A 56565-nucleotide genomic window follows, 5' to 3' on the forward strand; every position below is an offset into this window, starting at 1 on the left:
ACGGCACAGGTGGCAGATCCGCTGGTGCTCCGGAAGCAGCGTGGCGAGGTGCGCCGGGTCGGCCGTGGTGCTGACCAGCGCCTCGATGGCGAGCTGGTAGCGCGGCCGGGTCCGGCCGCCGGTCATCGCGTAAGGACGCACGAGCGGCTGGTCGCCCTCGTGTCCGTACTCGTCGGCTGAGGCGCCGTACGGATCGTGAGAGGCGGGGGGCGGGGTCATGAATCCTCCGGGCGTGACAGCAAGCTCTCTGCCGTCTGATGGGGCCGGTGGGGGGCCGGATGGGGCGGCCGGACGGTGAACGGTGCCCAGGGCGGTACGGAGGGGCGTACCGCCCTGTCGGTCGGTCGTGCGGTGGGTTTGTCCGGAATGCGGGGACCCGCTAGTGGAGCAGACTGCCCTGGAGCTCCGCACGCAGATCCGGGGTGAGCACGCTGCCGGCCCGGTCGACCAGCAGCGCCATCTCGTAGCCCACGAGGCCGATGTCGCACTCGGGGTGCGCGAGCACGGCCAGCGAGGAACCGTCGGAGACCGACATGAGGAAGAGGAAGCCGCGCTCCATCTCCACCACGGTCTGCGCGACGGGGCCCCCCTCGAAGATCCTGGACGCGCCCGCGGTCAGCGAGGTCAGTCCGGACGCGACCGCCGCCAGCTGGTCGGCGCGGTCGCGGGGGAATCCTTCGGACATGGCCAGCAGGAGTCCGTCGGCGGAGACCACCACCGTGTGCGACACCCCGGGGGTGTTGTCCACGAAGTTGGTGATCAACCAGTTCAGATTCTGCGCCGCCTGGCTCATCGCGTTCACTAACGCTCCTGCTGGTGGTTCGGACCGAGGTGGTGGTTACCCGTGGTCGAGTTACCGGCCTGCCGGCCCTGCTGGATGCCGCGGCGCAGATTGGTCAGCCGGCCGCGGACGTCGTCGGGTGCACGCGAGACCTGGGGGCCGGCGCTGTGCGCCTGCTCCTGGGCGGTCCCGGGTACGAGGTTGGCCTTCGGCACGCGCCGGGGGAGGCCGGAGGTGGTGACGCCGCCGGCCGCGGGCTTGCGGACCCGCTCGGCCTGGCGCACCAGCTCGTCGTTGGGCGAGGTCCGCCAGGCGGCCCCGCCGTTCTGCCGACCGCCGTCGGCGGGCACCGGAGCGGACGGCTGAGCGACGACCGGGGCCTGCGTCGTCTGCGCCGGGTCCTGCTGCTGGGCCTGCTGCTGAGCCTGCTCCTGGTGGAACCAGTTGGTCTCGAGCGTGTCGTACAGCGGGGTACGGCCGTCGCCCGCACCGCTCGCCGGCGGCAGGGCCTCCGGACGGCGCGGCTGCTGGAGCTGCGGCTGCTGCGGGGGCTGCTGCCGGACCGGCTCGGCAGGACGCGGGGCACCGAAGTCCTCGCCGGTCCGCTGACGCGGCGCCGGGGGCCGGCCCTGCGGGGCCTGCTGCTGCGCCTGCGGTACGAAGGGCTGCCGGCCGAACTGCTGCTGCTGGCCTCCCTGGTACGCCTGCGGGGCCTGCGGCTGCTGCGGCTGCGGGGCCTGCGGCTGCCGCGGGGCGCCGAAGTCCGGCCGGGCGAACTGGCCGGTGGAACCCGGGCCCTGCGGAGCGCCGAAGTCCGGCTGCGGGAACTGGCCCGTGGAACCGGGGCCCTGCGGGGCACCGAAGTCCGGGCGCGGGAACTGCGCCGTCGACGCCGGGTCCTGCACACCGCCCTGGTAGACCTGCGGGGCCTGCGGGGCCTGCTGCGGGCGGCCCTGCTGGGGCTGCTGCTGCGGGGCGCCGAAGTCGGGACGCGCGAACTGGCCGGTGGAACCGGGACCCTGGGGGGCCGCCGGAGCACCGAACAGGCCCGGGGCCTCCGGCTCCTCGTGACCGCGCGGGGCGTCCAGCGGGGACATCTCCTGCTGCGGGCGCCGGACCGGCTGCTGGGCCGGGTCGTTGCCCCAGCTCGCGGCCTGCGGGCGCTGCGGCTGGGGGTTGCCCCCCGGCAGCTCGGCGCGCGGGAAGTCGTACCCGGCGGGCTGGTTGTTCTGCGGGGCCTGGCCCTGCGGCTGCTGCTGCGGCGCGCCGGGTCCGGCCTGCGGGGCGCCCTGGCCGGCCTGGTTGCCGTGACGGCCGCCCTGGTTGGTCTGGTTGCCCTGGTTGCCCTGGTTGCCCCACACGTCCGTACGGGAGGGGATGGCGCTCGCGGCGCCGCCGATGAGACCGCCACCGGGGCCCGGCCGCATCGCGTCCTGGCCCGGCGCCTGCGGGGCCGGGGGGATCTGCGGCAGCTGACCGGTCTGGTCGAACTGGGCGTTCTGCGGCTGCGGATTGCGGGGCTGCGGCCCGCCGGTGAGCGGAGCGCCCTCGCGGGCGGGCAGCGCGGCCCGCGGACCGCTCGTACCGACCTGACCGCGTGGCGCACCGGCACCGGCGCCGAGCAGTCCGGCCGTCGGCGCACCGCCCTGGCCCGGACGCGCCCCGCCGGGGCCGCCGGCCGCGCCGGGACCCGCGGGGAGCCGTCCGCCCGGGGCGGAGGCGCCGGGCGGCATCGCGCCCTGGCCACCGGCACCCGGCTTGGGCATCGGCTTCTTGTTGCCCTGGGCGACGTCGACCGGAAGCATGACGAGCGCGGTGGTGCCGCCCGAGTCGGACGGACGCAGCTGGATGCGGATGCCGTGTCGCAGGGACAGGCGGCCGACCACGAAGAGACCCATGCGGCGGGAGACCGAGACGTCCACGGTGGGCGGCGAGGCGAGCCGCTCGTTGATCGCGGCGAGGTCCTCGGGGGAGAGGCCGATGCCCGTGTCGTGGATCTCGACGAGCACCCGTCCGTCCGGCAGTGCGTGGCCGGTGACCCGGACCTTGGTCTGCGGGGAGGAGAACGAGGTCGCGTTCTCGAGCAGCTCCGCGAGGAGGTGCACGAGGTCGTTGACGACCCGGCCGGCGACCTCGGTCGCGGGGACCGAGGACAGTTCGATGCGCTCGTACTGCTCCACCTCGGAGGCGGCGGCGCGGAGCACGTCGACCAGCGGGACCGGGCGGGTCCAGCGGCGGCCCGGCTCCTCACCGGCGAGGACGAGGAGGTTCTCACCGTTACGGCGCATGCGCGTCGCGAGGTGGTCGAGCTTGAAGAGCGAGGAGAGCTGGTCCGGGTCGGCCTCGCGGGACTCCAGCTCGGAGATGAGCGACAGCTGACGCTGGATGAGGCCCTGGGAACGGCGCGAGAGGTTGGTGAACATCGCGTTGACGTTGCCCCGGAGGAGGGCCTGCTCGGCGGCGAGGCGGACGGCCTCGCGGTGCACGTCGTCGAAGGCCGCGGCCACCTGGCCGATCTCGTCCCTGGAGTGCACACCGACGGACTCGACGGAGGTGTCGACGTCCTGCGGGTCGGACTCGGAGAGCTGCTTGACGAGCTCGGGCAGCCGGTCCTGGGCGACCTTGGTCGCGGTGTCCTGGAGCCGGCGCAGCGAGCGGATCATCGACCGGGCCACGACGAAGGCGCCGATGAGCGAGACGCCGAGGACCAGGAGGATCAGCGCACCGTTGACGATGGCCTCGCGCTGCGAGTCCTGCCGCAGCTCACGGGCCATGCTCTCCATGTCGCCGAGCAGACCGCGCTCGATGCGGTTCATGGCGGCGATCTTGGTGCCGTACTCGTCGGTGAAGTTCAGATGGCCGCGCTTGGCGCCGCCGGGCATGGCGTCGTCGGACTTCAGCACGCGCTCGGCGTACTTCTCGGCGGCCAGGATCGAGGGGTTGCCGCTGTTCAGCGAGGCGGTCAGCTCGTTGGCGTCGCCACCGGTCGACTCGTAGATCGCCTGGAACGACTTGAGCTCGACGCTCTCGGAGTTCAGCGCGGCCTCGCCGTAGAGGCGGTCGCCCTGCTGGAGCCGTCCGGCGGTCTTGTCGCCCTGGGGGAGGGCGCCGGCGATGATCGCCTGCTGGATGGAGGCGTACTCCTTGGCGGACGAGAACGCGGCGAGCGCGCGGGTCCGCTTGATCATGTCGGGGTTGCTGGTCGCCTGCGCCATGTCCTGGGACAGGCTCAGCAGCGAGCGGACGAGGCGGCTGTAGGCCTCGACCGTCACCGAGTGGGAGACGCCCTTCGCGTAGGCGTTGCCGCGGATCGTGTTCAGCTGGATGACCTGCGAGGCGATCTGGCTGACGTTCTGCCGGATGCTGCGCAGCGCCTCGTCGCCGTCGGTGGACGGGATGTCCTCCGTGGCCTCGAGGAAGGCCTTGTACTCGCGGTCCGTCTTCCGGCGGTTGTTGGCGACCTGGTAGTCGCTGACCGGGCGGCCGTTGGCCAGCGGACCGGCGGACAGGTCGCGCTCGGCCTGCAGGGCCTGCGCGAGGTCGGTCGCCTCACGGGTCAGCTTGGTCAGCAGCTGCATGTGGTCGAGCTGCTCCATGTCCTGGAGCGACTCGCTGATGCGGATGCCGCCCAGGGTGGTCGCGGCGACCACGGGGAGGGTCAGCAGTGCGACCAGGCGCGTGGAGATGCGCCAGTTGCGCAGGGCTATTCGCGGGCCGACCTCGTTCTCGGCGCGGGGCTTGACGGAGGCCTCGGCCGGCTCGGAGGGGGCGGCCGAGGCGTTCGCACGCCTGCCGCCGCCGTCACCGCCGTCGGACGGACCCTGACCCTGGTTCGGGGTGCGCGAGGCCGAGGGACCGCGGTCGGTACGCGGTTCCTGCTCCGCCGGAGCATCCGCTCGGCCCTGGCGGGCCTGGGGAGACCCCGAGCCTTCCCTCTTGAAACGTCCCTGCACTAGCGTCGCAACCTCTGGACCAGGCGTCCTTCCGGATGAACGGAGAGGACGGTGTCGGCGTCAATCGGGGCGTGGAGCGCCCCAGGTGGTCGTCGGTGACCGGCGCAGTTCCCCCTTCCCCGCCACATGGCCGGCGCTGCGTTGCGCCCCCTGCGCACCGGCTTGAAACCCGCGGCGGTGCGTGGAATTCCAGCACAGTGCCGGATCTCCAACAAGGGCCTCGTGGCGCGCCGCGAGGGGAATGACAACCCGTGCCCGAGGGGTCACCCCATGTAGAAGATGATCACGGAGGATTCGGACTTTTCCCCTCCAATGGCTGCGCGTACCTGTGTGTCCCAGTCGACATGATCAGGAGCGGAATAGATCGTTCAGTGGCAGAATGTCCCTTTCCGTGACCGGGAGTGGCAGTCCGTAATGCCCGGAATGTATCGCCATTCGTGAGCAAACTCACACGCTGATCGATGTCTTAGCCATGCATTCGAAGGGAATCGCATGTTTAGCCTGACGCTTTACACCCCTTCGCGCCCGCACGGGGCGCCCGTACCGGAACAAGGTCAGATCACCGCGATGAAGACGACGACGCCCGGCACCACGGCCAACCCCCGCCGTTCCACCCTCGTCCACCTCACGGACGCCGCAGAGCTCGGCCGGGGCGCCCGGCCGGAGTACGCGGTCGAGCTGCCCACGAACACGGCGAACCCCCGCCGCACGATCCTCATGCAGGCCCCCGCGCCGTACGAGCCCCAGCCGTACGCCACCGCGTCCCGCTGACCCCGGCGGGGGACCGCACGGGTCATCCGCGTCACATCCCGCGTCACCCGTGTCATCCACCCCGGTGATATCGCCGTTCGGCCACCCTCGCGCCGCGTTAGCCTGGAGCGTCAGACTCCAGCCAGCACCAAGTGAGGGGCGAAAGCACTCGTGCGCATCGCCAGATTCTCCATCGACGGCAATGTGGCCTTCGGCGCCGTCGAAGGCGAGGGAACCGTCGAGTCCGGCGGCCTCGTCCTCGACATCATCAAGGGCATCCCGTACACCGACTTCGAGCTCAGCGGCACCAAGGTCCCGCTGAGCAAGGTACGGCTCCTGCCGCCCGTGCTCCCCAACAAGGTCGTGGCCATCGGCCGCAACTACGCGGAGCACGCGGCCGAACTCGGCAACGAGGTCCCCGACGTCCCTGTCGCCTTCTTCAAGCCCACCACCTCGGTGATCGGCTCCGGCGACGCGATCGAGTACCCCTCCTTCTCCAACGAGCTGCACCACGAGGCCGAACTGGCCGTGGTCATCGGCCGCATGTGCCGCGAGGTGCCCCGCGAGCGCGTCAAGGACGTCGTCTTCGGCTACACCTGCGCCAACGACGTCACCGCCCGCGACGCCCAGCAGCGCGAGAAGCAGTGGGCCCGCGCCAAGGGCTTCGACACCTCCTGCCCCCTGGGGCCCTGGGTGGAGACCGACCTCGACCCCCGTGACCTGACGATCCAGGCCACGGTCAACGGCGAACAACGCCAGTTGGGTCGGACGAGCGACATGATCCGCTCCATCGAGGACCTGGTCGTCCACATCACCGAGGCCATGACGCTGCTCCCCGGCGACGTCATCCTCACCGGCACCCCCGCCGGGGTCGGCCCCCTCAACGTCGGCGACGAGGTCGCCGTCACCATCGAAGGCATCGGCACTCTCACCAATAAGGTGATCAAGCGTGGCTAACGCGAATATCCGCGTCCGTTTCTGTCCCTCGCCGACCGGCAACCCCCATGTGGGTCTGGTCCGCACCGCTCTCTTCAACTGGGCCTTCGCCCGGCACAACGAGGGCACCATGGTCTTCCGCATCGAGGACACCGACGCCGCACGCGACTCCGAGGAGTCGTACGGCCAGCTGCTCGACTCGCTGAAGTGGCTCGGCCTCGACTGGGACGAGGGCCCGGAGGTGGGCGGCCCGCACGCCCCCTACCGCCAGTCGCAGCGGATGGACACCTACAAGGACGTCGCCGACAAGCTGCTCGCCGGCGGGTACGCGTACCCCTGCTACTGCACCACCGAGGAGCTCGACGAGCGCCGCGCCGCCGCCCGCGCCGCCGGCCGCCCGTCCGGCTACGACGGCCACTGCCGCGACCTCACCGCCGAGCAGAAGGCGGCGTACGAGGCCGAGGGCCGCGCGTCGATCGTCCGCTTCCGGATGCCCGACGAGCCGATCACCTTCACCGACCTCGTCCGCGGCGAGCTGACCTTCACCCCGGAGAACGTGCCGGACTACGGCATCCTCCGGGCCAACGGCGCCCCGCTCTACACGCTGGTCAACCCGGTCGACGACGCCCTGATGGAGATCACCCACGTCCTGCGCGGCGAGGACCTGCTCTCCTCCACCCCCCGCCAGGTCGCGCTCTACAAGGCGCTGATCGAGCTGGGCGTCGCCAAGGAGATCCCCTCCTTCGGCCACCTGCCGTACGTGATGGGCGAGGGCAACAAGAAGCTCTCCAAGCGTGACCCCGAGGCCTCCCTCAACCTCTACCGGGAGCGCGGCTTCCTCCCCGAGGGCCTGCTGAACTACCTCTCGCTCCTCGGCTGGTCGTTCTCGGCCGACCAGGACCTCTTCACCATCCCCGAGATGGTGGCGAAGTTCGACATCGCCGACGTCAACGCCAACCCGGCGCGCTTCGACCTCAAGAAGGCCGAGTCGATCAACGCCGACCACATCCGCATGCTGGACGTGAAGACCTTCGCCGAGGCCTGCGAGCCCTGGCTGAAGGCCCCGCACGCCAACTGGGCGCCCGAGGACTTCGACCGCGCCGCCTGGGAGGCCATCGCGCCGCACGCCCAGACCCGGATGACCGTCCTCTCCGAGATCACGGCCAACGTCGACTTCCTCTTCCTGTCCGAGCCGGTCTTCGACCAGCCCTCGTGGGACAAGGCGATGAAGGGCGAGCCGGCGGTCCTGCTCACCACCGCCCGCGAGAAGCTCGTGGACGCCGACTGGAGCGACCCCGAGTCCCTCAAGAACGCCGTCCTGGTCGCTGGTGAGGCCCACGGCCTCAAGCTCGGCAAGGCCCAGGCCCCGGTCCGCGTCGCGGTCACCGGACGCACGGTCGGCCTGCCGCTCTTCGAGTCCCTGGAGATCCTCGGCAAGGAGAAGACCCTGGCCCGCATCGACGCGGCCCTGGCGAGGCTCTCCGCCTGACCCCCGCCGCGCGGTACGGTCGAGCCATGACCATCCGCGCGGTGCTGTGGGACGTCGACGACACGATCTTCGACTACGCCCGCGCCGACCACGTCGGCATGAGCGCGCATCTGACGGCCGAGGGCCTGGTGGACGGATTCGACTCCGTCGACCGGGCCCTCCGCCGTTGGCGGGAGCTGACCGCGCTGCACTGGCGCCGCTTCGAGGCCGGCGGCGTCGACTTCCGGGAGCAGCGCAGGGACCGCGTCCGGGACTTCCTGGCACGGCCGCTGAGCGCCGCCGAGGCCGACGACTGGTTCGACCGGTACGTCTCCCACTACGAGGCGGCCTGGGAGCTCTTCCCCGACGCCGTCCCCGTCCTGGACCTGCTGGCCGATGACTATCGTCACGGGATCCTGTCCAACTCCAGCCTCCACAACCAGGACCGCAAACTGCGGGTCCTCGGTGTGCGGGACCGCTTCGAGGCCGTCCTCTGCGCCGCCGAACTCGGGGTGGCCAAACCGGCCCCGGAGGCCTTCCACGCCGCCTGCACCGCCCTTGAGCTGCACCCGAGCGAGGTGGCGTACGTGGGGGACCAGCCCGACATCGACGCCAGGGGAGCGGTGGAGGCGGGCCTCAGGGGCATCTGGCTGGACCGCGCGGACACCGGCGGGCGCCCCGAACTGAACCGGATCACGGACCTCCGCCAGCTTCCGGACCTGCTCAGCGGGGATACCCGTTTTGGAGCACCGTCCACCTTCGGGTAATGTTCTTCCTGCGCCGAGGGGAACAAGCCGAAAGGCAAGAACCCGGAAAGCGCAAGCCGAGCAAGATCCTCCCTGGTGGGGAAGTTGTTCCGGTGGCCTATGGTGTAATTGGCAGCACGACGGTTTCTGGTTCCGTTAGTCTTGGTTCGAGTCCAGGTAGGCCAGCTCGCAGAGCTTTATCTGCAAACCGTGGATGGCATCCACAAAGCCCCCGTTGTGTAGCGGCCTAGCACGCCGCCCTCTCAAGGCGGTAGCGCCGGTTCGAATCCGGTCGGGGGTACAGATCCATCCTGCGGATCACTTGGGTAGCTCCCGGTGGATCCGCGGTGACATCACCCGGCTCGTGCCGGGTGGGATCGCTAGGGCCCCCGTTGTGTAGCGGCCTAGCACGCCGCCCTCTCAAGGCGGTAGCGCCGGTTCGAATCCGGTCGGGGGTACGGTGTAACCACCATGGCCTATGGTGTAATTGGCAACACTACGGTTTCTGGTACCGTCATTCTTGGTTCGAGTCCAGGTAGGCCAGCTCGCAGAGCTCATCTGCACCGCGGATCTGATCCGCAAGGCCCCCGTTGTGTAGCGGCCTAGCACGCCGCCCTCTCAAGGCGGTAGCGCCGGTTCGAATCCGGTCGGGGGTACAGAGAGAAGAAGCCCTTCCCTTCGGGGGAGGGCTTCTTCGCTGTCCGGGGGCCGTTGGGCGGATCCGCACACAACTCCGGCCCACCGCTGCGGCGTTGAAGCGGTGGGCCGGGGTCGTGCAGAAGGGGAAGGGGGCGTCAGCCGGTGCGGCGCAGAGCCTCGGAGAGGCGGGCGGCTGCGTCGATGACCGCCTGGGCGTGCATACGGCCCGGGTGGCGCGTCAGACGCTCGATCGGCCCGGAGACCGACACGGCGGCCACCACGCGGTTCGACGGGCCGCGCACGGGCGCGGAGACGGACGCGACGCCCGGCTCCCGCTCACCGATCGACTGGGCCCAGCCGCGGCGCCGTACGCCCGAGAGGGCCGTCGCCGTGAAGCGGGCGCCCTGGAGGCCGCGGTGCAGCCGCTCGGGCTCCTCCCACGCCATCAGGATCTGCGCCGAGGAGCCGGCCTTCATCGTCAGCGTCGAGCCCACCGGGACGGTGTCCCGGAGACCCGAGAGCCGCTCGGCCGCCGCCACGCAGATGCGCATGTCGCCCTGCCGGCGGTAGAGCTGGGCGCTCTCGCCGGTGACGTCGCGCAGATGCGTCAGCACCGGGCCCGCGGTCGCGAGCAGACGGTCCTCACCGGCCGCCGCCGCCAGCTCCGACAGGCGCGGTCCGAGAATGAACCGGCCCTGCATGTCACGCGCCACCATCCGGTGGTGTTCCAGTGCCACGGCGAGACGATGTGCCGTGGGTCGTGCGAGTCCCGTCGCCGCGACCAGTCCTGCGAGGGTGGCCGGACCGGACTCCAGGGCGCTCAGGACAAGGGCTGCCTTGTCGAGAACGCCTACGCCGCTAGAGTTGTCCATGCAACGATATTCGCGTCTCACTCTGTGAAACGCAAGTTCAATTTCCCGAGGAACTTGTCACTCTGGTGAGGCGGCCGCACAACGGCCCGCGAAACGGGTCTCTAGTTGTGCCGGCGCAGACGTCGGCCGGAGGGAAAGCGATGGGTAGGACACTCGCGGAGAAGGTCTGGGACGACCATGTCGTCCGGCGCGCGGAGGGCGAGCCCGACCTTCTCTTCATCGATCTGCACCTGCTGCACGAGGTGACCAGCCCCCAGGCCTTCGACGGCCTGCGCCAGAACGGCCGCCAGGTGCGGCGCCTCGATCTCACCATCGCCACCGAGGACCACAACACCCCGACCCTCGACATCGACAAGCCGATCGCCGACCCGGTCTCCCGCGCTCAGCTGGAGACCCTCCGGAAGAACTGCGCCGAGTTCGGCGTCCGGCTGCACCCGCTGGGCGACGTCGAGCAGGGCGTCGTCCACGTGGTGGGGCCGCAGCTGGGCCTCACCCAGCCCGGCACCACCGTGGTCTGCGGCGACTCCCACACCTCCACGCACGGCGCCTTCGGCGCGCTGGCGTTCGGCATCGGCACCAGCCAGGTCGAGCACGTGCTCGCCACCCAGACGCTGCCGCTGGCCCGCCCCATGACCATGGCGATCACGGTCGACGGCGAGCTGCCCGAGGATGTCACCGCCAAGGACCTGATCCTGGCGATCATCGCGAAGATCGGCACCGGCGGCGGCCAGGGCTACATCCTGGAGTACCGGGGCTCCGCCATCGAGAAACTCTCGATGGAGGCCCGGATGACCATCTGCAACATGTCGATCGAGGCCGGTGCCCGCGCGGGCATGATCGCCCCCGACGAGACCACCTTCGCCTATCTGAAGGGCCGCGCCCACGCCCCCGAGGGCGAGGACTGGGACGCCGCCGTCGCGTACTGGAAGACCCTGGAGTCCGACGAGGACGCCGTCTTCGACGCCGAGGTCGTCATCGACGCCGCCTCCCTGGCGCCGTTCGTCACCTGGGGCACCAACCCCGGCCAGGGCGCGCCGCTTTCCGCGAACGTCCCCGACCCGGCTTCGTACGAAGACGCTTCGGAGCGCCTCGCCGCCGAAAAGGCCCTGGAGTACATGGGGTTGACCGCCGGGCAGCCGCTGCGCGACATCCGGGTCGACACCGTCTTCGTAGGCTCCTGCACCAACGGCCGCATCGAGGACCTGCGCAACGCCGCCGGTCTGCTCGAAGGCCGCAAGGTCGCCGACGGCGTCCGCATGCTCGTCGTCCCCGGCTCGGTCCGGGTGGCCCTGCAGGCCGTCGAGGAGGGCCTGGACAAGGTCTTCAAGGAGGCCGGGGCCGAATGGCGGCACGCGGGCTGCTCCATGTGCCTGGGCATGAACCCCGACCAACTGGCTCCCGGTGAGCGCTCCGCGTCCACCTCCAACCGCAACTTCGAGGGCCGGCAGGGCAAGGGTGGCCGGACCCACCTGGTCTCGCCCCAGGTCGCCGCCGCCACCGCCGTCCTGGGCCGTCTGGCCTCCCCGGCCGATCTGTCCGACGTCGCCACCACCGCGGGGGTCTGAGGAACCATGGAAGCTTTCACCACGCACACCGGCCGGGCCGTCCCGCTGCGCCGCAGCAACGTCGACACCGACCAGATCATCCCCGCGCACTGGCTGAAGAAGGTCACCCGCGACGGCTTCGAGGACGGCCTCTTCGAGGCCTGGCGCAAGGACCCGGAGTTCGTCCTCAACCGCCCCGAGCGGCAGGGCGCCTCGGTCCTGGTGGCCGGCCCCGACTTCGGCACCGGCTCCTCCCGTGAGCACGCCGTCTGGGCGCTCCAGAACTACGGCTTCCAGACGGTGATCTCCTCCCGCTTCGCCGACATCTTCCGCGGCAACTCGCTGAAGAACGGCCTGCTGACCGTGGTCCTCCCGCAGGAGACCGTGGACGCGCTCCAGGAGCTGACCGAGGCCGACCCGACCGCCGAGATCACCGTCGACCTGGAGCGGCGCAAGGTCCTGGCCGACGGGATCGACGCCGACTTCGAGCTCGACGAGAACGCCCGCTGGCGGCTCCTGAACGGACTCGACGACATCAGCCTCACCCTTCAGAACGAAGCCGACATCGCGGCATATGAGGGGTCACGACCGGCCTTCAAGCCCCGTACAATTACGGCCTGAGCAGCGCTTTTCCAAGACTGCGCCCCCCACCGTCCGGTGGGGGGCGCAGTCGCTTGTTGAGACCCTGTCGGGCGACAACTCGCCCTAGATGGCACAATCGGTGCATGGAACGCGACAGCCAACTCGAGCTCTACGAGTCGGTCGCCGCCCGATTGAAGGAAGCGCACACAAGAGTGCGCTCACTGCAAGTCCCGGAGGGCGTAAGGATGGCGCTGTCCCGGAAGCTGCTGGTCGTGACGGCCGCGGCGAAGCACGATCTCAAGGACGCGGCAACGCGTCTGGAGCGGTTGATGAAGGACCTCGACGAGGGCCGATTCCCAGAGGACGACTGACACCAGGAACTCCGCAGCGGATCTTCCGCGTTGCGGCACTAGGGTGATTAGCCCGTTTCGTGTTTGATTTGCGGTATATACATGCCTAACGTGCGAAAAAGCTTGAACACTTTCGTTCTGGCAATGTCTCCGAAGGGGAAGACGTGAACAAGGCGCAGCTCGTAGAAGCGATTGCCGACAAGATGGGCGGTCGCCAGCAGGCCGCCGAAGCCGTCGACCACGTGCTCGACGCCATCGTGCGTGCCGTGGTCGCGGGCGACCGGGTCTCGGTCACGGGTTTCGGCTCGTTCGAGAAGGTCGACCGTCCGGCCCGCTACGCCCGTAACCCGCAGACGGGTGAGCGGGTCCGGGTCAAGAAGACCTCCGTCCCGCGCTTCCGCGCCGGTCAGGGCTTCAAGGACCTGGTCAGCGGCTCGAAGAAGCTCCCCAAGGGTGGCGAGGTCTCCGTCAAGAAGGCACCCAAGGGCAGCCTCACCGGTGGCGCCGCCTCGGCGACCGTGAAGAAGGCCGCGGCGAAGAAGGCCACCACCGCCAAGAAGGCCGCCGCGAAGAAGGCGACCCCGGCGAAGAAGGCCACCACGGCGGCAGCCAAGAAGGCGACCCCGGCGAAGAAGGCCACCACGGCGGCAGCCAAGAAGGCGACCCCCGCGAGGAAGGCCACCACGGCCGCGGCCAAGAAGACCTCCGCCGCCGCCAAGAAGACCACCACGGCCGCCGCGAAGAAGGCGACCAAGGTCACGGCCAAGAAGACCGCGCCGGCCGCGAAGAAGGCCACGGCGACGAAGGCGCCCGCCAAGAAGACGACGGCGCGCAAGACGACCGCCAAGAAGACCGCCGCCAAGAAGTAGGACGAGCGGTAGACACCCGCCGGGCCGGGCTCCCTTCGGGGAGCCCGGCCCGCGGCGCACACACCGTCTAGAAGGTCTGCAGCGTCACCAGCGTGATCCGGAGCCCCGCGCCCGACGTGCCGGGCTCGGTCTCGATCCGGACCCGCTGCCCCGGCCGCAGCAGCCGCAGTCCGCCCGTGTCGAAGGCCTCCGCCCCGAACTCCACGGGGGTGCCGTCGTCGAGCAGCACACTGCCGCTGCGGGTCTCGGGGTCGTACGTGAACGCGGTCGCCTGCATGGACCGCAGCCTATCCGGCCGCCGGCAGCCACCGGGCGGCCGTCCGGGGGCCGAGCCCCAGCGCCCCCGCCGCCGCCAGATCCTCCCCGGTGTCCACGTCCCGGCGTACGGAATCCACCCCGGCCAGCGTGATTTCCACCGCTCCCGAAGACAAATGCCGGAGCCGTGACGCACCCCCGAATGCGGGTTCCAATTCCACTCCCGGACCCGCAGAGAGGAATGTGGTGCCGATTTCGGCGGCATCCGCGAGAAATGCCCGCGGAAATTTCCCCGCCGCGTCCAGGACCCGGGTCAGCTCCGCCGGCCGCAGCGCCGGCAGATCCGCGTTGAGCGCCGCCACCCGCGCGCACGGCCACCGGGAACGTACGGCACGGACCCCGTGCGCCAGCGCCGCGTTGAGACCGGCCGCCGGGGCGTCCGGCACGATCCGCGCGCCCAGGGCCCCGAGCGCCTCCGCCGCCGCCGGATCGTCCGTGACGACCGCCACATCCCGCACCCTCGGACAGTCCAGCACCGCACCCACGGTGTCCTCGGCGAACGCGAGGGCCAGCCGGGGCCGCAGCAGGGCCCCGGCCGAGGCCGCCAGCCTGCTCTTCGCCAGTGCGAGGGGCTTCAGCGGGACGACCAGGGACCAGCCGTCGCCGGGGTCCGTGTGCGTCGGGTGCGTCGCGTTCATCGGGGCCCATTCTGTCCCGCCCACGCGGCCCACCCCAGGGCCCGGGGCGTACGGTGTCACTCGACACGGCAGGAGCATGGGGCGACACTTGACCCCCTGCCAGCCAGCCCCGGAGAAAGGTGTCCGCGTGCCCCGCCGCAGAATCGGCTTCTGGTACCGCCTCGCGGCGGTCATCGCCAAACCCCCCCTGGTGGTTCTGTTCAAGCGGGACTGGCGCGGCATGGAACACATCCCGGCCGACGGCGGTTTCATCACCGCGGTCAACCACAACTCCTACCTGGATCCGCTGTCCTACTCGCACTTCCAGTACAACACCGGCCGCGTTCCGCGCCTCCTGGCCAAGGCGGGCCTGTTCAAGACCCCCTTCGTCGGCATGATGCTGCGCGGCACCGGCCAGATCCCCGTCTACCGCGAGACCACCGACGCGCTGGACGCCTTCCGGGCCGCCGTCGACGCCATCGAGCGCGGCGAGTGCGTCGCCTTCTACCCCGAGGGCACCCTGACCCGGGATCCCGACATGTGGCCCATGGCCGGCAAGACCGGGGCCGCGCGCGTCGCCCTGCTCACCCGGGCCCCCGTGATCCCGGTGGCCCAGTGGGGCGCGAACCTGGCGATGCCGCCGTACGCCAAGGAGAACAAGTTCCGGCTGTTCCCCCGCAAGACGCTGACCGTGCAGGCCGGTCCGCCCGTCGACCTCTCCCGCTTCGACGGCCTGGAGCCGACGCCCGAGGTCCTCCGCGAGGCCACCGAGGTCATCATGGCGGCCATCACCGCCCTCCTGGAGCAGATCCGCGGCGAGCGGGCCCCCGCGGAGCCGTACGACCACCGCAGGGCTCGCATGGAGCAGCGCCGCAAGGCCGCCGAGGGGGGCACCAAGTGACCAGGACAGCAGTCTTCGGCAACGGATCCTGGGGCACCGCCTTCGCCATGGTGCTCGCCGACGCGGGCTGCGAGGTGAGCCTCTGGGGCCGCCGCGCCGAACTCGCCAAGGAGATCAACACCACCCGGGTCAACCCCGACTACCTGCCGGGCGTCGAACTCCCGGAGCGGATCACGGCCACCGCCGACGCGGCCGAGGCCGCCGCAGGCGCCGACTTCACCGTCCTCGTCATCCCCTCCCAGACCCTCCGCGGCAACCTCGCCGCCTGGGCGCCGCACCTCGCCCCCGACACCGTCCTCGTCTCCCTCATGAAGGGCGTCGAACTCGGCACCGCCAAGCGGATGAGCGAGGTCATCACCGAGGTCGCCGACGTGCCCGCCGAGCGCGTCGCCGTCCTCACCGGCCCCAACCTGGCCAAGGAGATCGCCGCCCGGCAGCCCGCCGCCGCCGTGGTCGCCTGCTCCGACGAGTCGGTCGCCCAGAGGCTCCAGGCCGCCTGCATGACCCCGTACTTCCGCCCGTACACCAACACCGACGTGGTGGGCTGCGAGCTCGGCGGCGCCGTGAAGAACGTCATCGGCCTCGCCGTCGGCATCGCCAACGGCATGGGCCTCGGCGACAACTCGAAGGCCACGCTCATCACCCGCGGCCTCGCCGAGACCACCCGCCTCGGCCTCGCCATGGGCGCCGACCCGCTCACCTTCTCCGGCCTCGCGGGCCTCGGCGACCTCGTCGCCACCTGCTCCTCGCCGCTCTCCCGGAACAACACCTTCGGCACCAACCTCGGCCGCGGGATGACCCTCCAGGAGACCATCGCGGCCACCAAGCAGACCGCCGAGGGCGTCAAGTCCTGCGAATCGGTGCTCGATCTGGGCCGCCGCCACGGCGTCGACATGCCCATCACCGAGACCGTCGTCTCCATCGTCCACGACGGCAAGCCGCCGGTCGTCGCGCTCAGGGAACTGATGTCCCGCAGCGCCAAGCCCGAGCGCCGCTGAGCCCTCCCCCGCAGGTCGGCGGCGACTGCGCCGGACGCGCGGTACGGCAGCGGGGCGCTCAGGAGTTCGGGAGCCGCAAGGTACGCTCATCGCGATATGAGCGAGAACACCCAGAGCCCCCGCAAGCCGCGCGTGGCCGTCGTCTTCGGCGGACGCAGCTCCGAGCACGCCATCTCCGTCGTCACGGCCGGCGCCGTCCTGAGCGCCATCGACCGGGACAAGTACGACGTGCTGCCCATCGGCATCACGACGGACGGGCGCTGGGCGCTCACCGCCGACGCCCCCGAGCGCATGGCCATCACCGACCGCGCCCTGCCGAGTGTCGCGGAGCTCGCCGAGTCCACGGAGGGCGGCGTCGTCCTCTCCGTCGACCCCGCCAACCGCGAGGTCGTCCTCACCGAGCCCGGTGCCGTGCCCAGGGCCCTCGGCGAGGTCGACGTGGTCTTCCCGATGCTCCACGGCCCGTACGGCGAGGACGGCACCCTCCAGGGCCTCCTGGAGCTCTCCGGCGTCCCCTACGTCGGCGCGGGCGTCCTCGCCTCCGCCGTCGGCCAGGACAAGGAGTACATGAAGCGGGTCTTCGTCTCCTTCGGACTCCCGGTCGGCCCGTACGAGGTCGTCCGGCCCCGCGAGTGGGAGCAGAACCCGGCAGCCGCCCGCAAGAAGATCGTCGAGTTCGCCGCCGAGCACGGCTGGCCGCTCTTCGTGAAGCCGGCCCGCGGCGGCTCCTCCATGGGCATCACCAAGGTCGACGACCTCTCCGGCCTCGACGAGGCCATCGAGGAGGCCCGCCGCCACGACCCCAAGATCCTCGTCGAGTCGCTGCTGCGTGGCCGCGAGATCGAGTGCGGCGTCCTGGAGTTCGAGGACGGCCCGCGCGCCAGCGTGCCCGCCGAGATCCCGCCGGTCACCGACCACGACTTCTACGACTTCGAGGCCAAGTACATCGACTCGGCCTCCGGCATCGTGCCCGCCCCCATCGGGGACGAGGCCACCGCCGAGATCCAGCGCCTGGCCGTCGCCGCCTACGAGGCGGTGTCCTGCGAGGGCCTGGTCCGCGCCGACTTCTTCCTCACCGAGGACGGCGACTTCGTCATCAACGAGATCAACACCATGCCGGGCTTCACGCCCATCTCCATGTACCCGCGCATGTGGCAGGAGAGCGGCGTGAGCTACCCCGAGCTGGTCGACCGGCTCATCCAGGCCGCGCTGACCCGCTCCACCGGCCTGCGCTGACCCCGCCCGCGACCGAGGACCGTGCCATCCGCCTCTCAGAGGCTCGGCGGCACGGTCTTCAGCACGGGCGCGGCGAGATCGGCGAGCGGCGTCATGTCGTGCGCGTACCGCTCGCCGAGCGTCACCTCCACGTACGCCTTCCGGTACGTCGTGGTGAAACGGGGCCCGGTGCCCTCCGGACGCTCCAGCATCCAGTTCACGCCGTCGGCCTCGATGCCCTGCGCCTTGGGATCGCTCATCTTTTCGGGCCGGGGGACCCCACAGCGCAGTACGATCGCACCGTCACCCCAGCCGGCGGTCAGCTCGGAGCCGGGCTCCGGGTCACTCCGCTCCAGCCCCACCACGGTGTCCGGAAGCTCCTTCGCCAGTGCCTGGCAGAAGGCGGCCTCCGCCGCCGGGGGGCTGGGAACCGCGACGGACGCCGAGGCGCCCGGCGAGGAGCAGCCGGCGGCGGCCAGCAGCAGGAACACTGCCGAGACCGCGGCGGGCAGGCCGAAGGGCCGGTGGGAAGACGTCACCGGCCAAGCGTAGACGGGGGCTACAGATGAACGACCGGGCAGGTGAGGGTGCGCGTGATGCCGTCCACTTGCTGGACCTTGGCGACCACCATGCGGCCCAGCTCGTCGACGGTGTCCGCCTGTGCGCGCACGATGACGTCGTACGGACCGGTCACGTCTTCGGCCTGGATCACCCCCGGGATCTCGGAGATGGTGTCGGCGACGGTCGACGCCTTGCCCACCTCGGTCTGGATGAGGATGTACGCCTGAACCACGGAACCTCCAGGGCGACCACGAGGATCTTGTGGGAGAAAGGGACGCCACGGTACCGCGTCGCCGCGGGCCGCGGGGAGACCCGCGTGTCCCGGGGCGCCCGCCCGGTGGCGTTCGCAGGACAGAAGTTGACGGTCTACTTGACGGTACCCAGCACGGTGACGGCCCGCGACCCGCGGCGCGCGACAGCGTGCCGCCGCCCGCAGGACGGCACGAAGACACGAGGTGAGGCGCGGTGAAGGGCACAGTCGGAGAGCTGGGCGAGTTCGGGCTCATCAGGGAGCTCACGTCCCGGCTCACCTCCACCCCGGCGGTACGGATCGGGCCCGGCGACGACGCCGCGGTCGTCTCCGCCCCCGACCGGCGCGTGGTGGCCAGCACGGACATCCTCCTCGAAGGACGTCACTTCCGCCGCGACTGGTCGACGGCGTACGACGTCGGCCGCAAGGCCGCCGCGCAGAACCTCGCCGACATCGCCGCCATGGGCGCGGTCCCCACCGCACTCCTCCTCGGCCTCGTCGTCCCCGCCGAACTCCCCGTGACCTGGCCCACCGAACTCATGGACGGCCTGCGCGACGAATGTCAGGTCGCGGGCGCGGCGGTGGTCGGCGGCGACGTCGTACGCGGCGACACGATCATGGTCTCCATCACCGCCCTCGGCGACCTCCGCAACCACGACCCGGTCACCCGGGGCGGCGCCCAGCCCGGCGACGTCGTCGCCTACACCGGCTGGCTCGGCTGGTCCGCCGCCGGATACGCCGTCCTCTCCCGGGGCTTCCGCTCACCGCGCGCCTTCGTCGAGGCCCACCGCAGGCCCGAACCGCCGTACCACGCCGGCCCCGCCGCCGCCGGTCTCGGCGCCACCGCCATGTGCGACGTCAGCGACGGCCTCATCGCCGACCTCGGCCACATCGCCGAGGCCAGCAAGGTCCGCATCGACCTGCGCTCCGGCCTCATAGACATCCCCACCCAGATGAACGACATCGGCCAGGCCGTCGGAGTCGACCCCATGCAGTGGGTGCTCACCGGGGGAGAGGACCACGCCATCGTGGCCACCTTCCCGCCCGACGTGAAGCTCCCCGCCCGCTGGAAGGTCATCGGGGAGGTCCTCAACCCCTCCGCGCTCCCGCAGGTCACCGTGGACGGCGCGCCCTGGCACAGCGTGGGCGGCTGGGACCACTTCGGGGAGACCGAGTGACCGCTCGGCCCCCGCTGGTGCTGACCGTCGCCGGATCGGACTCCGGCGGCGGCGCCGGCGTCCAGGCCGACCTGAAGACGATGCTCGCGCTCGGCGTCCACGGCATGAGCGTGCTCACCGCCGTCACCGCCCAGAACTCGCGAGGCGTCCAGGACGTCTGGGAACTGCCCGTGGAGGCCGTCCGCGCCCAGTACCGGGCCGTCGTCGACGACATCGGCGTCCAGGCCGTCAAGACCGGCATGCTGGCCTCCGCCGCCCTCGTCGAGACCGTCGCCGCACTCCTCGCGGACACCACCGCACCCGTCGTCGTCGACCCGGTGGGCGTCTCCAAGCACGGCGACCCGCTGCTCGCCGAGAGCGCGCTCGACTCCGTACGCACGAGACTGCTGCCCCGGGCGACCGTCGCCACGCCCAACCTGGACGAGGTGACACAGCTCACGGGCGTGCGGGTCGTGGCGGAGGCCGACATGCGGACCGCCGCCGAGGCGGTCCTGTCGCACGGACCGGAATGGGTCCTGATCAAGGGCGGACACCTGCCCACCGGCCGGGAGGCCGTCGACCTGCTCACGGACGGCACCGAGGAACACTGGCTGCGCGCCCCCCGCCACGACAACCGGCACACCCACGGGACGGGCTGCACGCTCGCGTCGGCGGTCGCGTCCGGGCTCGCCAAGGGCCTGGCGGTGCCCGCGGCGGTACGGGAGGCCAAGGAGTACGTGACCGGAGCCATCGCCGCCGGATTCGCCCTGGGCACGGGCATCGGCCCGGTCGACCACGGCTGGCGGACGCGCTGAGGGCGCCTACCGGCTTCCGGGAACGTCTCCGCGTACGCTTCCGGGCATGGCAAAAGGCCGGTTCACCGAGGTGAACCGGCCTTTCAAGGCAACCGCAGGGGCTGCGCTACGACAGAACGTCGCGATTAGCGCGAGACCTTGCCGGCCTTGATGCACGAGGTGCAGACGTTGAGCCGCTTCGGCGTCCGACCGACCACGGCACGCACGCGCTGGATGTTCGGGTTCCAGCGACGGGACGTACGGCGGTGCGAGTGCGAAATGTTGTTGCCGAAGCCCGGCCCCTTGCCGCAGACGTCGCAGTTGGCAGCCACGGGTCACTCCAAAGACTTCAGAATTACAGTGAAATCCGGCGCACCGGAATCAGGAGTCTGAAGTGGCTTGCCGGGGGATGGCCCGGTGTGAACCGGGCAACCGAAGCAGCATACAACGCCTGCTTCGGTGGAACGAAACTACCATGGTCTGCGCGGACCTCGCCCCGGGCCCCGGTCACCGGAGGGACGCCCCGGGTCTACCCTGCGGTGAGCTCACCGCCGAAGGAGGACCCCCCGTTGTCGCGAGCCCTTCAGCCCTCCGAGGAGCTCGTCGAGCTCGACGCGGAAGCGGTCAGGACCTGGTGCGCACGGGCTCTGGACGCCCTCGGCCGGGAGCGCGACGCGATCGACGCGATCAACGTCTACCCCGTCGCCGACGGGGACACCGGCACCAATCTGTATCTGACCGCCGAAGCCGCCCACCGGGCCGTGGAATCCGTCTTCGCGGCCTCCGCACCCGACACCGCCGAGACCGTACGCGCCATGGCCCACGGCGCCCTCCTCGGCGCCCGCGGCAACTCCGGGACCATCCTCTCCCAGCTCCTGCGCGGCATGGCCGGCGTCCTCGCCGGCGGAGGTGACGGGGATCACCTCGCCCGCGCCCTCGCCGAGGCCGCCCGCGCCGCCCGCGAGGCCGTCGCCCACCCCGTGGAAGGCACCATCCTCACCGTCGCCGCAGCCGCCGCCGGAGCCTGCGCGGGCGGCGGCGGACTCGTCGACGTCGCCAGGAACGCCCACGAGGGCGCCACGACCGCCCTCGCCGCCACCTCCGGGCAGCTCGATGTCCTCGCCCGCGCCGGAGTCGTCGACGCGGGCGGCCGGGGCCTGGTCACCGTCCTCGGCGCCCTCCTCGAAACCGTCACCGGGCAGACCCCGCCCCCCGCGCGCACCGCACCCGTCACCCCCGTCCCCGCCGAGGTGTGCCCCACCGAGGACGGCCCCGCCTACGAGGTGATCTACCTCCTGGAGGCCGGGGACGCCGCCGTGGAACTGCTGCGCGGGCGGCTCGACGCCCTGGGCGACTCCCTCGTCGTCGTCGGCGGCGACGGGCTGTGGAACGTCCATGTGCACGTCGACGACCCCGGCGCCGCCGTCGAGGCAGGCATCGAGGCCGGACGCCCCCACCGCATCCGGATCACCCACTTCGCCGCCGAAGCCGCCACCGGCCCCGCCGAGCGCGCCCAGCGCGCCGTCGTCGCCGTCGTCCCCGGCGAAGGCCTCGCCGGACTCTGCGCGGAGGCGGGCGCCACCACCGTGCGGACCCGGCCCGGGGAACCCCCCGCGGGCGACGAACTCCTCGACGCCATCCGCCGGGCCCACGCCCGCGAGGTCGTCCTGCTGCCCAACGACACCGACCTGCGCCAGACCGCCGCTGCCGCCGCCGAACGCGCCAGGGCCGAAGGCATCCGCGTCGCCCTGATCCCCACCCGGGCCGCCGTCCAGGGCATCGCCGCCCTCGCCGTCCACGAACCCGACCGCCGCTTCGACGAGGACGTCGTCGCCATGACGGCCGCCGCCGGAGCCACCCGCTACGCCGAACTCGCCGTCGCCGAACACCGGTCCTTCACCTCGGCCGGCGTCTGCCAGGCCGGCGACGTCCTCGGCCTCATCGAGGGCGATGTCGCCGTCATCGGCAAGGACCTCACCGAGACCGCCCGCACCGTCCTGGACCGGATGCTCTCCGCCGGCGGCGAACTCGTCACCCTGGTCGTCGCCGACGACACCCCGCCCGGACTCGCCCCCGACCTCGAACGCCACGTCCGGCGCGGCTACCTCGCCGTCGACACCACCACGTACCACGCGGGCACGGGGGCCCCGCCGCTGCTCATCGGCGTGGAGTGACGACGCCCCTCCGGGGCACCCCGACACCCGCAGACGCGGTGCCGTACCCGACTGTCGGTCCCGTGGTGTGCAATGGAACGCGTGCCCGCGCTCGACGAACCACTCAAGAAGTCCCTCGGCCCCGCCACCGCCAAGGTGATGGCCGAGGCCCTCGACCTGCACACGGTCGGTGACCTCCTCCACCACTACCCCCGCCGGTACGCCGAGCGCGGGGAGCTGACCACGCTGTCCGACCTGCCGCTCGACGAGCACGTCACCGTGGTCGCCCAGGTCGCCGACGCCCGCGTGCTCACCTTCAACGGCTCCAAGGGCCGCGGCCAGCGCCTCGAAGTGACCATCACCGACGGCAGCGGTCGCCTCCAGCTGGTCTTCTTCGGCAAGGGCGTGCACAAACCGCACAAGGACCTGCTGCCCGGCACCCGCGCGATGTTCGCCGGCAAGGTGTCGCTGTTCAACCGGCGCCTCCAGCTCGCCCACCCCTCGTACGAACTCCTCCGCGGCGACGGCGAGGAGGCCGTCGACGTCTGGGCCGGGGCCCTCATCCCGATCTACCCGGCCAGCACCAGACTGGAGTCCTGGAAGATCGCCAAGGCCGTCGACGCCGTCCTGCCCAGCGCCGCCGACGCCGTCGACCCGCTGCCCGAGGCACTCCGCGAGGGCCGCGGCCTCGCCGAACTGCCCGAGGCCCTCCGGCTGATCCACCGGCCCCGCACCAAGGCCGACATTGCCGACGCCCGCGAGCGCCTCAAGTGGGACGAGGCCTTCGTCCTCCAGGTCGCCCTGGCCCGCCGCCGGCACGCCGACACCCAACTCCCCGCCGTCGCCCGCCGCCCCACCCCCGACGGCATCCTCGACGCCTTCGACGCCAAGCTGCCCTTCACCCTCACCGACGGCCAGAACAAGGTCTCCAAGGAGATCTTCGACGACCTCGCCACCGAGCACCCCATGCACCGGCTCCTCCAGGGCGAGGTCGGCTCCGGGAAGACGATGGTGGCCCTGCGTGCCATGCTCGCCGTCGTCGACTCCGGGGGACAGGCCGCGATGCTCGCCCCCACCGAGGTCCTCGCCCAGCAGCACCACCGCTCCGTCACCGAGATGATGGGCGAGCTGGCCGAGGGAGGCATGCTCGGCGGCGCCGAGCGGGCCACCAAGGTCGTCCTGCTCACCGGCTCCATGGGCGTCCCCGCCCGCCGGCAGGCCCTGCTCGACCTGGTCACCGGCGAGGCCGGCCTCGTCATCGGCACCCACGCGCTGATCGAGGACAAGGTCCAGTTCCACGACCTCGGCCTGGTCGTCGTCGACGAGCAGCACCGCTTCGGCGTGGAGCAGCGCGACGCCCTGCGCGGCAAGGGCAAGCAGCCCCCGCACCTCCTGGTGATGACCGCCACCCCCATCCCGCGCACCGTCGCCATGACCGTCTTCGGCGACCTGGAGACCTCCGTCCTCGACCAGCTGCCCGCCGGCCGCTCCCCGATCGCCAGCCATGTCGTGCCCGCCGCCGACAAGCCGCACTTCCTCACGCGCGCGTGGGAGCGGGTCCGCGAGGAGGTCGCCAAGGGCCACCAGGCGTACGTGGTCTGCCCCCGCATCGGCGACGAGGAGGACAAGAAGAAGTCCGGGCCCTCCGCCGCCGACGAGGCCGAGAGGCGCCCGCCGCTCGCCGTCCTCGACATCGCGGAACAGCTCCGCACCGGCCCCCTGACGGGACTGCGGATCGCCGTCCTGCACGGCCGGATGCACCCCGACGACAAGGACGACGTGATGCGCCGCTTCGCCGCCGGCGAGCTCGACGTCCTCGTCGCCACCACCGTCATCGAGGTCGGCGTCAACGTCCCCAACGCCACCGCCATGGTGATCATGGACGCGGACCGCTTCGGCGTCTCCCAGCTCCACCAGCTCCGCGGCCGGGTCGGCCGAGGCTCCGCCCCCGGCCTCTGCCTCCTCGTCAGCGAGATGCCCGAGGCCACCCCCGCCCGCCAGCGGCTCAACGCCGTCGCCTCCACCCTGGACGGCTTCGAACTCTCCCGCATCGACCTGGAGCAGCGGCGCGAGGGCGACGTCCTCGGCCAGGCCCAGTCCGGCGTCCGCTCCTCCCTGCGGGTGCTCACCGTCATCGACGACGAGGAGGTCATCGCCGCCGCCCGCGAGGAGGCCACCGCCCTCGTCCTCGCCGACCCGGACCTCACCGGCCACCCCGGCCTCGCGACCGCGCTCGACGCCCTGCTGGACAAGGACCGGGAGGAGTACCTGGAGAAGGGCTGACGCCACCGCGCGGACCGCGGCCATATCCTGAGACGTACGCACTGGACGACGCAGGACGAGGACACCGATGACCCGCGTGATCGCCGGCACGGCCGGCGGACGCCGCCTGGCCGTGCCGCCCGGCAACGGCACCCGCCCCACCTCCGACCGGGCGCGCGAAGGCCTCTTCTCCACCTGGGAGGCCTTCCACGGCCTCACCGGGGCCCGGGTCGCCGACCTGTACGCGGGCTCCGGGGCCGTCGGCCTGGAGGCCCTCTCCCGGGGCGCCGCCCACGCCCTCCTGGTGGAGGCGGAACCCCGCGCCGCGAAGACGATCCGGGAGAACATCCAGGCCCTCGGCCTCCCCGGCGCCGAACTCCGCAGCGGCCGGGCCGAGCAGATCGCCACGGGACCGGCCCCGGCCGAGCCGTACGACCTGGTCTTCCTCGACCCGCCGTACGCCGTCTCCGACGAGGAACTCCGCGAGATTCTCCTCACACTGCGCTCGGGGGGCTGGCTGAGCGAGGATGCCCTCGTCACCGTGGAGCGAAGCACCCGAGGCGGGGAGTTCGGCTGGCCGGCCGGATTCGAGGGCCTGCGGTCCCGTCGTTACGGCGAGGGAACGTTTTGGTACGGTCGCGCCGCCTCTACGTGCGAAGACGCACGATGACCGGACCGGAGAGCGAGGGACCCACGTTGCGCCGCGCCGTCTGTCCGGGGTCATTCGACCCCATCACCAACGGACATCTCGACATCATCGCCCGTGCCTCCAAGCTGTACGACGTCGTACACGTCGCGGTGATGATCAACCAGTCGAAGAAGGGCCTGTTCACGGTCGAGGAGCGGATCGAGCTGATCCGCGAGGTGACCGCCGACCTCGGCAACGTCGAGGTGGAGTCCTTCCACGGGCTGCTCGTCGACTTCTGCAAGCAGCGCGACATCCCCGCCATCGTCAAGGGGCTGCGCGCGGTCAGCGACTTCGACTACGAGCTGCAGATGGCCCAGATGAACAACGGCCTCACGGGCGTGGAGACCCTCTTCGTCCCCACCAACCCCACCTACAGCTTCCTCTCCTCCTCCCTGGTGAAGGAGGTCGCCGCCTGGGGCGGCGACGTCTCCCACCTGGTCCCGCCGACGGTCCTCCCGTGGCTCACCGAGCGCCTCGCGAGGAAGTGACGCGCGGCCACCGCCGCTGACGCTCCGTCACCTGGTGACGGACGGGCGCCGACTGCCCTTACAGTCGTCCCGTCCGTCTCCATCCAGCTGTAGAGAGTGGCGAGCACCCGGTGGACGTACAGAAGAAGCTCGACGAGATCGTCGCGACCGTGCACGGCGCCCGCTCCATGCCCATGTCGGCATCCTGCGTGGTCAATCGCGCCGAGCTGCTCGCCCTGCTCGAAGAGGTACGGGAGGCCCTGCCGGGCTCCCTCGCGCAGGCGCAGGAGCTGATCGGCGGCCGGGAGCAGATGGTCGAGCAGGCCCACCGCGAGGCCGAGCGGATCATCGAGGCCGCCCACGCCGAGCGGGGCTCGATCGTCTCCGACACCCAGGTCGCCCGGCAGTCGCAGGAGGAGGCCGACCGGATCCTCTCCGAGGCCCGCCGCGAGGCCGAGGAGGTCCGGGCCGAGGCCGACGACTACGTCGACTCCAAGCTCGCCAACTTCGAGGTCGTCCTCAACAAGACGATCGGCTCGGTCGACCGGGGCCGCGAGAAGCTCCTCGGCCGGGGCCCCGGCCTCGACGCCAACGGCTATCCGGACGAGGACGCCCCCGAGTACAGCGCGGACCCGCAGACCCTGATCCACCGGGCGGACGAGTACGTCGACGCCAAGCTCGGCGCCTTCGAGGCGGTGCTCAGCAAGACCCTGGAGGCCGTCGGCCACGGCCGGCGGAAGCTGCACGGCCGGATCGCCAGCGACGACCTGGGCGAGCACATGGCCGCGCAGGACGGCCTCGGCGGCGCCGTGCACACCAGTGACGCCGACTACCTGGCCGGCCTGGCGGAGCTCTCGGACCCCGAGCCGGCCCGGATCCCCGCCCCGCAGCAGCCCCAGGCCCAGCCCGACCCCTACGGGTACCAGCAGCCCGACCCCTACGCGGCCTACCAGCAGCAGGTCCCGCAGCAGCCGGACCCGTACGCCTATCAGCAGCCGCAGCAGGCGGACCCCTACGGCTACCAGCAGCAGGACCCGTACGCGTACCAGCAGCCCGTCCAGCACCAGGGTCACCAGCCGCAGCAGCAGTCCGCCGCACTCGACGAGACCAGCTTCTTCGACACGAGCATGATCGACCTGGAGCAGCTCCGCCGGTACGAACAAGGACATCAGGGAGCGTAGGGGGTGGCTTGACCCCGATTGGGTCCTGGGCGAAGCGTCCAGTATCCTGGCTCTTCGGTCGCGCGTATTCCGCGATCCTCGCTGCCCACGTTCGGCAGCCTCCCCACGACGCAGCACGATCCGAAAGCAGGAAGTCCCCTGAGCACGCGCCTCGACCACCGCAATCCCCTCGTGTTCGACACACACGAGCTGGGGCGGCGTCCTGGTGCCCTCCAGCGGCTCTCGCGTTCGATCGAGGCCCCCCGGGACCTGGGCGTCGAAGGAGTCATCGGAGTGCCCGAGGGCGCGCCGGTGGACATTGATCTCCGTCTTGAGTCGGTCATGGAAGGGGTGCTTGTCACAGGCACCGCCCGTGCATCGGCCGAGGGGGAGTGCGTAAGGTGTCTGGAGCCCGTCGAGCTGGAGCTCGACGTGGATTTCCAGGAGATGTTCTCGTACCCCGACTCCGACGACCGGGGCCGCTCCAGGGCGGCCGCGGACGACGAAGCCGAGGCGGACGAGGACATGATCCCCCTCGAGGACGGCATGTTCGACCTCGAACCCATGCTGCGTGATGCGGTGGTGCTCGCACTGCCGATGCAGCCGGTGTGCCGGGAGGACTGCGCGGGTCTGTGTTCCACCTGTGGAACCAACCTGAACGAGAACCCGGACCACCACCACGACGCCGTCGACATTCGTTGGGCGGCATTGCAGGGACTCGCCGGTTCGCTGGGAACCGATGAGAAGGACAACATGAGCGGCAATGCCTCTGACGGGGACGTCCGAAGCGCCGCCGAGAAGCAGGAGAAGTAGCCGTGGCTGTTCCGAAGCGGAAGATGTCGCGCAGCAACACGCGCCACCGCCGGTCGCAGTGGAAGGCTGCGGTCCCCACCCTGGTTTCGTGTGAGCGTTGCCAGGAGCCGAAGCTGCAGCACATCGCGTGCCCGAGCTGCGGCACCTACAACAAGCGCCAGGTCCTCTCGGTCTGATTGGGCTGGTGAGAGGCGTAATGTCTGAGTCCCGCAAGACGGACGACAAGACGGACCATGCCTCGTCCCACACGCTTCTGGAAGGGCGGCTCGGCTACAAGCTCGAGTCCGCCCTTCTGGTGCGTGCGCTGACCCACCGTTCGTTCGCTTACGAGAACGGCGGTCTGCCCACCAACGAGCGGCTGGAGTTCCTCGGGGACTCCGTGCTGGGCCTGGTGGTCACGGACACGCTGTACCGCGCCCACCCCGACCTGCCGGAAGGCCAGCTGGCCAAACTGCGGGCCGCGGTGGTCAACTCGCGAGCGCTGGCGGACGTGGGGCGCGGCCTCGAACTCGGCTCCTTCGTCCGGCTCGGCCGGGGCGAAGAGGGTACGGGCGGCCGGGACAAGGCGTCCATCCTCGCCGACACCCTTGAAGCGGTGATCGGCGCGGTCTATCTCGACCAGGGCCTCGACGCGGCGTCCGAGCTGGTGCACCGGCTCTTCGACCCGCTGATCGAGAAGTCCTCGAACCTCGGTGCGGGCCTGGACTGGAAGACCAGTCTCCAGGAACTCACCGCGGCCGAGGGTCTGGGTGTGCCGGAGTACCTCGTCTCCGAAGAGGGTCCGGACCACGAGAAGACCTTTACTGCTGCCGCCCGCGTCGGTGGTGTCTCGTACGGCACCGGCACCGGCCGCAGCAAGAAGGAAGCGGAACAGCAGGCGGCGGAGTCCGCGTGGCGCGAGATTCGCGCGGCGGCGGACGAACGCGCGGCGGCGGCCAGGACCGCGGCCGAGGCGGGAACGGGAGAGGTCGCCGACCCCTCTCCTTCCGCCCACCGGGCCTCGGCCTGACGGCCGGATCCCTCGCTTCCGGAGAACCCCGCCCCAGGGCGGGGTTCTCGTCTTTTCCGCAGGGGTACGGCCGGTAGGCTTGATCCGCTGGCTGCCGAAGACGTCCGGAGGAGTCCCGTGCCCGAGCTGCCCGAGGTCGAGGTCGTACGGCGCGGACTGGAACGCTGGGTCGCCGGGCGGACCGTGTCCGAGGTCGAGGTGCTGCACCCCAGGGCCGTACGGCGCCATCCGGCGGGCGGCGCGGACTTCGCGGCCCGGCTCGAAGGACAGCGCTTCGGGGTCGCGCGCCGGCGCGGCAAGTACCTCTGGGTGCCGCTCGCCGAGACCGGCACGTCCGTCCTCGGGCACCTCGGGATGAGCGGGCAGCTGCTCGTCCAGCCGGAGGACGCCGCCGACGAGAAGCATCTGCGCGTCCGCGTCCGCTTCGACGACGCGACCGGCACCGAGCTGCGCTTCGTCGACCAGCGCACCTTCGGCGGGCTCTCGCTGCACGACCAGACCCCCGACGGGCTCCCGGACGTCATCGGGCACATCGCCCGCGATCCGCTGGACCCCGAGTTCGACGACGCCGCCTTCCAGAGCGCGCTGCGGCTGCGCCGTACGACCGTGAAGCGGGCGCTGCTCGACCAGTCGCTGATCAGCGGCGTCGGCAACATCTACGCCGACGAGGCGCTCTGGCGGTCCCGGCTGCACTACGACCGGCCGACGGCCACACTGACGCGACCGCGTTCGGCCGAGCTGCTCGGGCACGTCCGGGACGTGATGAACGCGGCCCTGGACGCGGGCGGCACCAGCTTCGACAGCCTGTATGTGAACGTCAACGGCGAGTCCGGCTACTTCGACCGCTCGCTCGACGCGTACGGCCGCGAGGACGAGCCCTGCCACCGCTGCGGTACGCCGATGCGCCGGCGCGCCTGGATGAACCGCTCCAGCTACTTCTGCCCGCGCTGCCAGCGCCCGCCGCGCGCGAGCGCGTGACTCGGCGAGGGCTCAGGCGGTGACGGGGGCGGTGACGCGCTCCGCGTCGTAGCTCTCCCGCGCCGCCTCGACCTGCGGCATACGGCCCTCCACCAGCTCGATCAGGCCGATCAGCCGCTCCGCGATCTCGCGGCCGAGCGGGGTGAGCCGGTAGTCGACCCGCGGCGGGTTCGTGGGCTGCGCCTCGCGGTGGACCAGGCCGTCGCGCTCCAGGGCGTGCAGGGTCTGCGACAGCATCTTCTCGCTCACGCCGTCGACGCGGCGGCGCAGCTCGTTGAATCGGAACGTCCCGTCGTGCAGCGCGCCCAGGGTGAGGCTGCCCCAGCGGCCCGTCACATGCTCGAGGGTGCCGCGCGAGGGGCAGGCCCGTGCGAACACGTCGTAGGCGAGGTCGTCAGTCATGGGCTCCACCGTACTCTCGCGCAGCGCTTACCGCCACGGGCGCGCTAACTGCTGGCTTGCGCTGTCGAAAAGTTAGTGCTCTACTTCTGGTCATCGCCTCACCGACCCTTTCGAGGAGCCCCCTGTGACCAGCCCCGTCGTCTCCGTCGCCTACCACTCCGGCTACGGCCACACCGCAGTCCTGGCCGAGGCCGTCCGTGCCGGCGCCGCCGACACGGGCGCCACCGTCCACCTGATCAAGGTCGACGGGATCACCGACGCCGAGTGGGAGCTGCTCGACTCCTCCGACGCGATCGTCTTCGGCTCCCCGACCTACATGGGCACCGCCTCCGGCGCCTTCCACCGCTTCGCCGAGGACTCCTCGAAGCGCTGGTTCACCGGCGCCTGGCAGGACAAGCTCGCCGCCGGATTCACCAACTCCGGCTCCAAGAGCGGTGACAAGCTGCACACCCTCCAGTTCTTCCAGATCCTCGCCGGCCAGCACGGCATGACCTGGGTCAACCTCGGCCTGAAGCCCGGCTGGAACACCACGGACGCCTCCGAGAACGACCTCAACCGCCTCGGCTTCTTCACCGGCGCAGCCGCCCAGACCGCCAACGACCTCGGCCCGGACGGCGTCCACAAGGCGGACATCGCCACCGCCGAACACCTCGGCCGCCGCGTCGCCCTGACCGCCGGCACCTTCGCGGCGGGCAAGGCCGCCGCCTGACCTCCGGGTACGCGAAAGGGCCCCGTCACCGGGAAGGTGACGGGGCCCTTTCGCGCCTGCGGTCCGGAGCCGAGCGGGGGGGTGCTACGCGGCTCCGGCGTGCCGGCTCAGTAGCCGAAGTCCTGGGTCCACCAGGGGCCGCCGTCGCCGAAGTGGACGCCGACGCCGAGGGTCGTGAAGTCGCAGTTCAGGATGTTGGCGCGGTGGCCGTCGCTGTTCATCCAGGACTCCATCACGGCCGCCGCGTCCGCCTGGCCGCGGGCGATGTTCTCGCCGCCCATGCCCGAGACGCCCGCCTTCTCCGCGCGGGCCCACGGCGTGGCCCCGTCCGGGTCCGTGTGGTCGAAGAAGCCGCGCGCCGCCATGTCCGTGCTGAACGCCCCGGCCAGCGACGCCAGCTGGGCGTTCGCGTTCACCGGGGAGCAGCCCACCTTGGAGCGCTCGACGTTGACCAGCCGGAGGACCTCCGCCTCGGCGGCCACACTCCGGTCCGCGGTCGAGGGGGCAGGGGCCTTCTCGACCGGCGCCTCGGTGGTCGGGTCCGGCTTCGGCGCGGGGGCCTTCGTGGACGGCGCGACCGTGGTCCTCGGCGCCGCGGGCTTCGTGGCCGGCTTCTTCGAAGGGGTGGTCGCCTTCGGGGTGGGCTTGACGGACGGGGTCGCCGACGGCGAGGCGGTCTTCGCACCGCTCGTGCCCGTGCTCGATCCCGTACGCGTGCCCGTGCCGGCGCCCGTGGAACCGGTGCCGCCCGCCGGGGTCTCGGTGGACCCGCCCTGCGTCGTCAGCTCGGGGGCCTGCCGCGACTGGCTCGGGCGCTCGCTGGCGCCCACACTGCCGAGGGTGAAGGTGTCCCCGCCGGGCAGCAGGCCGGAAGCGACGGCGACGGCGCCCACCGCGACCGCCGCGGAGGCGCCGAGCAGGCCGGTGCGCACGGGAGCGCGCCGCTTGCGGCGGGCACCCCGGTGCGGGCGGTCCGTACCGGCCGCGTACTCTTCTGCGGCGGGTGCGGCTCCGGCGCGACGGTGGCGTCCCATCTGCTCTGCCTTCCTGCTGGCCCTGTGGGGCTTTGCTGATCTTTGCTTCAGGGACCGTTCGTGGCCCATCAGTCGAACAGCGCGCGCCCGTACGGGTGAGGCGTGTTCGGTCGGGACTGTAGTCCATGCACGGCGGGGGCGATGTGCTCATCTGGCAATCCGCCCGTTAGCGTGCAGTCATGAGCGACGACGTACGGATGACCGCCTGGGTGCGCGGCCGGGTACAGGGAGTGGGCTTCCGCTGGTTCACCAGGGCAAACGCACTGGAGATCGGGAGCCTGGTGGGCTTCGCCCTGAACCTCGACGACGGCCGGGTGCAGGTGGTGGCCGAGGGGCCGCGTGAGAATTGCCACCGTCTGCTCGCCTGGCTCCACTCCGCCGACACACCCGGGCGCGTGGACGGCGTCACTGAGATCTGGGCCACCCCGCGCGGCGGATACGACGGCTTCGCCATCCGCTGACCCACCCCCAGCCGACACCCGCGCCGGTGACCGGGAGGGGCGCCGGACGGACGCGCGGTAACAGCCGCGTGAGGGGGAAAGTCCCTGGTGGTTGCCAAGGGGCGGCCGTCGTGGAAGGCTGCCCGGTAAGGATGATCGCGACGCCCTGAGGCACCGAGTTCGCGAGGCCCCCGCCGCCCTTCGAGCGGCCGTGGACTCCTCGGTGGCCCCTTCGGACGGGGCGTGATCGTGTTGACCGTCAAACTTTTTGGTGAGACTCTGGAAGCCCCGCGCACCTTAGCTGTTTGGCAGTGGAACCGGCACGACAAGCAGTACTGCCGAGCACCGCGGGTGCGAATCCCTCACGACCCACACCGCTTCGGTCGGTCACTCATTGTGGAGGACCATCCATCATGGCAAAGGCGCTTCTCGGTTACGTCGGCGGCTCCGACCCGCGACTCCTCGCCGAGATGCGACGGCTTCAGCAGCGCGTCCAGGATCTCGAATCCGAGCTGGTACGGATTCAGTCCGAGAACGACTCGCTCGCCGCTGCCGCCGCTCAGCACCAGGGAGAGTCGCTGCTGAACAGCATCGATCTCGACGTACCCCAGGCGGAGCCTGCGCTCACCTGACGATCCCAGCCCCCCAGGGGTCAGGTGGGAGACACTCACACCGGTACAGCCGACGGAGGCGTCCACGGACACCTGCGCCGGTGAAGTCGGGCACGCAAGGGGCGCTTCGGCGTCCCTTCCTTCTTTCCCTCCCCGCTTCACCCACTGTTTCCCCCTCGTCCCACCCCTCCTCACCCGGGGATCTGCCCTGCCTGTCAGCGGGTGAAACGCGCGGGCCCCGGTAGAGTCCCCGGGGTGCACCTCAAGGCCCTGACCCTCCGCGGATTCAAGTCGTTCGCCTCGGCCACCACCCTGCGGTTCGAGCCGGGAATCACCTGTGTCGTGGGCCCCAACGGATCGGGCAAGTCCAACGTCGTGGACGCCCTGTCCTGGGTGATGGGCGAGCAGGGCGCCAAGTCGCTGCGCGGCGGCAAGATGGAGGACGTCATCTTCGCCGGCACGACCGGGCGCCCACCGCTCGGCCGCGCCGAGGTCTCCCTCACCATCGACAACTCCGACGGCGCGCTGCCCATCGACTACGCCGAGGTCACCCTCACCCGCATCATGTTCCGCGGCGGCAGCAGCGAGTACCAGATCAACGGCGACACCTGCCGCCTGCTCGACTTCCAGGACCTGCTCTCCGACTCCGGCATCGGACGCGAGATGCACGTCATCGTCGGACAGGGACAGCTCGACTCCGTCCTGCACGCCGACCCGATGGGCCGCCGCGCCTTCATCGAGGAGGCCGCCGGCGTCCTCAAGCACCGCAAGCGCAAGGAGAAGGCGCTGCGGAAACTGGACGCGATGCGGGCCAACCTCGCGCGCGTGCAGGACCTCGCCGACGAACTCCGACGCCAGCTCAAGCCCCTGGGCCGGCAGGCCGCCGTCGCCCGCCGGGCCGTCGTCATCCAGGCCGACCTGCGCGATGCCCGCCTCCGCCTCCTCGCCGACGACCTCGTCCACCTCCAGCGGGCCCTGACCGCCGAGGTCGCCGACGAAGCCGCCCTGCTCGCCCGCAAGGAGGCCACCGAGCAGGAACTGCGTACCGCGCTCACCCGCGAGGCCGAACTCGAAGCCGAGGCCCGCACCCTCGCGCCGCGCCTGGAGCGCGCCCAGCAGAACTGGTACGCCCTCTCCCAGCTCGCCGAACGCGTACGCGGCACGGTCTCGCTCGCCGACGCGCGCGTGAAGAGCGCCACCACCGCCCCCGCCGAGGAGCGCCGAGGACGCGACCCCGAGGACCTGGAGCGAGAGGCCGCCCGCGTCCGCGAGCAGGAGGCCGAGCTCGAAGCCGCCCTGGAAGCGGCCGAACGGGCCCTGGACGACACCGTCGCCCACCGCTCCGGGCTGGAACGCTCGCTCGCCGACGAGGAACGACGCCTCAAGGACCTGGCCCGCGCCCTCGCCGACCGGCGCGAGGGCCTCGCCCGCCTCCACGGCCAGGTCAACGCCGCCCGCTCGCGCGCCGCCTCCGCCCAGGCCGAGATCGACCGCCTCGCCACCGCCCGCGACGAGGCGGGGGAGCGGGCCGCCACCGCCCAGGAGGAGTACGAACAGCTCAGGGCCGAGGTCGAAGGACTCGACGCCGCCGACACCGCGCAGGGCGAGCGCCACGAGGCCGCCCGCCGCGAACTCGCCGAAGCGGAAGCCGCGCTGAGCGCCGCCCGCGAGGCCGCGGGCGACGCCGAACGCCGCCGCGCCGCCACCCGGGCCCGGCACGACACCCTCGCCCTCGGGCTGCGCCGCAAGGACGGCACCGGCGCACTCCTCGCCGCCGGGCTCAGCGGTGTCCTCGGCCCCGCCGCCGAACTCCTCACCGTCACCCCGGGATACGAGATCCCCGTCGCCACCGCCCTCGGCGCCGCCGCCGACGCGGTCGCCGCCACCGGCCCCGCCACCGCCGCCGAAGCCCTCCGCCTGCTGCGCAAGCAGGACGCCGGCCGCGCCTCCCTGCTCCTCGCCGGCGGGCCGGAACCGGCCCCGGCCCCGGCCCTGCCCGAAGCGCACCCGTACGCCGCCGACCTCGTCCGGGGCCCCGACGCACTCATGGCCGCCGTACGCCGACTGCTCGCCGGGGTCGTGGTCGTCGGCGACCTGGACGAGGCCGCCGACCTGGTCAGGTCCAGGCCCGCGCTGACCGCCGTCACGGCCGAGGGCGACCTGCTCGGACCGCACTTCGCACAGGGCGGTTCCGCAGGCGCGCCCAGCCTCCTCGAAGTCCAGGCCTCGGTGGCCGAGGCCGCCGTCGAACTCGACGAACTGGCCGTACGGTGCGAGGAGTCGGCTGCCGCCCGGCGGGATGCCGACGAGCGGCGCCGTACCGCCGCCGCGCTCGTCGAGGAGCTCGACGCCCTCCGCCGTACCGCCGAACGAGAGAAGTCCGCCGTGGCCCAGCGGCTCGGGCGGCTCGCGGGCCAGGCCAGGGGAGCGGCGGGGGAGGCCGAGCGGACCGCGGCGGCGGCCGACCGCGCCCAGGAGGCCCTGGAGAAGGCGACCGCCGAGGCCGAGGAACTGGCCGAACGACTCCTCGTGGCCCAGGAGGCCGCCGCGTTCGGGGACGGCGACGAGGAACCGGACACCGCCACCCGCGACCGGCTCGCGATCGACGGCTCCAACGCGCGCCAGACCGAGATGGAGGCGCGGCTCCAGGTCCGTACCCATGAGGAGCGCGTCAAGGGCCTCGCGGGCCGGGCCGACTCGCTCGACCGGGCCGCCCGCGCCGAACGGGAGGCACGCGCGCGTGCCGAGCAGCGCCGGGCCCGGCTGCGCCACGAGGAGCGGGTCGCGGGCGCGGTCGCCGCGGGCGCCCGGGGACTCCTCGCCCACATCGAGGTCTCGCTCGTCCGCGCCGAGCGGGAGCGAGTGGTGGCCCAGGAGGCACGCGCCGACCGCGAGGAGGGGCTGACGGCGGCCCGGAACCGGGGCCGCGACCTCAAGGCCGAGCTCGACAAGCTGACCGACTCCGTCCACCGGGGCGAGGTGCTCGGCGCCGAGAAGCGGTTGCGGATCGAGCAGTTGGAGGCGAAGGCCCTGGAGGAGTTCGGGGTCGAGGCGAAGGACCTGACCGCCGAGTACGGTCCGGACCAGCCGGTGCCCGCGTCGCCCACGGCCGAAAGCACGGAAGGCACGGAGGGCCGGGAGGGCGCCGAAGGCAGTGCGTCCGCCGGGGCCGACGAGCCGCGCCCCTTCATCCGTTCGGAGCAGGAGAAGCGGCTCAAGGCCGCCGAACGGGCGTACCACCAGCTCGGCAAGGTCAACCCGCTGGCCCTGGAGGAGTTCGCGGCGCTGGAGGAGCGGCACCGCTTCCTCTCCGAGCAGCTGGAGGACCTGAAGAAGACCCGTACCGACCTGCTTCAGGTCGTGAAAGAGGTCGACCTGAGGGTCGAGCAGGTCTTCACCGAGGCGTACCGGGACACGGCCCGTGAGTTCGAGGGCGTGTTCTCCCGGCTCTTCCCGGGCGGCGAGGGACGGCTGATCCTCACGGACCCGGACAACATGCTGACCACCGGCGTCGAGGTGGAGGCCCGTCCGCCGGGCAAGAAGGTCAAGCGGCTCTCGCTGCTCTCCGGCGGCGAGCGCTCGCTGACCGCGGTGGCGCTGCTCGTCTCCATCTTCAAGGCGCGGCCCAGCCCGTTCTATGTGATGGACGAGGTCGAGGCGGCGCTCGACGACACCAACCTCCAGCGGCTGATCCGGATCATGCGGGAGCTCCAGGAGTCCTCGCAGCTGATCGTGATCACCCACCAGAAGCGGACGATGGAGGTCGCGGACGCGCTCTACGGGGTGTCCATGCAGGGTGACGGCGTCTCGAAGGTGATCAGCCAGCGGCTGCGCTGAACACTCATCGTTCAAGTTCTGAAGCAAAGAAACATCAGAGTGCTAATAAAGTCATATGACATCGCATCTTGACTTCGAAACATGAATGCATAGTCTCTGCAACGTTGCTTTTACCTTCACGTGGTGGGCGGCGTGAAGTTGTGCGCCACTGGAAGGGCTCTCCCCCCACCGATGGAGTCCATGTGACCAGCACCGCGCAGGCGCCCCCGCCGCCGCCTTCCGAAGGCCGAGCCGCTCACCCGGACCACCTCGGCCACGTCATCTTCATCACGGCATCCGCCGCGATGGGCGGCTTCCTCTTCGGATACGACAGCTCCGTCATCAACGGCGCCGTCGAGGCGATCCGGCACCGCTACGACATCGGCTCCGGCACCCTCGCGCAGGTCATCGCCATCGCCCTGATCGGCTGCGCCATCGGTGCCGCCACCGCCGGCCGGATCGCCGACCGCATCGGCCGCATCCGCTGTATGCAGATCTCCGCCGTGCTCTTCGCCATCAGCGCCGTGGGCTCCGCGCTGCCCTTCGCCCTCTGGGACCTGGCCTTCTGGCGGATCATCGGCGGCTTCGCCATCGGCATGGCCTCCGTCATCGGCCCCGCGTACATCGCCGAAGTCGCCCCCGCCGCCTACCGGGGCCGCCTCGGCTCCTTCCAGCAGGCCGCGATCGTCATCGGCATCGCCATCTCCCAGCTCGTCAACTACGGCATCCTCCAGCTCGCCGACGGCGACCAGCGCGGCAAGATCGGCGGCCTGGAGGCCTGGCAGTGGATGCTCGGGGTGATGGTCGTCCCCGCGTTCCTCTACGGCATGCTCTCCTTCGCCATCCCCGAGTCCCCCCGCTTCCTCATCTCCGTCGGCAGGACCGCGCGGGCCAAGGAGGTCCTCGCCGAGGTCGAGGGCGAGGGCGTCGACCTCGACCGGCGCGTCGCCGAGATCGACCGGGCCATGCGCAGCGAGCACAAGTCCACCTTCAAGGACCTGCTCGCGGCCGGCAGCCGCTTCAGGCTGCTGCCCATCGTCTGGGTCGGCATCGGACTCTCCGTCTTCCAGCAGCTCGTCGGCATCAACGTCGCCTTCTACTACTCCTCGACGCTCTGGCAGTCCGTCGGCATCGACCCGTCGGGCTCGTTCTTCTACTCGTTCACCACGTCGATCATCAACATCATCGGCACCGTGATCGCGATGGTCCTGGTCGACCGGGTCGGCCGCAAGCCGCTGGCCCTGGTCGGCTCCTTCGGCATGGCGATCGCCCTCTCCTTCGAGGCCTGGGCCTTCTCCGCCGACCTCGTCGACGGCAAGCTCCCCGAGACCCAGGGCGTCGTGGCGCTCGTCGCCGCCCATGTCTTCGTGCTCTTCTTCGCCCTCTCGTGGGGCGTGGTGGTCTGGGTCTTCCTCGGCGAGATGTTCCCCAACAGGATCCGCGCCGCCGCCCTCGGCGTCGCCGCCTCCGCCCAGTGGATCGCCAACTGGGCCATCACCGCCAGCTTCCCGTCCCTCGCGGACTGGAACCTCTCCGGCACCTACATCATCTACGCGGTCTTCGCCGTGCTCTCGATCCCCTTCGTACTCAGGTACGTCAAGGAGACCAAGGGCAAGGCGTTGGAGGAGATGGGCTGATCCCCGCTGCCCCGCTCCTCACCCACGGAACCGCCCCGGCCCGAGACGCTGTGTCTCGCGCCGGGGCAGTCCACCGTCGTCCGGGTCCCACGTCCGACGCCGCGCCGCTCAGGCCCCCAGCCGCGGCAGCACCTCTTCGCAGAACAGCCGCAGGCTCCGCCACCCCTCCTCCACCGGCATCCCGCCGCACAGCGGATGCAGCACGAGGCTCTCCAGACCGAGCGCCGCGCACTCCCGCGGGGTGACGACCCGGTAGACCCCCTCCGCACGCAGCTCGGCCACCGTCGTCGCCGTCGACCGGACCGCCGAACGGATGTCCTTCGACTGCCAGGAGGCGTACGTCCGCGCCTCGTGCAGGAAGTGCTCCCCGTACTCCGCCCAGGTCCGGTCCGGGTCCTCCGACAGATGCAGCAGCGGGGTCTCCTCGGCCGGCATCATCGTCCACCCCTCCGTGCCGTACTCCGCGCACCGCTCCCGGTAGTACGTCTCCAGCTCCGGCAGATGCGCGCTCGGGAAGAACGGCAGCCCCAGCCGGGCCGCCCGCCGCGCCGCCGCCCGCGACGAACCCCCGACCAGCAGCATCGGATGCGGCTGGGTGAAGGGTCGAGGGGTGACCCGTACCGTACGGCCCTGATAGGTGAACGGCTCCCCGGTCCACGCCGTGAGCAGGGTCTCCAGCAGCAGGTCCTGGAGCTTGCCGCGCCGCCCCCAGTCGACCCCGCGCTCCTCGTACTCCTCCGGCCGGTACCCGATCCCCGCGACCGTCACCAGACGGCCCCCGCTCAGCAGGTCCAGGACCGCGATGTCCTCGGCCAGCCGCAGCGGATCGTGCAGCGGGCCGATGATCGCCGAGACGGTGACCGCGATCCGCCCACCCGTCTCCCGGCCACCGCCCCCCGACGGGACGCTGTGCGCCGCCCCTCCCATCGTGGCCCCGAAGACCGCGCCCGCGAAGGCGAAGGGGGAGGGCAGCCAGTTGTTCTCGACCCCGTGGTGCTCCTCGGTCTGCACCGTGTCGACCCCGTGCCCGTCGGCGTACGCGGCCATCTCGACGGCGGCCCGGTAGCGGGCGGAGAGGGATTCGGGGGTCGCGCGGGGATCGACGAGGTTGAACCGTACGACGCTGAACGGCATGGGAAGTCCCCCTCCGCGGGTGGGCTAGCGGCGAAGGGGGACATTATCTGACGTTGCGTCAGATGGAAACGGCCTCGCGCACCTCGGCGGGCTCCACCGCCGCCTTCACGGGCGTCCGCGGCAGTACGGCGTACAGCACGCCCGCCACCACGATCGTCGCCGCCCAGCCCAGCCCGTTCTCACCGATCCAGGACGAGGCCAGCGGGCCCGCGAACCAGTCGACCTTCGTGAACAGCAGACCCATGACCAGCGCCACCGCCCACGCCGTCATCGCCTGCCAGGCGAAACCGCCCCGGTACCAGTAGGCGCTGGTCCGGGTGGTGTCCATCAGCGCCACCGCGTCGTACGACCGCCGACGCAGCATGTCCACGCCGAAAACCCCGATCCACGCCGAGAACGCCACCGCGAGCAGCGTCAGGAAGGAGATGAACGAACCGATGAAGCTGGTCGCCACCACCATCAGCAGGAAGCCGAAGACCAGGCTGATCACCGCGTTCACACTGACCGCCGCCGCACGCGGCACCTTGATCCCGAGGGTCTGCGCGGTGAACCCGGCCGAGTACATCGACATCGAGTTGATCAGCAGCATCCCGAGCAGGGCGATCAGCAGGTACGGCACCGAGATCCACATCGGCAGCAGCTCACCGATGAACGAGACCGGGTCCTGCGCCGAGGCCAGGTCCGGCGTCGACACCGCCATCACCGCGCCCATCAGCACCATCGGCAGGACCACGATCCCGGCGCCGCCGACCGTCGTGCCGACCATCGCCCGCGACGAGGCCGTACGGGGCAGATAGCGGGTGAAGTCCGGTCCCGAGGGCACCCAGCTGATGCCGCCCGCGGCGATCGTGCCGATCCCCGCGACCATCATCGCCGTCGAACCGGCCGGCCTGCCGAAGACCGCCGACCAGTCCGTGTTCGCCACCAGATACACCAGCACGAGCACCGAGAAGGCGCCGAAGACGTACGTGGACCACTTGCTGCACACCCGCAGCGCGTTGATCCCGAGCCCCGACACCAGGAAGGTGCAGGTGACGAAGAGCAGCAGGGTCACCACGATGAGCAGCGTGTTCGGCTTCACGCCGAAGAGCAGGTCCAGCACGGTCAGCACCGCGTACGCGCCGGTCACCGCGTTGATGGTCTCCCAGCCCCACCGGGCCACCCAGATCAGCGCACCCGGAAAGAGGTTTCCCCGCTGACCGAACACGGCCCGCGACAGCGCCATCCCGGGCGCCCCGCCGCGCTTCCCCGCGATCGAGATCAGTCCGACGATCCCGTACGACAGGACGGGCGCGGCGACCGCCACGGCCAGCACCTGCCAGAAGTTCAGGCCGTTGAAGACGATGAGACCGGCGCCCATCGTGAGCAGCAGCACGCTGATGTTCGCGGCGACCCAGGTCGGGAAGAGCTCACGGACCCGGCCGGTCCGCTCGGCGTCGGGGACGGGCTCGAGACCGCGGGTCTCCACGGCGCCGTCGAGCGTCGCGCCTTCGGCTTCAGAGGCGTGGGGCATGGGGGTACTCCGTACAGATGTGGGGGGACCCATCCAGCGTACGTGCTCCGTCTCCGGTCGCTTCTTGGCCGATACTGGTCAGGTTATGGAACTCATCCTTGCTGTAGTCATCGCTCTGGTCGTCGCGGTCGCCGTGACGAGCGGGCTCGTGATCAGCGGCCGCAAGAAGAAGCAGCTGCCGCCCGCCGAGCCGCCGTCCACCACGCCGACCATCACCGCTCCGCCCGCCGAACCGCACGTCGGCGAGGAGGCGGAGACGCCGCGGGAGGAACCACGCCGCACGGTCGAGGAGGTCCAGCTCCCCGCCGAGACACCGGCCGCCGTCGAGGGCCCCGTCGTCGCCGAGCCGGCGGCACCCGAGATCGAGGTGCCCGAGCCCACCGCCGGCCGTCTCGTACGGCTCCGGGCCCGGCTCGCCCGCTCCCAGAACTCGCTCGGCAAGGGGCTCCTGACGCTCCTGTCCCGCGAGCACCTCGACGAGGACACCTGGGAGGAGATCGAGGAGACCCTCCTCACCGCCGACGTCGGCGTCGCCCCCACCCAGGAGCTCGTCGAGCGGCTGCGCGAGCGGGTCCGCGTGCTCGGCACCCGCACCCCGGAGGAGCTGCGCGCGCTGCTCCGCGAGGAGCTGGTCGCCCTGCTCGGCCCCGATCTCGACCGCACGGTGCACACCGAGAGCCCCACGGACGTGCCCGGCGTGGTCATGGTCGTCGGCGTCAACGGCACCGGCAAGACCACCACCACGGGCAAGCTCGCCCGCGTCCTCGTCGCCGACGGCAAGTCCGTCGTCCTCGGCGCGGCCGACACCTTCCGTGCCGCCGCCGCCGACCAGCTCCAGACCTGGGGTGAGCGCGTCGGCGCCCGCACCGTCCGCGGCCCGGAGGGCGGCGACCCGGCGTCGATCGCCTACGACGCCGTCAAGGAGGGCATCGCGGAGGGCGCCGACGTCGTCCTCATCGACACCGCCGGCCGGCTCCACACCAAGACCGGCCTCATGGACGAGCTCGGCAAGGTCAAGCGCGTCGTCGAGAAGCACGGCCCGCTCGACGAGATCCTCCTGGTCCTCGACGCCACCACCGGCCAGAACGGTCTGATCCAGGCCCGGGTCTTCGCCGAGGTCGTCGACATCACCGGCATCGTCCTGACCAAGCTCGACGGCACCGCCAAGGGCGGCATCGTCGTCGCCGTCCAGCGCCAGCTGGGCGTCCCGGTCAAGCTGGTCGGCCTGGGCGAGGGCCCGGACGACCTGGCCCCCTTCGAGCCCGGCGCCTTCGTCGACGCCCTGATCGGCGACTGACGGCCGCACCCGCACGGACGCGTGAGGGCCCCCGCCGATCTCCGGCGGGGGCCCTCACGCATGCCGTGCGCGGCGCGGGCTCCACACATGCCGTGCGGGCCCGGGGCCCTCACGCATGCCGTGCGCTCAGTAGCGCGTCCGATGGCAGATGTACGCCAGGGTGCCGAGCAGCAGCCGTGCCTGCGGCGGCGCCCCCGCCGTGTCCAGGGTCGGCGGGCGCAGCCAGCGCACCGGCCCCAGACCGCCGAGATCCGACGGGGGAGCGGTGATGTGACCGCCGGGCCCCAGACCGTGCAGATCCAGATCCGCGTCGTCCCAGCCCATCCGGTACAGCAGCCGCGGCAGTTCGGCCGTCGCCCCCGGCGCCACGAAGAACCGCGCCCGGCCGGTCGGCGTCGCGCACACCGGACCGAGCGGCAGCCCCATGCGCTCCAGGCGCACGAGCGCCCGCCGGCCCGCCGCCTCGGCGACCTCGATCACATCGAAGGACCTGCCCACCGGCAGCATCAGCGCCGCGCCCGGATACTCCGACCAGGCCTTGGCCGCGTCGTCCAGACCGGCGCCGGCCGGAACCGGTCGCGCGAAGGAGAGCGGGTGCGCCCCCGGAGCCGTACACGCCGCATCTCCGCACGAGCACCGGCCGGCGACGGCCCGCGTCCCCGGCACCACGTCCCAGCCCCACAGCCCTGTGTACTCGGCCACCGCAGTGCACTCCGTGGTGCGTACGCGGCGGCGTGCGCCGGACCGCATCTCACGAATGCCGATCGTGAAACCCATGTCCCCTCCAACGGGTCGAGCGCGCCGGTGGTTACGTCCCGGAGCACCGTCGTCAGCTTTCGTCACGGTCCGTCGCCCCCGGCTGGCGCACGGTCGCGCACGGGGTGGTGCGGGACGCCGCGCACGCCTCTTCGCGCGTCCGTGCGCCGACTCCGGTTCGTCGCATGTCAAGTGAATCGCGTTCCACCGCAGGCGAGTTCATTCGAAGGGGTGGCGAATGGTGGCGTTTCTCGAAAGGCCCTCGTGGAGGGGTGATCGTAGGATTACTTTCGGTACTTGAACCCCCGGGGCCACTTGCGCACGCGGGTATGCCGGAGGCAACCCGGTTTCCAGTTCGAAGGAGAGCGAACGCCGGACGGGTGCCGCGAGACACGGCATTCTGATAGGGGTTCGCACGACAGGCAATCAGGTGGATGGGGGCGTTCCAGTGGGCGACAACGGCGCAGACGGTACGGCTGCCGGCAAGCGCCCGAACGAGCAGCTGGGCTCGTGGTTCGTGCGCAGCGGGTGGTCCAAGGGCGAACTCGCGCGCCAGGTGAACCGCCGGGCACGCCAGATGGGCGCGCACCACATCTCCACGGACACCTCCCGCGTACGCCGCTGGCTCGACGGCGAGCAGCCCCGCGAGCCCATCCCGCGCATCCTCTCCGAGCTGTTCTCCGAACGCTTCGGCTCCGTCGTCGCCATCGAGGACCTCGGCCTGCGCACGGCCCACCGGTCGCCGTCCGTCTCCGGCGTCGACCTGCCCTGGGCCGGCCCCCAGACGGTCACCCTGCTCAGCGAGTTCTCCCGCAGCGACCTCATGCTCGCCCGCCGGGGCTTCCTCGGCTCCTCGCTCGCGCTCGCCGCCGGCCCCTCCCTCATCGAACCGATGCAGCGCTGGCTCGTCCCCACCCCCGCCGGCGACATCGAGCGCCCCGACACCCTCGCCGACGCCCGCCGCCCCAACCGGCTCTCCGAGATCGAACTCGACCTCCTGGAGTCCACGACCGCCATGTTCCGCAAATGGGACGCCCAGTGCGGCGGCGGACTCCGGCGCAAGGCCGTCGTCGGCCAGCTCCACGAGGTCACCGACCTCCTCCAGGAACCCCAGCCCGCCGCCACCGCCAAACGCCTCTTCACCTGCGCCGCCGAACTCGCCGAACTCGCCGGCTGGATGAGCTACGACGTGGGCCTCCAGCCCACCGCCCAGAAGTACTTCGTGCTCGCCCTGCACGCCGCCAAGGAAGCCGGCGACAAGCCCCTCGGCTCGTACATCCTGTCCTCGATGAGCCGCCAGATGATCCACCTCGGCCGGCCCGACGACGCCCTCGAACTCATCCACCTCGCCCAGTACGGCAGTCGGGACTGCGCCACCGCCCGCACCCAGGCCATGCTGTATGCGATGGAGGCCCGCGCCTACGCGAACATGGGCCAGCCCTCCAAGTGCAAGCGGGCCGTCCGGATGGCCGAGGACACCTTCGCCGACGTCGGCATCGACGGCGAACCCGAGCCCGACTGGATCGGTTTCTTCTCCGAAGCCGAACTCAACGGCGAGAACTCCCACTCCTACCGCGACCTCGCCTACGTCGCCGGACGCTCCCCGACCTACGCCTCACTCGCCGAACCCGTCATGGAACGGGCCGTCGAGCTCTTCGAGAAGGACACCGACCACCAGCGGTCGTACGCCCTCAACCTCATCGGCATGGCCACCGTCCACCTCCTCAAGCGCGAACCGGAACAGTCCGTCGTCCTCGCCGAGAAGGCCCTCGGAGTCGCCCGCAGCATCCGCTCCGAGCGGGTCAACACCCGCCTCCGCAAGACCGTCGACCACGCCGCCCGCAACTTCGGCGACGTCGCCGACGTCCTCCAGCTCACCGACCGCCTCACCCAGCTGCTGCCCGAGGCCGCCGAAGCGGTCTGACCCGCCCCGGCACCCGCGCGCCCCGCACTCCGGCCGCGCCGAACGTCCCGTACTGCCCGACTCGGCTCCCCCGCCGCAAGGTCACACGGACGCCCGGCGCGGCCGGTTCTTCTCCCGCGCGAGGGAATGAAACCGGCCGCGCCCCGGAACGACACGGCCGTTCACGGTCGCGTAACACGCCCCACCCCTTTGTCACCCCTCCGAAACATCGAGCGGCATCGACGGAAACCGCGCTGCGCGAATCTCTGGCCCATAACCGGCCACCCCTCATGGCCGAGCCGCTCCCCGGCCACGCCCCGCACAGGCCGCATCCGACGACGAGGAGACGCCGATGGCACCAGCCATCACGACCCTGGCAGCAGACGCTCCCGAGCTGTCCGCCGCCAACACCGGGTTCATGCTCATCTGCTCCGCCCTGGTCATGCTGATGACCCCGGCACTCGCCTTCTTCTACGGAGGCATGGTCCGCGTCAAGTCCACCCTCAACATGCTGATGATGAGCTTCATCAGCCTCGGGATCGTCACGATCCTCTGGGTCCTCTTCGGCTTCAGCGTCGCCTTCGGCACCGACATCGGCTCGATCGTCGGCTGGTCCTCCGACTACGTCGGACTCAGCGGCATCGGCATCACCGAACTCTGGGACGGCTACACCATCCCGGTGTACGTCTTCGCCGTCTTCCAGCTGATGTTCGCGATCATCACCCCCGCCCTCATCAGCGGCGCCCTCGCCGACCGCGTCAAGTTCACCGCCTGGGCCCTCTTCATCACCCTCTGGGTCACGATCGTCTACTTCCCCGTCGCCCACTGGGTCTGGGGCTCCGGCGGCTGGCTCTTCGACATGGGCGTCATCGACTTCGCCGGCGGCACCGCCGTCCACATCAACGCCGGCGCCGCAGCCCTCGGCGTCATCCTCGTCATCGGCAAGCGCGTCGGCTTCAAGAAGGACCCGATGCGCCCCCACAGCCTCCCGCTCGTCATGCTCGGCGCCGGCCTCCTCTGGTTCGGCTGGTTCGGCTTCAACGCCGGCTCCTGGCTCGGCAACGACGACGGCGTCGGCGCCGTGATGTTCGTCAACACCCAGGTCGCCACCGCCGCCGCCATGCTCGCCTGGCTCGCCTACGAGAAGATCCGCCACGGCGCCTTCACCACCCTCGGCGCCGCCTCCGGCGCCGTCGCCGGCCTCGTCGCCATCACCCCGTCCGGCGGCGCCGTCAGCCCCCTCGGCGCGATCGCCGTCGGCGCCGTCGCCGGCCTCCTCTGCGCCATGGCCGTCGGCCTCAAGTACAGGTTCGGCTACGACGACTCCCTCGACGTCGTCGGCGTCCACCTCGTCGGCGGCGTCATCGGCTCCCTCCTCGTCGGCCTCTTCGCCACCGGCGGCGTCCAGTCCGACGCCAAGGGCCTCTTCTACGGCGGCGGCCTCGACCAGCTCGGCAAGCAGGCCGTCGGCGTCCTCGCCGTCCTCGCCTACTCCCTGATCGCCTCCGCGATCCTCGCCCTGATCATCGACAGGACCATGGGCATGAGGGTCACCGAGGACGACGAGGTCTCCGGCATCGACCAGGTCGAGCACGCCGAGACCGCGTACGACTTCAGCGGAGCCGGCGGCGGCATCACAGGACGCGGTACCTCCGTGGCCACGCCCGCCCCGAGCGAGAACAAGAAGGTGGACGCATGAAGCTCATCACCGCGGTCGTGAAGCCGCACCGGCTCGACGAGATCAAGGAGGCCCTCCAGACGTTCGGCGTCCACGGCCTCACCGTCACCGAAGCCAGCGGCTACGGCCGCCAGCGCGGCCACACCGAGGTCTACCGGGGCGCCGAGTACACCGTCGACCTGGTCCCCAAGATCCGCATCGAGGTCCTCGTCGAGGACGAGGACGCCGAACAGCTCATCGACGTCGTCGTCAAGGCCGCCCGCACCGGCAAGATCGGAGACGGCAAGGTGTGGAGCGTGCCGGTCGAGACCGCCGTACGGGTCCGCACCGGCGAACGCGGTCCGGACGCACTGTAAGCGCACACGAAGGAGCCGCCGGGTGACGAGCCTCGAAGCCAGCGAAGAGACCGAAGAGCCGGGACCCGGCGGATACGCGGCGGCCCGACTGCTCCTCCTCCACGAGAAGGAGCGGTCCGGGCCCCCGCGCCGCGCCGCCCTCGCCCGCCTCACCGACACCTGGCTGGCCGGCCTCTTCGCCGCCGCCGCACCACCCCGAGGCACCGCCCTCGTCGCCGTCGGCGGCTACGGCCGCGCCGAACTCTCCCCCCGCAGCGACCTCGACCTCCTCCTGCTCCACGACGGCAGCGCCGACAGGACCGCCGTCGCCGCCCTCGCCGACCGGCTCTGGTACCCCGTCTGGGACCTCGGACTCGCCCTCGACCACTCCGTCCGCACCCCCGCCGAAGCCCGCGCCACCGCCGCCGACGACCTCAAGGTCCACCTCGGACTCCTCGACGCACGCCCCGTCGCCGGAGACCACGGACTCGTCACCGCCCTGCGCACCACCGTCCTCGCCGACTGGCGCAACCAGGCACCCGAGCGCCTCCCCGAACTCGACGCACTCTGCCGCGAACGCGCCGAACGCACCGGCGAGCTCCAGTACCTCCTCGAACCCGACCTCAAGGAAGCCCGCGGCGGCCTCCGCGACGCCCAGGCCCTCCGCGCCGTCGCCGCCTCCTGGCTCGCCGACGCCCCCCGCGAAGGCCTCGACGCCGCCCGCCGCCGCCTCCTCGACGTCCGCGACGCCCTCCACCTCACCACCGGCCGCGCCACCGACCGCCTCGCCCTCCAGGAACAGGACGCCGTCGCCGCCGAACTCGGCCTCCTCGACGCCGACACGCTCCTCCGCGAGGTCTACGAAGCCGCCCGGACCATCGCGTACGCCACCGACGTCACCTGGCGCGAGGTCAACCGCGTCCTCAAGGCCCGCTCCGCCCGGCCCCGGCTGCGCGCCCTCCTCAGCGGCCGGTCCGGCGCCGGGAAACCACCCGTCGAACGCACCCCGCTCGCCGAAGGAGTCGTCGAGATGGACGGCGAGGTCGTCCTCGCCCGCGCCGCCCGCCCCGAACGCGACCCCGTCCTCCCGCTCAGGGCAGCCGCCGCAGCCGCCCAGTCCGCCCTGCCCCTCTCCCTCCACGCCGTACGCCGCCTCGCCGCCACCGCCAAACCCCTCCCCGTGCCCTGGCCCGCCGAGGCCCGCGAGGAACTCGTCACCCTCCTCGGCGCCGGTGAGGCCACCGTCCCCGTCTGGGAGGCCCTCGAAGCCGAAGGCCTCGTCACCCGCCTCCTCCCCGACTGGGAACGCGTCCGCTGCCGCCCCCAGCGCAACCCCGTCCACACCTGGACCGTCGACCGCCACCTCGTCGAGACCGCCGTACGCGCCGCCGCCCTCACCCGCCGCGTCGGCCGCCCCGACCTCCTCCTCGTCGCCGCCCTCCTCCACGACATCGGCAAGGGCTGGCCCGGCGACCACTCCGTCGCCGGCGAGACCATCGCCGGCGACCTCGCGGCACGCATCGGCTTCGACCGCACCGACGCCGCCACCCTCGCCACCGTCGTCCGCCACCACCTCCTCCTCGTCGAGACCGCCACCCGGCGCGACCTCGACGACCCCGCCACCGTCCACTCCGTCGCCACCGCCGTCGGCACCGTCGGCACCCTGGAACTCCTGCACGCCCTCACCGAGGCCGACGCACTCGCCACCGGACCCGCCGCCTGGTCCGGCTGGCGCGCCCTGCTCGTCGACGACCTCGTCAAACGCGTCGCGGGCGTCCTCACGGGGGAGGAGCCGCCCGACCCCGAGGCCGCCGCCCCCAGCGCCGAACAGGAACGCCTCGCCATCGAGGCCCTCCGCACCGGCGAACCCGTCCTCGCCCTCCACGCCCGCACCGAGCCGCCCGTCGAACCCGGCCCCACCGACCCGGACGGCGCCGAACCCGTCGGCGTCGAACTCGTCATCGCCCTCCCCGAACGGCCCGGCGTCCTGCCCGCCGTCGCCGGCGTCCTCGCCCTCCACCGGCTCACCGTCCGCGCCGCCGACCTCCGCGCCGTCGACCTCCCCAGCGAACTCGGCACCGGCCCCGTCCTCCTCCTCGACTGGCGGGTCGCCGCCGAATACGGCTCCCTGCCCGAGGCCGCCCGGCTCCGCGCCGACCTCGTCCGCGCCCTCGACGGCACCCTCGACATCCCCGCCCGCCTCGCCGAACGCGAAGCCGCCCACCCGCGCCGCCGGGGCCTCACGGCCCCACCGCCCCGCGTCACCGTCGCCCCCGCCGCCTCCCACCGCGCCTCGGTCATCGAGGTCCGTGCCCAGGACGCCCCCGGCCTCCTGCACCGCATCGGCCGAGCCCTGGAGGGCGCCGAGGTACGCGTCCGCAGCGCCCACGTCTCCACACTGGGCGCGAACGCCGTCGACACCCTGTACGTGACCCGCCCGGACGGCTCCCCCCTCCCGGACGAGGAGGCGATCGACCTGGCGAGGGCGCTGGAGGAGGCGCTGCGGTGAGCACTGAAGCCCGAACCCCTGACCCCCGAACTCCTGATCCGACCGTCCCCGCGCACCCGGATTCGGCGGGCGGGGGCACACACTTCGAGCGGCCCGATACCCTGGAGGGCAGTCCGACCGCCCCCGACACCGAGGATCCGCGACCGCCGTGTTCGATACCCTCTCCGACCGCCTTGCAGCGACCTTCAAGAACCTCCGCGGCAAGGGCCGTCTGTCCGAGGCGGACATCGACGCCACCGCGCGCGAAATCCGTATCGCGCTGCTCGAAGCGGATGTCGCCCTGCCGGTCGTCCGGTCCTTCATCAAGCAGGTCAAGGAACGCGCCCTCGGCATCGAGGTCTCGCAGGCCCTGAACCCGGCCCAGCAGGTCATCAAGATCGTCAACGAGGAGCTCATCGGCATCCTCGGCGGCGAGACCCGCCGCCTGCGCTTCGCCAAGACCGCGCCCACCGTGATCATGCTCGCCGGCCTCCAGGGTGCCGGTAAGACCACCCTCGCCGGAAAGCTCGGCCTCTGGCTCAAGGGCCAGGGCCACTCCCCGCTGCTCGTCGCCTGCGACCTCCAGCGCCCCAACGCCGTCACCCAGCTCGGCGTCGTCGCCGAGCGCGCGGGCGTGGCCTTCTACGGCCCCCAGCCGGGCAACGGCGTCGGCGACCCGGTCCAGGTCGCCAAGGACTCCATCGAGTACGCGCGGACCAAGATGTACGACGTGGTCATCGTCGACACCGCCGGCCGCCTCGGCATCGACCAGGAGCTGATGCAGCAGGCCGCGGACATCCGCGACGCCACCTCGCCCGACGAGGTCCTCTTCGTCGTCGACGCCATGATCGGCCAGGACGCGGTCAACACCGCCGAGGCCTTCCGCGACGGCGTCGGCTTCGACGGCGTCGTCCTCTCCAAGCTCGACGGCGACGCCCGCGGTGGTGCCGCGCTCTCCATCGCGCACGTCACCGGCAAGCAGATCATGTTCGCCTCCAACGGCGAGAAGCTGGACGAGTTCGACGCGTTCCACCCGGACCGCATGGCGTCCCGCATCCTCGGCATGGGCGACATGCTCTCCCTCATCGAGAAGGCGCAGCAGACCTTCGACGAGGAAGAGGCCGCCAAGATGGCCTCGAAGCTCGCCTCGAAGAAGGGCGAGGACTTCACCCTCGACGACTTCCTGGCGCAGATGGAGCAGGTCCGCAAGATGGGCTCCATCAGCAAGCTGCTCGGCATGCTCCCCGGCATGGGCCAGATGAAGGAGCAGATCGCCAACATCGACGAGCGGGACGTCGACCGCACGGCCGCCGTCATCAAGTCGATGACCCCGGCCGAGCGCCAGGACCCGACCATCATCAACGGCTCCCGCCGCGCCCGTATCGCCAAGGGCTCGGGCGTCGAGGTCAGCGCCGTGAAGAGCCTGGTCGAGCGGTTCTTCGAGGCCCGCAAGATGATGTCGCGCATGGCGCAGGGCGGCGGCCTCCCCGGCATGCCGGGCATGCCCGGCATGGGCGGCGGCCCCGGCCGGCAGAAGAAGCAGGTCAAGCAGGCCAAGGGCAAGCGCAAGAGCGGCAACCCCATGAAGCGGAAGGCCGAGGAGCAGGCCGCCGCCGAGCGCCGCGACCAGGCGCAGCAGGGCGGCGCCTTCGGCCTGCCCGCGCCGGGACAGACGCCGAAGGACTTCGAGCTCCCGGAGGAGTTCAAGAAGTTCATGGGCTGACAAGCTCGTACGAGAAGGGGCCCGGGGCGGTACGAAACCGCCCCGGGCCCCTTCTCACCCCTGCGGACCGCCCGCGATGCCGGGTTCGTCCCGCTCTTCGATACTGGGCCCACAGCCGCCCCGAGGAGAGCCACGTGGCCAACCCCGTACCCCCGCGCGACCGGACCGACCAGCCCTGGCGCTCGGAAGGGGCCCCGCCGCCCCCCTCGCCGAAGAAGCGGATGCCGGGGGGCTGGGGCAGCCTCATCCTCACCGCGCTCGTCGTCTACCTGATCGCCAACATCGTCCTGTCGTTCCTCAACAAGGGCAGCGAGCCGACGATCTCGTACACCGAGTTCGACAAGCAGGTCGCGGCCGGGAACGTCACCAAGATCTACTCCAAGGGCGACGCGATCCAGGGGCAGCTGAAGAACAAGCAGCCCGTCCCCGACGGCGACGGCGACTACACCAAGTTCAAGACCCAGCGGCCGGCCTTCGCCGACGACGGACTGTGGGCGCAGCTCACCAAGCAGAACGTCATCGTCACCGCCGAACCCGTCGTCCAGGAACGCAGCTTCCTCGCCAACCTCCTCATCTCGCTCGCCCCGATGCTGCTGCTCGTCGTCCTGTGGGTGTTCATCGCCCGCCGGATGAGCGCGGGCATGGGCGGCGCCGGCGGCATGCTCGGCCGCAAGACCCCGCCCAAACCCGTGGAACTGGAGGGCGGGCAGCGCACCACCTTCGCCGACGTCGCCGGCATCGACGAGGTCGCGGGCGAACTCAACGACGTCGTGGACTTCCTCAGGAACCCGCAGGCCTACCGCGAGATGGGCGCGAAGATGCCCCGCGGCGTCCTGCTGGCCGGCCCGCCCGGCACCGGGAAGACCCTGCTCGCCCGCGCCGTCGCGGGCGAGGCCGGGGTGCCGTTCTTCTCCGCCTCCGCGTCCGAGTTCATCGAGATGATCGTGGGCGTCGGCGCCTCCCGGGTCCGCGAGCTGTTCGCCGAGGCCCGCAAGGTCGCCCCGGCGATCATCTTCATCGACGAGATCGACACCATCGGCCGGGCCCGGGGCGGCGGCTCCGGCATGGGCGGCCACGACGAGCGCGAACAGACCCTCAACCAGATCCTCACCGAGATGGACGGCTTCACCGGCTCCGAGGGCGTCATCGTCCTCGCCGCCACCAACCGCGCCGACGTCCTGGACCCCGCCCTCACCCGGCCCGGCCGCTTCGACCGGATCGTCCACGTCAACCCGCCCGACCGGGGTGGCCGCGAGGCCATCCTCAGGATCCACACCCGGGAGATCCCGCTCGCCAAGAACGTCGACCTGGAGCAGGTGGCCCGGACGACCCCCGGCATGACCGGCGCCGAACTCGCCAACCTCGCCAACGAGGCCGCCCTGCTCGCCGTCAAGCGCGAACAGAAGGCCGTCACCCAGTCCGACCTGTCCGACGCCCTGGAGAAGGTCCAGCTCGGCGCGGAACGCCCGCTCGTGATGCCCGCGGAGGAACGCCGCCGCACCGCGTACCACGAGAGCGGCCACGCCCTGCTCGGCATGCTCCAGCCCGGCGCCGACCCGGTCCGCAAGATCACCATCGTGCCGCGCGGCCGGGCCCTCGGCGTCACCCTCTCCACCCCCGACTCCGACAAGTACGCCTACACCGAGGACTACCTGCGCGGCCGGATCATCGGCGCCCTCGGCGGCATGGCCGCCGAACAGGTCGTGTTCGGGGTCGTCACCACCGGCGCCGAGAGCGACCTGGAGCAGGTCACCAACATCGCCCGGGGCATGGCCGGACGCTGGGGCATGAGCGAGCGCGTGGGCCGGCTCACCGCCATCCCGGGCGACACCCAGGGAGCGTACGGCCTCTCGGCGGCCCCCTCGACCCTCGACACCGTCGACGCGGAGATGCGCCGGATCGTCGACGAGTGCTACGAGAAGGCCGTACGGCTGCTCCAGGAGCACCGCGACCAGCTGGACGCGCTGGCCGCGGCGCTTCTGGAGAACGAGACCCTGGAGGAGGCCGACGCCTACCGCGCGGCGGGCATCACGCGCATCCGCAAGGAGGGCTGAGGGCGCAGGTGGAGCGGGGCCCCGCCGAGGACCGAGGCTCCCTCCCGGAAGCGGGCCGGGGCGCCGACGGACAGCGGCGGAACGGTCTACGGCACCCGGGCGACCACGTACCGGAAGACGTTCGGCATCCACACCGTGCCGTCCGGGCGCAGATGCGGGACGAGGGCCTCCCCGATCTCCTTCTCCACCCGGGAGAGGTCCGTCGCCCCGACCGCCTCGTCGTACGCCCCCGTCGACAGCAGCCCCCGTACCGCGCTCGCCTCGCTCGCGTACCCGAAGGGGCAGGCCACCCGCCCCGATCCCGCCGGCCGCAGCCCCGCAGCCGCCACCAGGCCGTCCAGGTCGGCCCGGAACCCCCGCCCGGGGCCGCAGTCCGCGAGCCGTTCCGCGACCCGCAGCACCGGCTCCGTGGCACAGCTTTCCGGCGGCCCCCAGCCGGCCAGCACGACCGCCGCACCCGACTGCGCCGAACGGGTGAGCGCCACCAGCTCCGGGAGGAGCCCGTCCGTCGCGTGGAAGGCCGTGATCACGTCGTACGGACCGGCCTCGGGCGCATCCCCGGTGACCGTGACGCCCTCCGGCAGCCGCTCCCTGGCCAGCTCCACGCGCGCGTGGTCCCGGTCCGCGCCGGCGACCCGGGCACCCCGCGCGGACGCCATCAGCAGCGCGAGGCCCGAGCCGCAGCCGAGGCCCAGGACCCGGGAGCCGGCGCCCACGCCGAGGCGCTCGTACACCGCCTCGTAGAGCGGGACCAGCATCCGTTCCTGGATCTCGGCCCAGTCGCGCGCGGGGTGGTGCGGGACGAGCGTAGGTGTCATGGAAAAGCGCCCCAATCCGTGCTCGGACGACAGCCCCCCGTAGTCAGGGAACTGCGCATCCCGGGCCGCGTCCAGTGCTCGCACCGCACCGATTCGCCCGGGGGAGGGCGGGGGTGGTGGGCACACCCCCGCGTGGGACCGGGTAATGTCCGTGCAAAGCTTCCCGGCCCGGCCCGGTCCGGGAGCCGTTCCCCCGGGGGCGCGCGCACCACGGCCACGCGCCGGGGCGTATGCGCTACTACGCACCAGCTTGACGCCCCCTGCGCGGCTTCTCCGCAGATCGACGCACTGGCCCTCGTCACGACACATCAAGGGCAACTGACGGGTACGTGCAAAATATTTGGGATGCCCCGGAATGGAACCCGAGGGCGCATCGGCTCGTTGTACGCGACGTGAGCACGACACCACCTGTTCTCGCCGCAGAGCTGGCACAGGCGTGGGCCGACATTCAGCGGCACCACCCCGAGCTGCCCGATCTTGCCGCGCCCGAGTCCCTGATCGGAGAGTCCTCGTCCGCCTGCGGCGCCGAGCTCTCCTTCGAACGACTGCTGCACGAGGCAGTCCACGGCATCGCCGCCGCCCGGGGTGTCCGCGACACCTCCCGCGCCGGCCGCTACCACAACCGCAGATTCCTCGCGATCGCCGAGGAGATGGGCCTCGATCACCCCGAGGAGCCACACGCCAGCAGCGGCTTCTCCCTGGTCACGCTCAACCCCGAGGCGAGGCGCCGCTACCGGCCCACCATGGAGCGGCTCCAGCGCGCCCTCAAGGCGCACACGGTCGCCACGGCGGCCGACACCAAGCGTTCCTTCCGGGGCCCGGCGGCCCGGCACGGCTCCTCCGGCGGCGGTGTGCGCGTCAAGGCCGTCTGCGACTGCGGGCGGAACGTGCGCGTGGTCCCGTCGGTGCTCGCGCAGGCCCCGATCGTCTGCGGCGGCTGCGGCAAGCCCTTCCGTATCCCGGAGGCCGTGGGCGCCGCGAGCTGACCTCGCGGTGTGTGGCACAATGGCTAGCTGTACTCGACAGTCGCACAGGACCCCTCTCTCCTCCGGCTGACGCGTCCATCGGGCATCCGAGTACCGCAACCCCACGTGGCATCTCAAAGTGCCCAACCACGTCAAGACCAGGAGACACCACTCCAGTGGCAGTCAAGATCAAGCTCAAGCGCCTCGGCAAGATCCGCCAGCCGCACTACCGCATCGTCGTCGCCGACTCGCGCACCCGTCGTGACGGTCGCGCGATCGAGGAGATCGGCCTCTACCACCCGACGTACAACCCGTCGCGTATCGAGGTCGACTCCGAGCGTGCGCAGTACTGGCTGTCCGTCGGCGCCCAGCCGACCGAGCCGGTTCTCGCCATCCTGAAGCTCACCGGCGACTGGCAGAAGGCCAAGGGCCTCCCGGCCCCCGAGAAGGCCCTGCTCGTCCCGGCGACGAAGGAAGCCAAGCGCGCTTCGTTCGACGAGTTCGCCAAGGCCCTCGAGGGCGGCGACGACAAGGGTGAGGCCATCACCCCGAAGGCCAAGAAGGCCGACAAGAAGGCGGACGAGGCCGAGGCCGCGTCCACCGAGTCGACCGAGGCCTGATCATGCTCGAGGAGGCTCTCGAGCACCTCGTGAAGGGCATCGTCGACAACCCCGACGAAGTGCAGGTCGCCTCGCGCAACCTGCGCCGTGGCCGCGTGCTGGAGGTCCGGGTCCACCCCGACGACCTCGGCAAGGTGATCGGCCGCAACGGCCGCACCGCGCGTGCGCTGCGTACCGTCGTGGGCGCCATCGGCGGCCGTGGCATCCGGGTCGACCTCGTCGACGTGGACCAGGTCCGCTGAACAGGCCGGCAGCATCACCTTAGTTGTGCCGGCACGGGCCGGGGAGGGCTTACGAGCCCACCCCGGCCCGTTGTCGTTCGCGTCGTACGAGCTGTGTGACAGGAGAGTGTGGAGCAGTGCAGTTGGTAGTCGCGCGGATCGGCCGCGCCCACGGCATCAAGGGCGAGGTCACCGTCGAGGTACGGACGGACGAGCCCGAACTCAGGCTCGGCCCGGGTGCCGTACTGCGCACCGACCCGGCCACCGCCGGGCCGCTGACCATCGAGACCGGCCGGGTCCACAGCGGAAGGCTGTTGCTGCGCTTCGAGGGCGTCCGCGACCGCACCGCCGCCGAGGCCCTGCGCAACATCCTCCTCATCGCCGAGGTCGACCCCACGGAGATGCCCGAGGAGGAGGACGAGTACTACGACCACCAGCTCATGGACCTCGACGTGGTCCTCGCCGACGGCACCGAGATCGGCCGGATCACCGAGATCTCCCACCTGCCGTCCCAGGACCTCTTCATCGTCGAGTGCCCCGACGGCAGCGAGCTGATGATCCCCTTCGTCGAGTCGATCGTCAT

53 protein-coding genes and 5 tRNA genes (2 of these 58 only partly in view) are annotated in these 56565 nt (G+C 71.5%); 43 read left to right on the top strand and 15 right to left on the bottom strand.

Annotated features, from left to right (window positions below; genetic code table 11):
* The 3 genes from ABT154_RS13540 to ABT154_RS13550 all read right to left on the bottom strand — a co-directional run.
* Nucleotides 1–219: the 5' portion of a DUF742 domain-containing protein gene (locus ABT154_RS13540; protein ID WP_351856672.1), read on the bottom strand. It extends 186 nt beyond the left edge of the window; only the first 219 of its 405 coding nucleotides appear in the window; it begins with the start codon at nucleotides 217–219; the stop codon falls past the left edge of the window.
* A 160-nt stretch (nucleotides 220–379) separates the two neighbouring features.
* Complete coding sequence (locus ABT154_RS13545) at nucleotides 380–793, bottom strand: roadblock/LC7 domain-containing protein (protein ID WP_030496942.1); 414 nt, start codon at nucleotides 791–793, stop codon at nucleotides 380–382.
* Between the two features lie 8 nt (nucleotides 794–801).
* Nucleotides 802–4734 (bottom strand): sensor histidine kinase, encoded by a 3933-nt coding sequence (locus ABT154_RS13550; RefSeq protein WP_351856674.1) that lies wholly within the window; start codon nucleotides 4732–4734, stop codon nucleotides 802–804.
* A 567-nt stretch (nucleotides 4735–5301) separates the two neighbouring features.
* On the opposite strand from ABT154_RS13550, the gene ABT154_RS13555 reads away from it, so the two are divergent.
* The 9 genes from ABT154_RS13555 (at nucleotide 5302) to ABT154_RS13595 (ending at nucleotide 9290) form a co-directional block, all read left to right on the top strand.
* Complete coding sequence (locus ABT154_RS13555; RefSeq protein ID WP_317875042.1) at nucleotides 5302–5505, top strand: hypothetical protein; 204 nt, start codon at nucleotides 5302–5304, stop codon at nucleotides 5503–5505.
* Nucleotides 5506–5655: 150 nt separating this feature from the next.
* Complete coding sequence (locus tag ABT154_RS13560) at nucleotides 5656–6441, top strand: fumarylacetoacetate hydrolase family protein (RefSeq protein ID WP_351856676.1); 786 nt, start codon at nucleotides 5656–5658, stop codon at nucleotides 6439–6441.
* Nucleotides 6434–7909, top strand: a complete 1476-nt coding sequence (gene gltX, locus ABT154_RS13565; RefSeq protein ID WP_351856678.1) for a glutamate--tRNA ligase — start codon at nucleotides 6434–6436, stop codon at nucleotides 7907–7909. Before ABT154_RS13560 ends, gltX begins: the two co-directional genes overlap by 8 nt.
* A gap of 26 nt (nucleotides 7910–7935) precedes the next feature.
* Nucleotides 7936–8655 (top strand): HAD family hydrolase, encoded by a 720-nt coding sequence (locus tag ABT154_RS13570; protein WP_351856680.1) that lies wholly within the window; start codon nucleotides 7936–7938, stop codon nucleotides 8653–8655.
* A gap of 93 nt (nucleotides 8656–8748) precedes the next feature.
* A tRNA-Gln gene (locus ABT154_RS13575) sits at nucleotides 8749–8820 on the top strand.
* A 42-nt stretch (nucleotides 8821–8862) separates the two neighbouring features.
* Nucleotides 8863–8935, top strand: a tRNA-Glu gene (locus ABT154_RS13580).
* Between the two features lie 84 nt (nucleotides 8936–9019).
* A tRNA-Glu gene (locus ABT154_RS13585) sits at nucleotides 9020–9092 on the top strand.
* A 14-nt stretch (nucleotides 9093–9106) separates the two neighbouring features.
* Nucleotides 9107–9178: transfer RNA gene (locus ABT154_RS13590), tRNA-Gln, on the top strand.
* 39 nt (nucleotides 9179–9217) lie between these two features.
* Nucleotides 9218–9290: transfer RNA gene (locus tag ABT154_RS13595), tRNA-Glu, on the top strand.
* 138 nt (nucleotides 9291–9428) lie between these two features.
* On the opposite strand, the gene ndgR is transcribed toward ABT154_RS13595, so the two are convergent.
* Entirely contained in the window at nucleotides 9429–10145 is a 717-nt protein-coding gene (gene ndgR / locus ABT154_RS13600) for an IclR family transcriptional regulator NdgR (RefSeq protein ID WP_016432448.1), read from the bottom strand.
* A gap of 140 nt (nucleotides 10146–10285) precedes the next feature.
* On the opposite strand from ndgR, the gene leuC reads away from it, so the two are divergent.
* From leuC to ABT154_RS13620, 4 genes are all read left to right on the top strand, one after another.
* Complete coding sequence (gene leuC, locus ABT154_RS13605) at nucleotides 10286–11710, top strand: 3-isopropylmalate dehydratase large subunit (protein WP_351856682.1); 1425 nt, start codon at nucleotides 10286–10288, stop codon at nucleotides 11708–11710.
* Between the two features lie 6 nt (nucleotides 11711–11716).
* The gene (gene leuD, locus ABT154_RS13610) at nucleotides 11717–12310 is read left to right on the top strand and encodes a 3-isopropylmalate dehydratase small subunit (protein WP_351856684.1); all 594 of its coding nucleotides are present in this window, start codon (nucleotides 11717–11719) and stop codon (nucleotides 12308–12310) included.
* 104 nt (nucleotides 12311–12414) lie between these two features.
* Nucleotides 12415–12642, top strand: coding sequence for an SCO5555 family protein (locus ABT154_RS13615; RefSeq protein ID WP_267046049.1), 228 nt, complete (start codon nucleotides 12415–12417; stop codon nucleotides 12640–12642).
* A gap of 143 nt (nucleotides 12643–12785) precedes the next feature.
* A complete protein-coding gene (locus ABT154_RS13620) occupies nucleotides 12786–13490 on the top strand; it encodes an HU family DNA-binding protein (protein WP_351856686.1) in 705 nt (234 codons plus the stop codon).
* Between the two features lie 67 nt (nucleotides 13491–13557).
* Here ABT154_RS13620 and ABT154_RS13625 read toward each other — a convergent pair whose 3' ends face one another.
* Nucleotides 13558–13767, bottom strand: coding sequence for a hypothetical protein (locus ABT154_RS13625; RefSeq protein ID WP_317875034.1), 210 nt, complete (start codon nucleotides 13765–13767; stop codon nucleotides 13558–13560).
* Between the two features lie 10 nt (nucleotides 13768–13777).
* The gene (gene cofC, locus ABT154_RS13630) at nucleotides 13778–14443 is read right to left on the bottom strand and encodes a 2-phospho-L-lactate guanylyltransferase (RefSeq protein WP_351856688.1); all 666 of its coding nucleotides are present in this window, start codon (nucleotides 14441–14443) and stop codon (nucleotides 13778–13780) included.
* A 127-nt stretch (nucleotides 14444–14570) separates the two neighbouring features.
* On the opposite strand from cofC, the gene ABT154_RS13635 reads away from it, so the two are divergent.
* The 3 genes from ABT154_RS13635 (at nucleotide 14571) to ABT154_RS13645 (ending at nucleotide 17557) form a co-directional block, all read left to right on the top strand.
* Nucleotides 14571–15323, top strand: a complete 753-nt coding sequence (locus ABT154_RS13635) for a lysophospholipid acyltransferase family protein (RefSeq protein WP_351856690.1) — start codon at nucleotides 14571–14573, stop codon at nucleotides 15321–15323.
* Entirely contained in the window at nucleotides 15320–16321 is a 1002-nt protein-coding gene (locus tag ABT154_RS13640) for an NAD(P)H-dependent glycerol-3-phosphate dehydrogenase (RefSeq protein WP_351856692.1), read from the top strand. Before ABT154_RS13635 ends, ABT154_RS13640 begins: the two co-directional genes overlap by 4 nt.
* 96 nt (nucleotides 16322–16417) lie before the next feature.
* Nucleotides 16418–17557, top strand: a complete 1140-nt coding sequence (locus ABT154_RS13645; protein ID WP_351856694.1) for a D-alanine--D-alanine ligase family protein — start codon at nucleotides 16418–16420, stop codon at nucleotides 17555–17557.
* A gap of 35 nt (nucleotides 17558–17592) precedes the next feature.
* Here the strand turns inward: ABT154_RS13645 and ABT154_RS13650 are convergent, their stop codons facing one another.
* A complete protein-coding gene (locus ABT154_RS13650) occupies nucleotides 17593–18075 on the bottom strand; it encodes a DUF3515 domain-containing protein (RefSeq protein WP_351856696.1) in 483 nt (160 codons plus the stop codon).
* A 20-nt stretch (nucleotides 18076–18095) separates the two neighbouring features.
* Entirely contained in the window at nucleotides 18096–18329 is a 234-nt protein-coding gene (locus ABT154_RS13655; protein WP_351856698.1) for an Lrp/AsnC family transcriptional regulator, read from the bottom strand.
* A 233-nt stretch (nucleotides 18330–18562) separates the two neighbouring features.
* On the opposite strand from ABT154_RS13655, the gene ABT154_RS13660 reads away from it, so the two are divergent.
* A complete protein-coding gene (locus tag ABT154_RS13660) occupies nucleotides 18563–19525 on the top strand; it encodes a thiamine-phosphate kinase (RefSeq protein ID WP_073819075.1) in 963 nt (320 codons plus the stop codon).
* Nucleotides 19522–20319: a bifunctional hydroxymethylpyrimidine kinase/phosphomethylpyrimidine kinase gene (gene thiD / locus ABT154_RS13665; RefSeq protein WP_351856700.1), complete on the top strand. Its 798-nt coding sequence runs from the start codon at nucleotides 19522–19524 to the stop codon at nucleotides 20317–20319. The genes ABT154_RS13660 and thiD overlap by 4 nt, the downstream gene beginning before the upstream one ends.
* A gap of 125 nt (nucleotides 20320–20444) precedes the next feature.
* On the opposite strand, the gene rpmB is transcribed toward thiD, so the two are convergent.
* On the bottom strand, nucleotides 20445–20630 hold the full coding sequence (gene rpmB / locus ABT154_RS13670) for a 50S ribosomal protein L28 (RefSeq protein WP_003957616.1): 186 nt from the start codon (nucleotides 20628–20630) through the stop codon (nucleotides 20445–20447).
* Between the two features lie 237 nt (nucleotides 20631–20867).
* Here rpmB and ABT154_RS13675 point away from each other — a divergent pair, with 237 nt between their 5' ends.
* The 9 genes from ABT154_RS13675 to mutM all read left to right on the top strand — a co-directional run bounded on the left by ABT154_RS13675 (nucleotide 20868) and on the right by mutM (nucleotide 29828).
* Nucleotides 20868–22472 carry a DAK2 domain-containing protein gene (locus ABT154_RS13675; protein ID WP_351856702.1) on the top strand — a complete coding sequence of 535 codons (1605 nt, stop codon included), beginning with the start codon at nucleotides 20868–20870 and terminating at the stop codon, nucleotides 22470–22472.
* Between the two features lie 72 nt (nucleotides 22473–22544).
* Nucleotides 22545–24734: an ATP-dependent DNA helicase RecG gene (gene recG, locus ABT154_RS13680; RefSeq protein WP_351856704.1), complete on the top strand. Its 2190-nt coding sequence runs from the start codon at nucleotides 22545–22547 to the stop codon at nucleotides 24732–24734.
* A 67-nt stretch (nucleotides 24735–24801) separates the two neighbouring features.
* Nucleotides 24802–25383 (top strand): 16S rRNA (guanine(966)-N(2))-methyltransferase RsmD, encoded by a 582-nt coding sequence (gene rsmD / locus ABT154_RS13685; RefSeq protein ID WP_351856706.1) that lies wholly within the window; start codon nucleotides 24802–24804, stop codon nucleotides 25381–25383.
* A 26-nt stretch (nucleotides 25384–25409) separates the two neighbouring features.
* Nucleotides 25410–25889, top strand: coding sequence for a pantetheine-phosphate adenylyltransferase (coaD, locus tag ABT154_RS13690; protein ID WP_351856876.1), 480 nt, complete (start codon nucleotides 25410–25412; stop codon nucleotides 25887–25889).
* 110 nt (nucleotides 25890–25999) lie between these two features.
* Complete coding sequence (locus ABT154_RS13695) at nucleotides 26000–27049, top strand: F0F1 ATP synthase subunit B (protein WP_351856708.1); 1050 nt, start codon at nucleotides 26000–26002, stop codon at nucleotides 27047–27049.
* A 138-nt stretch (nucleotides 27050–27187) separates the two neighbouring features.
* Nucleotides 27188–27841: a YceD family protein gene (locus tag ABT154_RS13700; RefSeq protein ID WP_317875499.1), complete on the top strand. Its 654-nt coding sequence runs from the start codon at nucleotides 27188–27190 to the stop codon at nucleotides 27839–27841.
* Between the two features lie 2 nt (nucleotides 27842–27843).
* Nucleotides 27844–28017 (top strand): 50S ribosomal protein L32, encoded by a 174-nt coding sequence (gene rpmF / locus ABT154_RS13705; RefSeq protein WP_015036448.1) that lies wholly within the window; start codon nucleotides 27844–27846, stop codon nucleotides 28015–28017.
* A gap of 20 nt (nucleotides 28018–28037) precedes the next feature.
* Nucleotides 28038–28850 (top strand): ribonuclease III, encoded by an 813-nt coding sequence (gene rnc / locus ABT154_RS13710; protein ID WP_351856711.1) that lies wholly within the window; start codon nucleotides 28038–28040, stop codon nucleotides 28848–28850.
* A 117-nt stretch (nucleotides 28851–28967) separates the two neighbouring features.
* Nucleotides 28968–29828: a bifunctional DNA-formamidopyrimidine glycosylase/DNA-(apurinic or apyrimidinic site) lyase gene (gene mutM, locus ABT154_RS13715; RefSeq protein ID WP_351856713.1), complete on the top strand. Its 861-nt coding sequence runs from the start codon at nucleotides 28968–28970 to the stop codon at nucleotides 29826–29828.
* A gap of 12 nt (nucleotides 29829–29840) precedes the next feature.
* On the opposite strand, the gene ABT154_RS13720 is transcribed toward mutM, so the two are convergent.
* Nucleotides 29841–30230, bottom strand: coding sequence for a winged helix-turn-helix transcriptional regulator (locus ABT154_RS13720; RefSeq protein WP_351856715.1), 390 nt, complete (start codon nucleotides 30228–30230; stop codon nucleotides 29841–29843).
* Between the two features lie 124 nt (nucleotides 30231–30354).
* Between ABT154_RS13720 and ABT154_RS13725 the strand changes: the two genes are divergently transcribed.
* Nucleotides 30355–30939, top strand: a complete 585-nt coding sequence (locus ABT154_RS13725) for a flavodoxin family protein (protein WP_317875492.1) — start codon at nucleotides 30355–30357, stop codon at nucleotides 30937–30939.
* A 107-nt stretch (nucleotides 30940–31046) separates the two neighbouring features.
* Here the strand turns inward: ABT154_RS13725 and ABT154_RS13730 are convergent, their stop codons facing one another.
* Entirely contained in the window at nucleotides 31047–31973 is a 927-nt protein-coding gene (locus ABT154_RS13730; RefSeq protein ID WP_351856717.1) for a CAP domain-containing protein, read from the bottom strand.
* 179 nt (nucleotides 31974–32152) lie between these two features.
* Here ABT154_RS13730 and ABT154_RS13735 point away from each other — a divergent pair, with 179 nt between their 5' ends.
* The 4 genes from ABT154_RS13735 to ABT154_RS13750 all read left to right on the top strand — a co-directional run bounded on the left by ABT154_RS13735 (nucleotide 32153) and on the right by ABT154_RS13750 (nucleotide 38477).
* Complete coding sequence (locus ABT154_RS13735; protein ID WP_056566088.1) at nucleotides 32153–32434, top strand: acylphosphatase; 282 nt, start codon at nucleotides 32153–32155, stop codon at nucleotides 32432–32434.
* 392 nt (nucleotides 32435–32826) lie between these two features.
* Nucleotides 32827–33045, top strand: coding sequence for a hypothetical protein (locus tag ABT154_RS13740; protein ID WP_015036455.1), 219 nt, complete (start codon nucleotides 32827–32829; stop codon nucleotides 33043–33045).
* A 234-nt stretch (nucleotides 33046–33279) separates the two neighbouring features.
* Complete coding sequence (smc, locus tag ABT154_RS13745; RefSeq protein WP_351856719.1) at nucleotides 33280–36861, top strand: chromosome segregation protein SMC; 3582 nt, start codon at nucleotides 33280–33282, stop codon at nucleotides 36859–36861.
* 182 nt (nucleotides 36862–37043) lie between these two features.
* Complete coding sequence (locus ABT154_RS13750) at nucleotides 37044–38477, top strand: sugar porter family MFS transporter (protein WP_351856721.1); 1434 nt, start codon at nucleotides 37044–37046, stop codon at nucleotides 38475–38477.
* A gap of 108 nt (nucleotides 38478–38585) precedes the next feature.
* On the opposite strand, the gene ABT154_RS13755 is transcribed toward ABT154_RS13750, so the two are convergent.
* Nucleotides 38586–39611, bottom strand: a complete 1026-nt coding sequence (locus tag ABT154_RS13755) for an LLM class flavin-dependent oxidoreductase (RefSeq protein WP_351856723.1) — start codon at nucleotides 39609–39611, stop codon at nucleotides 38586–38588.
* A gap of 58 nt (nucleotides 39612–39669) precedes the next feature.
* On the bottom strand, nucleotides 39670–41124 hold the full coding sequence (locus tag ABT154_RS13760; RefSeq protein WP_351856725.1) for a cytosine permease: 1455 nt from the start codon (nucleotides 41122–41124) through the stop codon (nucleotides 39670–39672).
* Between the two features lie 85 nt (nucleotides 41125–41209).
* Between ABT154_RS13760 and ftsY the strand changes: the two genes are divergently transcribed.
* Nucleotides 41210–42421: a signal recognition particle-docking protein FtsY gene (gene ftsY / locus ABT154_RS13765; RefSeq protein WP_351856727.1), complete on the top strand. Its 1212-nt coding sequence runs from the start codon at nucleotides 41210–41212 to the stop codon at nucleotides 42419–42421.
* A 126-nt stretch (nucleotides 42422–42547) separates the two neighbouring features.
* On the opposite strand, the gene ABT154_RS13770 is transcribed toward ftsY, so the two are convergent.
* Entirely contained in the window at nucleotides 42548–43198 is a 651-nt protein-coding gene (locus ABT154_RS13770) for a bifunctional DNA primase/polymerase (RefSeq protein WP_351856729.1), read from the bottom strand.
* 427 nt (nucleotides 43199–43625) lie between these two features.
* On the opposite strand from ABT154_RS13770, the gene nsdA reads away from it, so the two are divergent.
* From nsdA to ftsH, 6 genes are all read left to right on the top strand, one after another.
* On the top strand, nucleotides 43626–45101 hold the full coding sequence (gene nsdA / locus ABT154_RS13775) for a transcriptional repressor NsdA (protein WP_351856731.1): 1476 nt from the start codon (nucleotides 43626–43628) through the stop codon (nucleotides 45099–45101).
* Nucleotides 45102–45432: 331 nt separating this feature from the next.
* Nucleotides 45433–46779, top strand: a complete 1347-nt coding sequence (locus ABT154_RS13780) for an ammonium transporter (RefSeq protein WP_317875280.1) — start codon at nucleotides 45433–45435, stop codon at nucleotides 46777–46779.
* Nucleotides 46776–47114 carry a P-II family nitrogen regulator gene (locus ABT154_RS13785; protein ID WP_351856734.1) on the top strand — a complete coding sequence of 113 codons (339 nt, stop codon included), beginning with the start codon at nucleotides 46776–46778 and terminating at the stop codon, nucleotides 47112–47114. The genes ABT154_RS13780 and ABT154_RS13785 overlap by 4 nt, the downstream gene beginning before the upstream one ends.
* 22 nt (nucleotides 47115–47136) lie before the next feature.
* Nucleotides 47137–49602, top strand: coding sequence for a [protein-PII] uridylyltransferase (locus ABT154_RS13790; protein ID WP_351856736.1), 2466 nt, complete (start codon nucleotides 47137–47139; stop codon nucleotides 49600–49602).
* 148 nt (nucleotides 49603–49750) lie between these two features.
* Complete coding sequence (ffh, locus tag ABT154_RS13795; protein ID WP_351856738.1) at nucleotides 49751–51304, top strand: signal recognition particle protein; 1554 nt, start codon at nucleotides 49751–49753, stop codon at nucleotides 51302–51304.
* Nucleotides 51305–51438: 134 nt separating this feature from the next.
* Nucleotides 51439–53358 (top strand): ATP-dependent zinc metalloprotease FtsH, encoded by a 1920-nt coding sequence (gene ftsH / locus ABT154_RS13800; RefSeq protein WP_351856740.1) that lies wholly within the window; start codon nucleotides 51439–51441, stop codon nucleotides 53356–53358.
* Nucleotides 53359–53444: 86 nt separating this feature from the next.
* Here ftsH and ABT154_RS13805 read toward each other — a convergent pair whose 3' ends face one another.
* Complete coding sequence (locus tag ABT154_RS13805; RefSeq protein ID WP_351856742.1) at nucleotides 53445–54176, bottom strand: class I SAM-dependent methyltransferase; 732 nt, start codon at nucleotides 54174–54176, stop codon at nucleotides 53445–53447.
* Between the two features lie 392 nt (nucleotides 54177–54568).
* Between ABT154_RS13805 and ABT154_RS13810 the strand changes: the two genes are divergently transcribed.
* The 4 genes from ABT154_RS13810 to rimM all read left to right on the top strand — a co-directional run.
* Nucleotides 54569–55162, top strand: coding sequence for a hypothetical protein (locus tag ABT154_RS13810; RefSeq protein WP_351856743.1), 594 nt, complete (start codon nucleotides 54569–54571; stop codon nucleotides 55160–55162).
* 155 nt (nucleotides 55163–55317) lie between these two features.
* Entirely contained in the window at nucleotides 55318–55761 is a 444-nt protein-coding gene (gene rpsP, locus ABT154_RS13815; RefSeq protein ID WP_024755885.1) for a 30S ribosomal protein S16, read from the top strand.
* Between the two features lie 2 nt (nucleotides 55762–55763).
* The gene (locus ABT154_RS13820; RefSeq protein ID WP_020868149.1) at nucleotides 55764–56003 is read left to right on the top strand and encodes an RNA-binding protein; all 240 of its coding nucleotides are present in this window, start codon (nucleotides 55764–55766) and stop codon (nucleotides 56001–56003) included.
* A gap of 116 nt (nucleotides 56004–56119) precedes the next feature.
* Nucleotides 56120–56565, top strand: the 5' portion of a protein-coding gene (rimM, locus tag ABT154_RS13825) for a ribosome maturation factor RimM (RefSeq protein WP_351856745.1). The gene runs 109 nt beyond the window's last position; the window shows 446 of its 555 coding nt (coding positions 1–446); it begins with the start codon at nucleotides 56120–56122; its stop codon lies off the right edge, out of view.

Origin of the sequence: Streptomyces sp. NPDC001728 (assembly GCF_040297565.1) — a bacterium.
Taxonomy (GTDB): Bacteria; Actinomycetota; Actinomycetes; order Streptomycetales; family Streptomycetaceae; genus Streptomyces.

What these genes read in the sequence shown, in the direction of transcription:
- ABT154_RS13820 (WP_020868149.1), top strand. Translation starts at nt 55,764, where the DNA reads ATGCTCGAGGAGGCTCTCGAGCACCTCGTGAAGGGCATCGTCGACAAC.
- ABT154_RS13555 (WP_317875042.1), top strand. Translation starts at nt 5,302, where the DNA reads ATGAAGACGACGACGCCCGGCACCACGGCCAACCCCCGCCGTTCCACC.
- ABT154_RS13570 (WP_351856680.1), top strand. Translation starts at nt 7,936, where the DNA reads ATGACCATCCGCGCGGTGCTGTGGGACGTCGACGACACGATCTTCGAC.
- ABT154_RS13625 (WP_317875034.1), bottom strand. Translation starts at nt 13,767, where the DNA reads ATGCAGGCGACCGCGTTCACGTACGACCCCGAGACCCGCAGCGGCAGT.
- ABT154_RS13615 (WP_267046049.1), top strand. Translation starts at nt 12,415, where the DNA reads ATGGAACGCGACAGCCAACTCGAGCTCTACGAGTCGGTCGCCGCCCGA.
- cofC (WP_351856688.1), bottom strand. Translation starts at nt 14,443, where the DNA reads ATGAACGCGACGCACCCGACGCACACGGACCCCGGCGACGGCTGGTCC.
- ABT154_RS13805 (WP_351856742.1), bottom strand. Translation starts at nt 54,176, where the DNA reads ATGACACCTACGCTCGTCCCGCACCACCCCGCGCGCGACTGGGCCGAG.
- ABT154_RS13545 (WP_030496942.1), bottom strand. Translation starts at nt 793, where the DNA reads ATGAGCCAGGCGGCGCAGAATCTGAACTGGTTGATCACCAACTTCGTG.
- ABT154_RS13735 (WP_056566088.1), top strand. Translation starts at nt 32,153, where the DNA reads ATGAGCGACGACGTACGGATGACCGCCTGGGTGCGCGGCCGGGTACAG.
- ndgR (WP_016432448.1), bottom strand. Translation starts at nt 10,145, where the DNA reads ATGGACAACTCTAGCGGCGTAGGCGTTCTCGACAAGGCAGCCCTTGTC.
- rsmD (WP_351856706.1), top strand. Translation starts at nt 24,802, where the DNA reads ATGACCCGCGTGATCGCCGGCACGGCCGGCGGACGCCGCCTGGCCGTG.
- ABT154_RS13740 (WP_015036455.1), top strand. Translation starts at nt 32,827, where the DNA reads ATGGCAAAGGCGCTTCTCGGTTACGTCGGCGGCTCCGACCCGCGACTC.
- leuC (WP_351856682.1), top strand. Translation starts at nt 10,286, where the DNA reads ATGGGTAGGACACTCGCGGAGAAGGTCTGGGACGACCATGTCGTCCGG.
- ABT154_RS13760 (WP_351856725.1), bottom strand. Translation starts at nt 41,124, where the DNA reads ATGCCCCACGCCTCTGAAGCCGAAGGCGCGACGCTCGACGGCGCCGTG.
- rnc (WP_351856711.1), top strand. Translation starts at nt 28,038, where the DNA reads ATGTCTGAGTCCCGCAAGACGGACGACAAGACGGACCATGCCTCGTCC.
- ABT154_RS13755 (WP_351856723.1), bottom strand. Translation starts at nt 39,611, where the DNA reads ATGCCGTTCAGCGTCGTACGGTTCAACCTCGTCGATCCCCGCGCGACC.
- ABT154_RS13720 (WP_351856715.1), bottom strand. Translation starts at nt 30,230, where the DNA reads ATGACTGACGACCTCGCCTACGACGTGTTCGCACGGGCCTGCCCCTCG.
- ABT154_RS13730 (WP_351856717.1), bottom strand. Translation starts at nt 31,973, where the DNA reads ATGGGACGCCACCGTCGCGCCGGAGCCGCACCCGCCGCAGAAGAGTAC.
- ABT154_RS13770 (WP_351856729.1), bottom strand. Translation starts at nt 43,198, where the DNA reads ATGGGTTTCACGATCGGCATTCGTGAGATGCGGTCCGGCGCACGCCGC.
- ABT154_RS13785 (WP_351856734.1), top strand. Translation starts at nt 46,776, where the DNA reads ATGAAGCTCATCACCGCGGTCGTGAAGCCGCACCGGCTCGACGAGATC.
- leuD (WP_351856684.1), top strand. Translation starts at nt 11,717, where the DNA reads ATGGAAGCTTTCACCACGCACACCGGCCGGGCCGTCCCGCTGCGCCGC.
- ABT154_RS13780 (WP_317875280.1), top strand. Translation starts at nt 45,433, where the DNA reads ATGGCACCAGCCATCACGACCCTGGCAGCAGACGCTCCCGAGCTGTCC.
- ftsY (WP_351856727.1), top strand. Translation starts at nt 41,210, where the DNA reads ATGGAACTCATCCTTGCTGTAGTCATCGCTCTGGTCGTCGCGGTCGCC.
- ABT154_RS13645 (WP_351856694.1), top strand. Translation starts at nt 16,418, where the DNA reads ATGAGCGAGAACACCCAGAGCCCCCGCAAGCCGCGCGTGGCCGTCGTC.
- recG (WP_351856704.1), top strand. Translation starts at nt 22,545, where the DNA reads ATGGAACGCGTGCCCGCGCTCGACGAACCACTCAAGAAGTCCCTCGGC.